Here is a 57,385-nt window from a genome sequence, read left to right as displayed (position 1 = left end):
CGTCGGGAGCGGCGCCGGCGGGTGATGACGTGGGATTATAATCGCGGCGGTTTTGAGGTCAACGCGCGCGGGCCAGGCAGCTCTGATAGCGGCCGTCCACGCGCTTGGCGAACCACTCGGTGGTCAGCTTGCGGGTGATCTTTGGGCTTTTCAGATCGATCTGCGGCAGTTGTTCGCGCGCCGCGGGCTTGCCGAAGCGCTGGTCCGCCAGCGCGTAGGTTTTGCGGTAGAGCTCGCTTTGGCCGAAGGCGGCGCTTTTTTCCAGTTTCAGGTCGCGCAGAATCTCGCCCTGGCCCATGCCCAGTTTGCCGCCCTGGCTGATGACCGCGCTCTGGGTGGTGCTGGGGTAGACCTTGCCGTCCTTGTAGCTGAGCAGGTCGCCGTCCAGCGTCAGGTCCTTGCCGCTGAGTTTTTCCATGACGGCTTGGAAGGCCGCGTTGCGGCTGCTGTAGCGGCCGGCGTTGAAGTCGGCGAAGCGGTACAGCATCTGGCTGTAAGGCGCAGGGTATTGCAGCAGGATGGCCGCGCCGAAGTAGACGCCGCCGCGGCGGGTGAACACTTCCTGGCGCACGCTGCCGCTGCGCGGATAGGGATAGGGCCAGACTCTGACGTGGCCTTCGGCGAACTCGACGCTGACCTGCATCGGCCCGCCGGTGCGGATCGGGTTCTTCATGCTCATCGGCAGGCCCAGCTTGCTGGCTTCGCGCGCCATGTCTTCGAACAGATCGTTCATTTCCCTTTCGGTGCGCAGGCTGTCGATGCGCGCCTTATAGCTTTTGCCGTTGGGCGATGTCTTCATCAGCGCGGCTTTGACCACCGGCAGCGGGATCAGATAGCCGTGGGCCCGCTCGGCGATCTTGTCCCAGACGATGGCGGGCAGATTGGGCACGGTGGGATCGGCCTGCCAGCTGGACTCCTGTTCGATCACCGCCGCCAGCGCGCAGAAATTCTCCGCGGTGTAGGGGATCTTCAGGTGGGTGAAGGCCGAGAGCATGTCGTTGCTCCAGCCCTGGCGGTCGCGGATCTTGGCCGGCAGCAGGCGGTTGAGCAACAGGCGCCCGGCCTGCGGATCGTTGTAGGCGGGCCTGAGCGGCGGCGCGCTCACCGGCGGAGGCGAGGGCGGCGCTTCGACCGCCGGCGCAGGAGCCTCCGGCTCGGGGGGGACGGGCGCGACGACGACGGGAGCGGCGACCGGGGCCGGCGGACTGACGGTGGCGCAGGCGCTCAGCAGCGCGGGCAAAAGGGCAAACAGCAAACGGGACGGTTTCACGGTGCGCGGGACGGTGCGGAATCAAACCGTGAAGGTTAGGCTATCTTGCTGTCATCGGCAATCGCGCTCAGAGGTTCTGGTAACGATTCACGATTTGCTTGTAGGCGCCGCTTTTTTGTATCGCGCGCAAGCCCAGGTTGAACTCGTCCTTCAGGGGGGCGCTGCGGAAGGCCATCCGGTACACGGTGGGGGCGAACAGCCGGTGAATGTCCACCGGCGCGGTTTTTTCCTTGAACTGGGTGGCGAGCTTGTGGTTCATCCAGGCGAAGATGTTGCGGTCGGCCACCACCACGTCCACGGAGCCGCGGTACAGCAGCCGGTTTTGATCCACCTGGTTGGCGGTTTCCGCGTAGTTGGGATTGCTTCGGGCCATGTCCTTGAAGGCTTCGCCCAGATATTGCCTGGCCAGGGAAAAGGCCAGCACCCGATAGGCGCCCAACTCCTTGGCTTGGTGCAGCTGGATGCGGCGGCTGCTGAGGGTGATGGCCACATCCTCGTAGCTGATGTAGACGTCGGAATACTCGGCTTGCAATCCGGCCTGCTCGCCCACGGTGGCCACCGCGTCGATGTCCTTGTTCTTCAGCGCCATCGGCAGCCGGGGTTGGGAAAAGAAAACCGGTTCTATCCGGTAGCCGCGCTCTTGCAAGGCGGCGCGCACGATCTCCACTTCAAGCCCGCTCTTGCCGCCCTCCATCACATAGGGCTCCAGCGATTCGCCAAAGGCCACCTTGACGATCTTGGCGGCGTGGGCGTTGGCGGCGAGGGCCAGCAGCAAGCTGCCAAGTAACAGTAATCTCCCCATCGGCTTGCCTTCTCGACTTCCTCGCTTCGGGCCCGCGCAGTGGAAACCGCGCTGTCCGGGCGATAGGTTGCGCATCAGATAAGGAATGTATTTTGCGCGTACGCCGCCGGCGCTGACAAGCGCTCCGCCGCCGTGCGGCTCAGTCCGTCAGATAGGGCAGGGGATCGACCGCCGAAGAGCGGACGCGCAGTTCAAAGTGCAGCTTGACCCGGGTGGTGCCGGAACTGCCCATGGTGGCGATGGTGTCGCCGGCCTTGACCGCTTGCCCTTCCTTGACCAGCAAGGACTGATTGTGAGCATAGACGGTGAGGTGGGCATTGTCATGCTGGATGATCAATAGATTGCCGTAACTGCGGATGCCTTTGCCGGAGTAGGTGACCTTGCCGCCGGCCGCCGCGCGGATGGGGGCGCCCGCCTCGCCGGCGATGTCGATGCCCTTGCTGCCCTGGCCGTTGAACTTGGCGATGACGGGGCCCTTGGCCGGCCAGACCAGCTTGATATTGGCCGTCGGCCGAGGCGCGGGCTTGCTGGGCTCGGAGGCGGAAGGCTTGGCCGCGGGCCGGCTGGGCTGCGGACGGCCGGGCTTGGCGGAGGCTTGCGCGGAGCCGCCGGGGGCTGATACGCGCAGCAATTGCCCGGCATTGATGCTGCCCGGGTCTTTCAGCCCGTTCCAGCGCACCAGGTTCGCCACGCTGACCCGGTGGTTCTGGGCAATGCGAAACAGGGTGTCTCCCGGTTTGACGCGGTAAAAGCCGGCGGACTCCACCGCGGCGGGTTGCGAGGTGCTGGCGCAGGCGGCAAGCAGCAGGGACAGGGAGCTGGAAATAAGGCGGACGCGCAAGGACATGGCGCCGATTTTAGCATCGCAGCCCGCGGCTGCGCGGTTTCTGTGCGCAAACGCCGGCGGCTGGACTAAAAATCATGTTAAGGACTGTGACGGGCATGGGCATCGGGCGGAGGTGCGGGATGAAACTGGGGTGGGCGATAAGCGGCTTGTGGTGCATGGCGGCGTTGGCGGCGGAGCCGTCGACGCTCTCCGTCTACAGCGTGGAGTATCCGCCGCTGGTGTTGAAAGGAGAGGGCGGCAAATTGAGCGGCATCGCCACGGAGGTGGTGGCCCAGGCGCTGCAATTGGCCGGCTTGAGTGTGCGCATGCCGGAGATCCCCTGGAAGCGCGCCCAAATGCAGGTGCAGCAAGACGCGGACAGTTGTCTGACGCCTTTTACCCGCTCCCCGGAGAGAGAGAAAATGTATCGCTGGGTGGGGCTGGTGATGGAAAGCAAGCAATCCCTGTTCATCAATACGCATCATCCCGTGGTCTTGAACTCGCTGGACGACGCCAAGGGCAAGCGCGTCGTGGTGCTGCTGGGCTCCTCGCTGGCGGAGTATCTGAAAAAAAACAATATAGGGTATTCGGTCAGACCTACGCCGGAGGAGGCTGAGCGCGAACTGGCGGCGGGCGTGGCGGACATCTGGGCGGTGCATGACGTGGTGGCCAACTACACCATCAAACAGGTGGGCACGCCGACGGACAGCATCCGCGAGGCCTTGCAGGTGCAAACCACCAGCATTTATCTGGCCTGCAGTCCGAAAATGTCGGATGCGACCGCGCTGAGGCTGAGCAGGGCGTTTCAGCAATTGCGCGAAAGCGGGAAGCTGGAAAAAATCATCGCCAAATATTTGAAGTGACGATAGTTGTCGTGCGGTATTTTATGGTGACAGTGTTGGTTCGTATTAATTTATCAAGGTTACAGTATCTTGGAAAAACGCATTGAACTGTCACTGATGGCTGTGAAATGGCTGGGCTAGAATGGTGCCAGTTTTTGAGTCGCCGCGGATCCGGCGGCGCAATGGTGATTCTTTTGTCATCCCTGGACAAGGACAGTCATGAACCGAACCTACTTAGCCCACCTAGAAGCCACGCTGGCGCAGATTCGCGCCGACGGTTTTGAAAAGCCCGAGCGCGTGATCGCCACGCCGCAGCGCGCGGACATCGCCTTGAGCAACGGCAGCAATGTGCTGAATTTCTGCGCCAACAACTACCTGGGCCTGGCCGACGACCCGCGCCTGATCGAGGCGGCGAAGAAGGGCATGGACGACTTCGGCTACGGCTGCGCCTCGGTCCGCTTCATCTGCGGCACCCAGCAAGTGCACAAGGACCTGGAGCAGGCGATTTCCGGCTTTCTGGGCACCGACGACACCATTCTGTATTCCAGCTGCTTCGACGCCAACGGCGGCGTGTTCGAAACCCTGCTGGGCGAAGAAGACGCGGTGATTTCCGATGAGCTCAATCACGCGTCCATCATCGACGGCGTGCGCCTGTCCAAGGCCAAGCGCTTCCGTTACAAGAACAACGACATGGCCGATCTGGAGGCGCAGCTGGTCGCCGCCGAGCAGGCCGGTGCGCGCTTCAAGCTGATCGTCACCGACGGCGTGTTCTCCATGGACGGCATCATCGCCGATCTGAAAACCCTGTGCGAAGTGGCCGAACGCCACGGCGCGCTGGTGATGGTGGACGATTCCCACGCCGTCGGCTTCATCGGCGACAGCGGCGCCGGCACGCCGGAGCTGTGCGGCGTGGCCGATCGCATCGACATCTACACCGGAACCCTGGGCAAGGCCCTGGGCGGCGCGTCCGGCGGCTATGTGTCCGGCCGCAAAGCCGTCATCGATCTGCTGCGTCAGCGTTCGCGTCCGTATCTGTTCTCCAACACCCTGGCCCCGGCCATCGCCGCCGCCAGCCTGGAAGTGCTGAACATCCTCAAGGGCGGGGAAGGTGCGGAGCTGCGCGCCAAGGTGCGCCGCAACGCCGAAGTGTTCCGCCAGGAAATGAGCGCGGCCGGCTTCACCCTGGTGCCGGGCCAGCATCCCATCGTGCCGGTGATGCTGGGCGATGCGCGGCTGGCGGGCGAGATGGCGGCCAAGCTGTTGGAAGAGGGCGTGTACGTGATCGGCTTCTCCTTCCCGGTGGTGCCCAAGGGCAAGGCGCGCATCCGCACCCAGATGTCGGCGCGTCACAGCGAAGAACAGGTTAGGCTGGCGGTGGCGGCTTTCATCAAAGTGGGCCGCGAGCTCGGCGTGATCTGAGGCGTAGCGCCGCGCGCCCAAGAGGGCGCCGCGGCGGATAGGAACAGCAATGAAAGCATTATCCAAACTGAAGGCCGAGCGCGGCCTGTGGATGACCGATGTGGCCAAGCCGGAAATCGGCCACAACGATCTATTGATCCGTATTCGCAAGACCGCGATCTGCGGAACGGACATTCATATCTGGAACTGGGACGACTGGGCGCAAAAAACCATCCCGGTGCCGATGCACGTCGGGCATGAATACGTCGGCGTGATCGAGGACATCGGCTCGGAAGTGCAGGGCTTCAGCATTGGCCAGCGCGTGTCGGGCGAAGGACACATCACCTGTGGCCATTGCCGCAACTGTCGCGCCGGCCGCCGCCATCTGTGCCGCAACACCTTCGGCGTGGGCGTCAATCGCGAGGGCGCGTTCGCCGAGTATCTGGTGATTCCGGCCTTCAACGCCTTCCCGATTCCGGACGACATTTCCGACGATCTGGCGTCCATCTTCGACCCCTTCGGCAATGCGGTGCACACCGCGCTCAGCTTCAACCTGGTGGGCGAGGACGTGTTGATCACCGGCGCGGGTCCGATTGGGATCATGGCGGTGGCGATTGCGCGCCATGTCGGCGCGCGCCACGTGGTGATCACCGACGTCAACGAATACCGCTTGGAACTGGCGCGCAAAATGGGCGCGACCCGCGCGGTGAACGTGGCCAAGCAGGACCTCAAGCAAGTGATGGCGGAATTGCACATGAGCGAGGGCTTCGACGTCGGCCTGGAAATGTCCGGCAATCCGCAGGCCTTCCGTCAGATGCTGGACACCATGAACCACGGCGGCAAAGTGGCCTTGCTGGGGATTCCCCCGGCCGACACCGCCATCGATTGGAACCACGTCATCTTCAAGGGCCTGGAAATCAAGGGCATCTACGGCCGCGAAATGTTCGAGACCTGGTACAAGATGGTGGCCCTGATCCAGTCCGGTCTGGACATCACCCCCATCATCACCCACCACTTCCCAGTGGCGGAGTTCCAGCAGGGCTTTGACGCCATGTTGTCCGGCCAGAGCGGCAAGGTGATTCTGGACTGGAGTTGACGGCCGGAAAGGACTGGACGCATCAACCCTCTTCGCCGGCGAAGAGGGTTTTTCACATGGGGGCGCGGCTTGAGCCTGCTTTGAGATTGTTTGAGTCTTTGGGGGCGGGCGGCGAGAATGCGCTGACAAAAGGGATGGGTCGGAGGGCCGCTGGCCGGTCTTCGCGGCTTGGGCCGCGCCGCACGCGGCGGTGCGTTTCGTTCCGATTGTTTGAGTGAGTTCAGAGCTTGCCCTCTCCGCATTGCGGAGAGGGCTTTTTTTATTTCGTCTTATTGTCCGGCGGGCGCCAGCAAGGGCGCATAACCCAGGCCGCGCAACTTCTCCATGGTTTCGTCGGCTTCGGCGCGGCTCTTGAACGGGCCGACCTGCACGCGGGTGACGGTGTGGGCCGGGATGCCGTGCTGTTTCAGCTCCTTCACCAGCTTTTCGGCGTTGCCGATGCTGGAGAACAGGCCCAGCTGGACTTGATAGCCGATGGAGCTGCCGGCCGGCTTGGCCTTGACCGGGGCCTCCTTGACCGGCGCGACGGGCTTGTCCGCCGCGATGGCGGCGGCGGCCGGCGCGGCTTTGACGGCTTCGGCCGGCGCGGCTTTGGCGGCTGCCGTCTGCGGCGGAGCCGCTGCGGCGCTTGGCGCGGGAGGCGCTTTCGCCGCCGCGCGCTCGTGCGCCGGCGTCGGCGCGGCGGCATGGACCGGCGGGCGGTTGTTGACCACGGCCGGAGTCTTGTCCAGGTCCGGGCTGGCCGGGCTGGCTACGCTGGGCGCTTGCGGCGCGCCGGCGGGCTCCGTCGCGGGCGCGCTGCTTTCCGCCGTCGGCGCGCTGGCGGGCGCGGGCGCCGGCGGCGCTTCCGCTGGGGCGGAGGCGGGCTTGATGATCTTGCCGGAGCTGGGGCTCTGGCTGCTGGCGGTCATTTCCACCTTGGGTTTGTTGAAACTGTCGGTCAGCGGAATGGCGGCCAGCGCCACGGCGACCAGGCCGCCGGCGATCAGCAAACGCTTTTTCAGTTTGCTGTTGAGTTCGGCCTCGCCGCCGGTCTTGTCGGGGTCTTGTTGATTTTGTTCGCGCATGGTCCGTGAGACTTGAGAAATGTGCAGCACATGGTTGAAAACACTGCTAAAATATCGGGTTCGTCAAAATTGGGTAACCCGAGTGGCTGCATAATACTCAAGTTTAGCCACTTGTCTTGATGTTTGGGAGAATTTATATGGCAATTGAACGCACCTTGTCCATCGTTAAGCCGGACGCCGTTGGTAAAAACGTCATCGGCAAAATCTACGATCGTTTCGAATCCGCCGGCCTGAAAATCGTGGCCGCCAAGATGAAGCAACTGTCCCGCGCCGAAGCCGAAGGCTTCTACGCCGTGCACAAAGAACGTCCGTTCTTCAAGGACCTGGTTGACTTCATGGTGTCCGGCCCGGTGATGATCCAGGCGCTGGAAGGCGAGAACGCCGTGCTGAAAAACCGCGAACTGATGGGCGCGACCGATCCGAAGAAGGCTGAAGCCGGCACCATCCGCGCCGATTTCGCCGACTCCATCGACGCCAACGCCGTTCATGGTTCCGACAGCGCGGAAAACGCCGCGATCGAAGTGGCTTATTTCTTTGCTGCATCCGAGATCAGCGCCCGCTAATCTCTAAAGAGTACTCCGTTGTTTGCGGAGCCCGTCGTCATGGACGGGCTCCGTCTAAAAGGCGGTCGTCCACACCGCCTTTGCTTTATCCCGAGGAATGCATGAAAACCAACCTGCTCGACTTCAATCTGGACCAGCTGACCCGGCATTTCGCCGAAATGGGCGAGAAACCGTTTCGCGCCAAGCAAGTGATGCGCTGGATGCACCAGATGGCGGAAGCCGACTTCGACGCGATGACCGATCTGGCCAAGAGCCTGCGCGCCAAGCTGCATGAGCGCGCCGAAGTGAAGGTCCCCTCGCTGATGACCGGGCAGGCGTCCAGTGATGGCACCCGCAAGTGGCTGCTCGACGTAGGCACCGGCAACGGCGTCGAAACCGTCTTCATCCCCGAGGATGAACGCGGCACCTTGTGCGTGTCATCCCAGGTAGGCTGTGCGCTGGAGTGCACGTTCTGCTCCACCGGCCGCCAAGGCTTCAACCGCAATCTGTCCACCGCGGAAATCATCGGTCAGCTGTGGTGGGCCAATAAGGCGATGGGCGTCACGCCCAAGAACGAACGCGTGGTGTCCAATGTGGTGATGATGGGCATGGGCGAGCCGCTGGCCAACTTCGACAATGTGGTCAGCGCGATGCAGATCATGCTGGACGACCACGGTTACGGCCTGTCCCGCAGACGCGTGACCCTGTCCACTTCCGGCCTGGTGCCGCAGATGGACAGATTGCGCGAAGAATGCCCGGTGGCGCTGGCGGTGTCGCTGCACGCGCCCAATGACGCCATTCGCGACGTGATTGTGCCTATAAACAAAAAATACCCGCTGGCGCAGCTGATGGCGGCCTGTCAGCGCTATCTGGAAAAGGCGCCGCGCGACTTCATCACTTTCGAGTACGTGATGCTTGACGGTGTCAACGATAGGCCGGAACATGCTCGCCAACTGCTGGAACTGGTGCGGGACGTGCCGTGCAAGTTCAATCTGATACCGTTCAATCCGTTCCCGAACTCGGGTTACGAGCGTTCCAGCAATAATGCGATTCGAGCGTTCCGCGAAATTCTGCAGGAGCGCGGTTACGTGGTGACGGTGCGGAAAACGCGCGGCGACGACATCGACGCCGCCTGTGGCCAGCTGGCCGGCCAGGTGATGGACAAAACCCGCCGTCAAGCCAAATGGATGCAGCTCGTAGAGGACAATAAGCAATGACGATACGGCAAATGGGGTTGATGGCCTGCTTATGGATGGCTGTGAGTTCAACCGCATTTGCCGCCGATCCCGAAACGTCGCGCGAGCTGGCGACGATACGCAGCCAGCTGGCGATCGAATACGCCAAGATCGGCAACTACAAAGTGGCGCTGGAAACGGCGGATCTGGCCGTCGCCGCGGACCCGGCCTATGTCCCGGCCTATGTGTCCCGCGCCTATGTTTTGACCCAGCTGCGCGAAGAAGGGCCCGCCGAAGCCAATTACCGCAAAGCCCTGCAACTGGATCCAAACAACCCGGAAGCGAACAATAATTACGGTTTGTTTCTGTGCGACCGAAACCGGCTGCAGGATTCTTTGTCCTATTTTCAGAAAGCGCTGGCCAACCCGCTGTATGATTCGCCTCAGACGGCTTATTTGAACCTGGGGCACTGCAGCGCCAAGGCCGGCAATCAAGAGCAGGCCAATGATTACTTGCTGGCGGCGCTGCGCGCCGCGCCCAATTTCGCGCCCGCGTTGCGGGAATTAGCACAGTTGCATCTTGGGCTGGGTAATGCCAAATTGGCTGCTTTCTATTTCGAACGGATGGGCAAGGGCGCGGCGCTGCAAGCCGACGACCTGTGGCTTGGCGTGCAGATCGGGCGCAAAAGCGGCAACAGGGCGTTGGAGAGCGAATGTTCCGTCGCGCTCAAGAACCGCTATCCGGATTCCAAAGAAACACAACTGCTGTTGAGTGGAAGCTGAGGATGGAGCAACAATTCGAACAACAGGGACAACCGACGGGTTCCAGCGTCGGCGCCCGGCTGAAAGCCGCCCGAGAGGCGGCAGGCATGGGCTTGGGGGAAGTCGCGGATAGGCTGAAACTGTCGATGCGGCAGCTGGAGGCGATAGAACGCGACGATTTCACAATCTTGCCGGGCGCGACCTTCGTGCGCGGCTTTGTCCGTAATTACGCCCGCTTTTTGCAGATTGACCCCGAACCGTTGATGCATGCGCTGGACAGGCAGTTTCCTTCCGCGGTCAACGACGTGGCCAATCTGGTGCGCGACGGCGCGCACGAGGCGCCCGGGCATTCCGGCGAGACGCCTGCGTCGGACGAGGGCGGATCTTCCGGCAAATGGATCGTAGGCTTGCTGGTGGTGGCGGCGCTGGGCGGCGGCGTGGCGTGGCTGGCCAGCAGTCGTGGCGGCGAAGGCCGGGCGGCCGCGGACGCGTCCGCAGCCATGGCGACCGAACTATCTTCGGCGCCGACGGGCGAGGCTTCCGTTCCCGCCGCCTTCGTCGCGGAGACGCCCGCCTCGGCGCCGGCTGTCGCTCCTGCGCCCGCTCCGGCCTCCGCGCCGCAGCCGGTCAAGGCGGCCAGCGTGGCCAGCGCCCCGGTCCTGTCGGCGCCGCCGCTCGCCAAACCGCAGGCCAGCGCCGCCGTGGCGGCGGCCAGCGGCAAGCTGGTGTTGACGGTCAAGGAGGCGGAAGCCTGGGTGTCGGTGGTGGACGCCACCGGCAAGAAGCTGGTGTTCCAGACCTTGCAGCCGGGCAGCACCCAGGAAGCGGTCGGCACGCCGCCGTTCAAACTGGTGATCGGCAACGCCTCGCAAGTGGCGGTGAATTTCAATGGCCAAGCGGTGGACCTCACGGACAAGATCCGCGGCACCACGGCAAAGCTGGAACTCAAGTAATTCAAGGTAGCGAATGGATAGCGTGAACATCGCGCGACGCCCCACCCTGCAGGCTAGGGTGGGGCATGTCATTGTAGGATCGGACGCTCCGGTGGTGGTGCAGTCCATGACCAACACCGACACCGCGGACGCGGCGGCCACGGTGCGGCAAGTGCTGGAGCTGGCGGAAGCCGGCTCGGAGCTGGTGCGCATCACCGTCAACTCGCCGGAGGCGGCGGCCAAGGTGGCGGAAATCCGCCAACGGCTGGACGATGCCGGCTGTGCCGTTCCCTTGGTCGGCGATTTCCATTTCAACGGCGATCGCCTGCTGAAGGAATATCCCGATTGCGCGCGCGCGCTGGCCAAATACCGGATCAATCCGGGCAATGTGGGCAAGGGCGCCAAGGGCGACGACAAATTCGCCTTCATGATCCGCACCGCCATCGAATACGGCAAGCCGGTGCGCATCGGCGTCAACTGGGGCAGCCTGGATCAGGCTTTGCTGGCCAGAATGATGGACGCCAACAACCGCGTCGCCCAGCCGCTGCCCTTGGAGCGGCTGATGCGCGAAGCCTTGATCATTTCCGCGCTGGAGTCCGCCGACAAGGCGATGGAACTGGGGCTGCCGGCCGAGCAGATCCTGCTGTCCTGCAAAGTCAGCAATGTGCAGGACCTGATCACCGTGTACCGCGATCTGGGCAGCCGCTGCGATTTCCCGCTGCACCTGGGCCTGACCGAGGCCGGCATGGGCTCCAAGGGCATCGTCGCCTCCAGCGCCGCGCTGGCGATCTTGCTGCAGCAAGGCATAGGCGACACCATCCGCATCTCGCTGACGCCGCAGCCGGGCGAGGCGCGCACCAAGGAAGTGGTGGTGGCGCAGGAGTTGCTGCAGACCATGGGCCTGCGCAGCTTTACCCCGCTGGTGACCGCTTGTCCGGGCTGCGGCCGCACCACCAGCACCTTCTTCCAGGAGCTGGCGGATCAGATTCAGACGTATCTGCGCACGCAGATGCCGGTATGGCGTTTGCAATACCCGGGTGTGGAAGACATGAAGGTGGCGGTGATGGGCTGCGTGGTCAACGGCCCAGGGGAGAGCAAGCTGGCCGATATCGGCATCTCGCTGCCCGGCACCGGCGAAGTGCCGGTGGCGCCGGTTTACGTCGACGGTCAAAAGGATGTTACCCTCAAGGGCGACAACATCGCCTCCGAGTTCACGGCCTTGGTTGATCGCTATGTGCAAAGCCGTTACGGCGAAGGCGGCGCCAAGCGCCGCGAGGGCGGGAGCCGCACCATTCCGATTCGTCCGGTAGGCGTTTGAGCGCGTTTGGCGCAATGACCGGGCACTGATTCAAGCGATACACAAGAAAACAAGCAATGGCTCAAAAATATCAAGCGGTCAAAGGCATGAATGACGTGCTGCCGGCCGAGTCCTATCAGTGGGAGTTCTTTGAAGGCAAGCTGCGCGAACTGCTGGCCGACTACGGCTATCAGAATATCCGCACCCCCATCGTCGAAACCACGCCGCTGTTCGTCCGCGCCATCGGCGAAGTCACCGACGTGGTGGAGAAGGAGATGTACACCTTCATCGACAGCCTGAACGGCGACAGCCTGACGCTGCGGCCCGAAGGCACCGCCGGCACCCTGCGCGCGGTGGTCGAGCACAACCTTCTGTACAATGCCACCCAGAAACTGTGGTACATGGGGCCGATGTTCCGCCATGAGCGTCCGCAGAAGGGCCGCTATCGTCAGTTCCACCAGATGGGCGTGGAAGCGCTGGGCTTCGCCGGTCCGGATATCGACGCCGAAATCATCGCGATGACCGCCGATCTGTGGCGTCGCCTGGGCCTGTCCCAGTATGTGCGCCTGGAAATCAATTCTCTGGGTAACCAGGAAGAGCGCGCCGCGCACCGTCAGGCGCTGATCGCCTATCTGGAACGGCATGTGGACATCCTGGACGAAGACGGCAAGCGCCGGATGTACAGCAATCCGCTGCGGGTGCTGGACACCAAGAACCCGGCGCTGCAGCAGATGGCCGACGAAGCGCCCAAGCTGTCCGACTACCTGGGCGAGGCGTCCCGCGCGCATTACGAAGGCTGGAAGGCGATGATCCGCGAACTGGGCGTCGACTTCGTGGAGAATCCGCGTCTGGTGCGCGGGCTCGACTACTACAACCAGTCGGTGTTCGAATGGGTGACCAGCGAGCTGGGCGCCCAAGGCACGATTTGCGCCGGCGGCCGCTATGACGGCCTGATCGAGCAACTGGGCGGCAAGCCCGCGGCCGGCATCGGCTTCGGCATGGGCCTGGAGCGCGTGGTGCTGCTATTGCAGGACAAGCAGCTCTTGCCGGCGCAACGCAGCGTCGACGTCTACCTGGTGAACCAGGGCGAGGGCGCAGGGCTGTACGCGATGAAGCTGGCGCAGACTTTGCGCGCCGCCGGTCTGTCGGTGGTGCAGCACTTGGGCGAAGGCAGCTTCAAGTCGCAAATGAAAAAAGCCGACGGCTGCGGCGCGCAGTTCGCCGTCATCGTCGGCGAAGATGAAATAAAAACGGGTCAGGCGGTGATCAAGGCGCTGCGCGCCGAGATGGAGCAACACACTGTGGCGGCGGAAGCGGTGGCCGCCACGCTGATCTCACTGAAAGCTTAAGGGAGAGGGGCGCAATGGCGTTCGACTTGCAGGAACAGGAACAGATTGATTCGATCAAGGCCTTCTGGCAGCAGTGGGGCAAGCTGATCGCCGGCGTGCTGGCGGCGTCCGCCATTGCCTATCTGGGCTTCAAGGGCTACCGCTATTACCAGGAGCAGCAGGCGCAGAAAGCCGCGGCCGCTTACGAGAACATCGACGCGGCGGTGGCGTCCAAGGACATCGCCAAGCTGAAGTCCGCGGTGACGCTGTTGCAGAACGACTTCGGCTCTTCGGCCTACGCCACCCGCGGCTCGCTGATTCTGGCCAAGGCCGCCTTCGACAAGAACGAGCTCGCGCTGGCCAAGAGCCAGCTGGAATGGGTGCTGGCCAATAGCAAGGACGAATCGGTAAGCGCCATCGCCCGACTGCGTCTGGCCTCCCTGTTGCTGGACCAGAAAACCTACGATGCGGCGATCGCCGAACTGAACAAGGCGCATCCGGCCGGCTTCGACGCGCTGTTCCTGGATTTGAAGGGCGACGTGCTGGTCGCCAAGGGCGACGCCGCCGCCGCGCGCGACGCCTATAAATCCGCTTTGGCCAAACTGGTGGGCGATTCCCCGAATCGCCAGTTCATCCAGACCAAACTCGACGCGCTGGGAGGCTGATCGCATGCGCCGCCAATTGTTGCTGACCGCTGTGCTGTCCTCCTCCTTGCTGGCCGGCTGCGCCAGCTGGTTTGAAAGCAATACCCAGTTCAAGCCCACCCCGCTCGTCGCGATCAAGCCCTTGCAAGGGCTGGAGGTCAAATGGACGGCGGGACAGGCCGCGCCGGCCGCCGGCTTCCTGCCGGTCTACGCCAACGGCCTGGTGGTGAGCGCCGACGCCGACGGCCGCGTGCGCAGCATCGACGCCCTCAGCGGCCGCGTCAGCGCGGACGTGGATCTGAAGCGCAAGCTGAGCGCCGGCGTCGCCGTGGCCGGCGACATGGTGCTGGTGGGCACCCAGGATGCCAAGTTGCTGGCGGTGGAACGCGCCAGCGGCAAAGTGCTGTGGCAGCAGCCGCTGACCAGCCTGATGCTGGAGGCGCCGCAAGTGGCCGGCGATATGGTGCTGGTGCGCACCAACGACGCGCGCCTGACCGGCTTCTCTCTGAGCGAAGGCGGCAAGCAGCTGTGGTCCAGCGGCAATGTGTTGCCGCAGCTGACCGTGCGCAACAACGGCTCGATGCAGGCGGTGGGCAAGGAGGCGGTGATGGTGGGGCAGGCCGGTGGCCGCCTGGACATCGTCAACCCGCAAACCGGCAACGCTTTGTGGCAGGGCGCGGTGGCCAACCCTCGCGGCGCCACCGAACTGGAACGGATGACCGACGTGACTTCGCGGCCGGTCTTCGACGCCGGCCAGGTGTGCGCGGTCGCCTATCAGGGGCGCGTGGCCTGCTTCGAAGCGCGTTCCGGCAATCTGTTGTGGGCGCGCGAAATCTCGTCCAGCCGCGGCCTGGCCGTGGACGGTCGCAATGTCTACGTCAGCGCGGAAGACGGTTCGGTCTGGGCGTTTGATCGCGGCACCGGCCGCAATATTTGGAAAACCGACGATCTGAAATATCGGGACGTCACCGGCCCCGCTCTGTTGGGCCGCTTTGTGCTGGTAGGAGATGGCGAAGGTTACGCCCATCTGCTATCCAATGAGAGCGGCAGCATCGTGGGCCGAGTCAAGGTCGGGCCCGCCCTGACCAATCAACCGGTGTCGCTGGGTTCGTCCGCCTTGATGCAAGGCAAGGACGGCCGTCTGGCGATGCTGACTTTGGGATAATAAAGCAGTACTCATGAAACCTACCGTAGCTCTGGTCGGCCGCCCCAATGTGGGCAAGTCGACCTTATTCAACCGGCTGACCCGCAGCCGCGACGCCCTGGTCGCCGACCAGCCCGGCCTGACGCGCGATCGCCACTATGGCCATGGCCGCGTGGGCGAAAAGCCGTATCTTGTGGTCGATACCGGCGGTTTCGAGCCGGTGGTGGACGAAGGCATTCTGTTCGAAATGGCCAAGCAGACGCTGCAGGCCGTGGACGAAGCCGATGCCGTGGTGTTCCTGGTGGACGGCCGCAACGGCCTGACGCCGCAAGACAAAATCATCGCCAACCGTCTGCGCCAGCTGCAGCGTCCGGTCTTCCTCGCCGTCAACAAGGCGGAAGGCATGCGGCACGCCATCGCCGGCGCCGAGTTCCACGAACTCGCGCTGGGCGAGCCGCTGGTGATCTCCGCCGCCCATGGCGACGGCGTGCGCGAATTGATGGAACTGGTGCTGGCGGACTTCCCGGAAGAAGTGGAAGAAGAAGCCTCGCGCCATCCCAAGTTCGCGGTGATCGGCCGGCCCAACGTCGGCAAGTCCACCCTGGTCAACGCCATCCTGGGCGAGGAGCGCGTCATCGCCTTCGACCAGGCCGGCACCACTCGCGACAGCATATATATTGATTTTGAGCGAGATGGCCATACCTACACCATCATTGACACCGCGGGCGTGCGTCGCCGGGCCAAGGTCAGCGAGATGCTTGAGAAGTTCTCGGTGATCAAGACCATGAAGGCGATCGAAGACGCCAACGTGGCGGTGCTGGTGCTGGACGCTCAACTGGACATTTCCGAGCAAGACGCCACCATCGCGGGTTTCGCGTTGGAAGCGGGCCGGGCGCTGGTGGTGGCGGTGAACAAATGGGACAACCTGGACGGGGAGCAAAAGGAAACGGTGCGCCGCGAGATCGCGCGCAAGCTGAACTTCCTGGATTTTGCAAAGTTCCATTACATCTCCGCCATTGAAGGCCGCGGCGTGGCAGACTTGTTCAAGTCCATCGACGAGGCCTACCGGGCGGCAATGGCCAAGCTGGCCACGCCCAAGCTGACCCGGGTGCTGCAAGTGGCGCTGGAGCGGCAGCAGCCGCCGCGCTCCGGTTTGATCCGCCCGAAAATGCGCTATGCGCACCAAGGCGGCCAGAACCCGCCCATCATCGTGGTGCACGGCAATGCGCTGGATGCGGTGCCGAACAGTTATACCCGCTATCTGGAACATACCTTCCGGAAAGTGTTCAAGCTGCAGGGCACGCCGCTGCGCGTACAGTACAAGTCTTCGGAGAATCCGTTCGACACCGACGACGGCAAGGAGAAGTCCCGAGCCAAGCCCAAGCCGATGTCCAAGATGCGCGGACGCGAAAAAGAAGTGCGTTACGGCAAGAGCGGCAAGGGCAGCAGCAGTAAAAAATAGTACGCCGGGATGTTTTCTGCTAATAATAAGCAGACAACCGGGCTGTAAGGTTCAGTTAATACAACAATCAACGATTCGGAGAATAACGAATGAGCTCTAAAGGGCAAATGTTACAAGACCCGTTCCTGAACATCCTGCGTAAGGAACATGTGCCGGTGTCCATCTACCTGGTCAACGGTATTAAACTTCAGGGTCAGGTAGAATCCTTTGACCAGTACGTGGTGCTGTTGAAAAACACGGTGACTCAGATGGTGTACAAACACGCCATTTCCACCGTCGTGCCCGCCCGTCCGGTCAATCTTCCCCATGAACACCCGGTGCAAAAGCAGGAGCAGCAAGACGCCTAAAGCGTTGCTGTGCTTGTGACCGGGCCGATCGGCCGCGCCAAACCGGCGCGGCTTGTCGGCCTTTTATCTTTTGCGCCCCAACTATGGTTTCCGAATAGTGTTTGATCGTCCCGACTTAGGCGACCAGGCGGTTCTGGTCTGCCTGGATTTTGGAGATGCCGATTACCAGGAAAACATCGCCGAGTGCGCCGAGCTGGTCAAGAGCGCCGGCGTAGAGGTGATGGGCGTGGTGCAGGGCAAGCGGCAGCGCCCGGACGCCGCGCTGTTCGCGGGCAAGGGCAAGGTCGAGGAAATCGGCCTGCTGGTGCGCGCCACCGATGCCAATGTAGTGATATTCAACCATGCTTTGGCGCCTGGCCAGGAGCGTAATCTGGAGCGGGCGCTGCAGTGTCGCGTCATCGACCGCAACAGCCTGATCCTGGACATCTTCGCCCAGCGCGCGCGCAGTCACGAAGGCAAGCTGCAAGTCGAACTGGCCCAGCTGTCGCACATGTCCACCCGCCTGGTGCGGGGCTGGACCCACTTGGAGCGCCAGAAGGGCGGCATAGGCTTGCGCGGCCCCGGCGAAACCCAGCTCGAAACCGACCGCCGGCTGCTCGGCATCCGCGTCAAGGCGCTGAAAGAGCGACTGGCCCAGGTGCAAAAGCAGCGCAATACCCAGCGCAAGGGGCGCGGCCGGGCCGGCATCGCCTCGGTGTCCATCGTCGGTTACACCAACGCGGGCAAGTCCACCTTGTTCAACGCGCTGACCAAGGCGCGCATCTACGCGGCGGACCAATTGTTCGCCACGCTGGACACCACCAGCCGCAAGCTGTTCCTCAATCACCAGACATCCATCGTGATTTCGGATACTGTGGGCTTTATCCGCGATCTGCCGCACACCCTGGTGGCGGCGTTCCGCGCCACACTGGAGGAAACCGTGCGCGCGGATCTCCTGCTGCACGTGGTGGATGGCTCCAGCGATATGCGTGATGTGCAGATCGAGGAGGTCAACAAGGTGTTGGCCGAGATCGGCGCGGACGGCATTCCGCAGCTGCTGGTCTGGAACAAATGCGATCTGCGCGAGATGGAGCCGGAGATCGAGCGCGACGCGGCGGGCCGTCCGGTTTCGGTGCGGGTTTCGGCCCTGACCGGGGCCGGCCTGGAACTCTTGCGCGCGGCGATTGCCGAATGCGTGCATCCTTCCCAAAACAACCATAAAGACTATTACGAGCATGTCGCAGAATGACCCTAACCGAGGCCGCCGAGGCAATGAAGGGCCGCCGGACCTCGATGAAGTATTCCGCAACCTAAATCAGAAGCTGTCGCGGCTGCTGGGCGCCAAAGGCAGCGGCGCCGGCGGCAGTCCCGCGTCCGGCGTCAAACCGCCGTTCAAGGGCGGTGCCATCGCCGTGGTGGGCGTATTGGCGGCCTTGTGGCTGGCCAGCGGTTTCTACGTGGTGGACGCGCGCGAGCAAGGCGTGGTGCTGCGCCTGGGCAGCTTCAACCGGGTGACCGAGCCGGGCCTGCAATGGCACGCGCCGTTCCCGATTGAAAAGGTGGAGATCGTCAACCTGACCGAAGTGCGCAGCGTGGAAGTGGGCTACCGCAACACCGCCCAGACGCGAGTGGCGGAAGAGTCGCTGATGCTGACTTCGGACCAGAACATCATCGACGTCCAGTTGTCGGTGCAATACGACATCAAGGACGCGCGCGCCTTCCTGTTCAACAACGCCTCGCGCGAGCGGGACGCCAAGGACATCGTCAAGCAGGCGACCGAAACCGCGATTCGCGAAGTGGTAGGCCGCAACAAGGTCGACTTCGTGTTGAACGAAGGGCGGACGCAGATCGCGGTGGAAACCCAGAAACTGATTCAGGAAGTGCTGGATCGTTATTCGCTGGGCGTGCGCATCGCCAAGGTCAACATCAACGCGGTGCAGCCGCCCGAGCAAGTGCTGGCGGCCTTCGACGACGCGGTGAAGGCCGGTCAGGACAAGGACAAGCTGCGCAACGAAGGCCTGGCTTACGCCAACGAGGTGCTGCCCAAGGCCCAGGGTCTGGCCGCGCGCCTGCAGCAGGAGGCCGAAGCCTATGAGCAGAAAGTCGTTTCCCGCGCGGAAGGCGACGCTTCGCGCTTCAAGCAAGTGTTGTCTGAATACAACAAAGCGCCCAAGGTCATGCGCGATCGTCTGTATCTGGACATGATGCAGCAGATCATGAGCAGCACCACCAAGGTGGTGGTGGACCAGAAGGGCGGCAACAATCTCTTGTACCTGCCTTTGGACAAGCTGATCCAGCAGAGCAATCCGGGCGCTTCCGGCGCGGCGGCGCCCGCCGCCAGCGCGGTTCCGCAGCAGACGGAGCCGGCTGCGCCGGCCGCTCAGGCCGGCAATGCCAAAGGGGGGCGGGACGTGACCCGCGGGCGTGATTTTTTTGGGGCGGAGAGATAAGCAATGGATAGACTGATTCCGACTGTAGTTGCCATAGCCGGTGTGCTATTTGTTGCCAGCCTGTCGCTGTTCACCGTGGATCAGCGCCAATACGCGCTGGTTTTCCAGTTTGGCGAAGTGGTGCGCATCATTAAGGAGCCGGGCATTCAGTTCAAGGTGCCGCTGCTGCAGAACGTGCGTTATTTCGATCGCCGCGTGCAGACCATCGACGCCGAGGCGCCGGAACTGTTCAACACCCGCGAGAAAAAGAACGTGTTGGTGGACAGCTTCGTCAAATGGCGCGTGGTGGACGTTGAGCAGTTTTACAAGAGCGTGGGTTCCGAGGCCGCCGCTGTGGCGCGTTTGAAACAGACCATCAATGACGGGTTGCGTGCGGAATTCGGCCAAAAGATGGTTGCCGACGTCATTTCCGGTAAGCGCGATCAGGTGATGGATACGGTTCGCAAGCGCGCGGACGCGGATGCGCGTAAAATAGGCGTACAAATTCTCGACGTGCGCTTAAAACGAGTCGATTTTCCGGATAAAATAAGCAGTTCGGTCTTCGATCGCATGCAGTCCGAGCGCCGCACCGTCGCCAGCCAGTTGCGCAGCGAGGGCGCCGCGGACGCGGAACGCATCCGCGCCGAAGCGGACAAGCAGCGCGAAGTGGTGCTGGCCGAAGCGTATCGTCAGGCTCAGGAGCTGAAGGGCAAGGGCGACGCGAAGGCGGCGGCGATTTATGCCGAGGCTTACGGCAAGAACCCGGACTTCTACGCTTTCTGGCGCAGCATGGACGCGTACAAGGAGTCGTTCAAGAACAAGAGCGACGTCCTGGTGCTAGAGCCGAGCAGCGAGTTCTTCAAGTACTTCAAGAACCCGCAGTCGGGAGCGGCCAAGGCCAAGTAAGCGGCCAAGGCAGGCGGAAGACGCCGCGCAAGACAATCGAGTATGGAACACTGGCCGGGGCGACCTGGCCAGTTTGCTGATAACAAGGCGGGACGCTTCCCGCCTTTTATTCTGTTGAAAAGAATCATGCGTAATTGGCTGTTACCGGAATACATCGCGGATATTCTGCCCGCCACCGCGCGCCAGGTGGAGTCCGCCAAGGCGGCGATGCTGGAAGGCTTTCGCGTGGCGGGCTACGAGTTGGTGCTGCCGCCGCTGATCGAGTACATCGATTCGCTGGTCAGCGAGGAAGACGCTTCGCTCGAGCTCAAGACCTTCAAGCTGGACGATCAGTTGTCCGGCCGGCAAATGGGCTTACGCGCCGACATCACGCCCCAAGTGTCGCGCATAGACGCGCACTTGCTCGGCGAGCGCACCGGCGTGACCCGGCTGTGCTACGCCGGCAGCGTGGTGCATACCCGGCCGGACGGCCTGGCCGGCTCCCGCGAGCCGCTGCAAGTTGGGGCGGAGCTGTACGGCTACGCCGGCATCGAGGCCGACCTGGAAATCATTGAGTTGATGCTGGGCGCCTTGGAGCGCGCCGGCGTGTCCGGTCTGCGGCTGGACATCGGCCATATGGCGATTTATCGCGGCATCGCTTCCGCCGCCGGTTTGTCGGCGGAGGCCAGCCGGGCGTTGTTCGCCAAGCTGCAGAGCAAGGACGTGGCCAGCATCCGCGAGTTGGTCCGCGATGTGGCCGAACCGTACCGCAGCGCTTTTCTGGCTTTGCCGGAGCTCTATGGTCCGATCGAGGAGCTGGACCGGGCGCGTTCCCGTCTGCCGTCCTTGCCCGAGGTGGAGCTGGGCCTGATGCAGCTGTCCGCTGTGGCCAAGGCGCTGGAGGGCAGGGTGGCCCTGAGCTTCGACCTGACCGAACTGCGCGGCACGCAGTATCACAACGGCCTGCTGTTCGCCGCCTATGCTGAGGGCTGGGCCGAAGAGCTGGCGCGCGGCGGCCGCTACGACAATGTGGGTCGTCGTTTCGGCCGCGCCCGGCCGGCCACCGGCTTCAGCCTGGATTTGCGCGACCTGATCCGCATCCTGCCGGAGCAAGGCTCGGTCAGGGGCATCCGCCTGGCCGCCAGGCACTGGCCGCAGGCGCGGGCTGAAGTGGCCCGTCTGCGCGCAGCGGGCGAAATGGTGGTGATTGATTATCTGGGCGAGTCCGCCCAGGCCTTGAATTGCGATCGCGAGCTGACTTCGGACGGCTCGGATTGGCATGTGGTTTCATTTAACTGATTTTTGAATCTGACTGAAGAAGAGGTTTTTTCCAATGTCCAAGAACGTTGTCGTGATCGGTACCCAGTGGGGTGATGAAGGCAAGGGCAAGATCGTTGACTGGCTGACCGACCACGCGCGTGCCGTGGTTCGCTTCCAGGGCGGCCACAACGCGGGCCACACTCTGGTGGTGGGCGGCAAGAAAACCGTGCTGCGCCTGATTCCGTCCGGCATTCTGCGTGACGATGTCGAGTGCTTCATCGGCAATGGCGTGGTGTTGTCTCCGGAAGCCTTGCTCAAAGAGATCGACGAGCTGGAAACTGCCGGCGTGAATGTCGCCGCCCGCCTGAAGATTTCCGAAGGCTGCCCGCTGATCCTGCCTTACCACGTCGCTCTGGACCAGGCGCGTGAAGCCGCCAAGGGCGCAGGCAAGATCGGCACCACCGGCCGCGGCATCGGCCCCTGCTATGAAGACAAGGTGGCGCGCCGCGCCTTGAAGGTGATCGACCTGTTCGATACCGCCCGCTTTGCCGAGAAGCTGAAGGAAAACGTCGAATACTACAACTTCATGCTGACCCAGCTGTTCCAGGCCGAGCCGGTGAGTTTCGACGTCATTCTGGCCGATACCCTGAAACTGGCCGAGCGCATCAAGCCCATGGTGGCCGATGTGTCCCGCACCCTGTACGACATGAACCAGGCGGGCATTCCGCTGCTGTTCGAAGGCGCGCAAGGCACGCTGCTGGACATCGACCACGGCACTTATCCGTACGTGACGTCGTCCAACTGCGTGGCCGGCGCCGCGGCGCCGGGCGCCGGCGTGGCTCCGCAAATGCTCAACTACGTGCTGGGCATCGTTAAGGGCTACACCACCCGCGTGGGCTCCGGTCCGTTCCCGACCGAGCAGGAAAACGAGATCGGCATGTTCCTGGCCAAGCGCGGCAACGAGTTCGGCTCGGTGACCGGCCGTCCGCGTCGCTGTGGCTGGTTCGACGCCGCCGCGCTCAAGCGCTCTATCCAGATCAACGGCGTGTCCGGTCTGTGCGTGACCAAGCTGGACGTGATGGACGGTCTGGAAGAGATCAAGCTGTGCGTGGGCTACACCCTGGACGGCGAGAAAGTGGACATCCTGCCGTTTGGTTCCGACGCGGTCAGCCAGTGCGTGCCGGTTTATGAAACCATGCCGGGCTGGACCGAAAGCACGTTCGGCGCCAAGCGCTGGGAAGACCTGCCGGCCAACGCTCAGGCTTATCTGACCCGCATCGCCGAAGTGTGCGGCGCGCCGGTGGACATTATCTCCACGGGTCCGGACCGCGAAGAAACCATCGTGATGCGTCATCCTTTCGGTCTGTAAGCCCGATTCGACCCATCGACGGAAACCCGCCTGCCAGGCGGGTTTTTTCATGCCCGCGGCGGGCGTAGACTGTTGGATTCTGGTTTCCGAAGGCAATATAAATGCAGCCATTGAATGTCGCCTTGGTGGGCTACGGCTACGCCGGCAAGACTTTTCACGCGCCCTTGATCGCCGCGGTGCCCGAGTTGCGGCTGGCGGCCGTGGTCAGCAGCCGGCCGGACGCGGTGCGGGCCGATTGGCCGCAAGTGCCGGTGTTGGCCGATTTGGAGCGGGCTCTGGCCGATCCGGCTATCGATATGCTCGTTATCGCCAGTCCCAACCAACTGCATTATCCGCAGGCACGCGCGAGCTTGACGGCCGGCAAGCACGTGGTGGTGGACAAGCCGTTCACGTTGACGCAGGCGGAGGCGAGGGAGTTGTGCCTGATGGCGGAGCGGCCGGGCGGCCCGCTGTTGTCGGTATTCCACAATCGGCGCTGGGACGCGGACTTTCTGGCGCTCAAGGCCTTGCTGGCCAGCGGCGAGTTGGGGCCGCTCAGCCATTTTGAGTCCCACTTCGATCGTTACCGGCCGCAGGTGCGCGCGCGCTGGCGCGAACAGGACCAGCCGGGCGCGGGGCTGTGGTACGACCTGGGGCCGCATCTGCTGGATCAGGTTCTGCAGTTGCTGGGCTGGCCGCAGACGATTTATGCGAGCTTGTCCAAACAAAGGGTCGGCGCGCAGGCGACGGATTACTTTCACGTTCAGCTGGGATATGGGGAGTGTCAGGCGGTCTTGCATGCCTCTTGCCTGGTTAGCGGCGGCGCTCCGCGCTTTAGTCTGCACGGCGGGCTCGCCAGCTACGTCAAGTTTGGTCTGGACGGCCAGGAGGAGTGCTTGAAGCGGGGCGGCCGCCCCGGCGAGGCGGGCTGGGGCGCGGACCTTGCGCCCGGCGTCTTGTACCGTCAGCGGGACGATGAAGCCCTCAGTGAAACTCGGCCGTCCCCTTCGGGCGATTATCGAGATTATTACCGGGCGGTGGCGCTTGCCGCGCGGGGCTTGGGCGCTAACCCGGTGACGGCGCGGGAGGCGTGTCAGGTGATGGCCTTGCTGGAGTTGGGGGAGAGGAGCGCGCGGGCGGGACGGCGTCTGTTTTGCCTGCCGGAGGCTTGAGCGAGTCCGCTTCACCTTTCGACATCATTTGCGCGGCCCGGGTCCGTCGTTCCGGCGGCGGCGGGTGCTACACTGCTGTTTCCATTTCCAGAAGTTTGATCGTCATGCAGCTCAAGCTTGCCGCCGGCATGGTGACCCCGTTGATCGTGGCCACCGCCTTGTTCATGGAGAACATGGATGCCACCGTGATTTCCACCTCTTTGCCGGAGATCGCGCGCGATCTATTGGTGGATCCAATTGGCTTGAAATTGGCGCTGACGTCTTATCTGGTCAGTCTGGCCGTGTTCATTCCTATCAGCGGTTGGATGGCGGACCGTTTCGGCTCGCGGCGTATTTTTCGCGCCGCCATCGCCGTTTTCGTCGCGGGTTCCGTATTGTGCGCGCTCAGCAATACATTGGGCGGCTTTGTGTTGGCGCGCTTTGTGCAGGGCATAGGCGGAGCGATGATGGTGCCGGTGGGGCGCTTGGTGATTCTGCGCACCACCGTGAAAGCGGACTTGGTGCGGGCGCTAAGCTATCTGACGGTGCCCGCCTTGCTGGGGCCGGTGATTGGACCGCCCTTGGGCGGTTTCATCAGCACCTATCTGCATTGGCGCTGGATATTCTTGATCAATATCCCGATCGGTGTGCTCGGCTGGGTGTTGGCAAGGCGTCATATCGAAGACTTGAAAGACGAACACGTGCCGCCGCTGGACTGGCTGGGCTTTGCCCTGAGCGGCGTGGGTCTGTCCTTGCTGATGCTTGGCCTGGCCTCCGAGGGCAAGCATTTGGTCTCGGCGCAATGGTCCGTCGTGCTGGCGGCGACAGGCGTGGGCTTGCTGTGGCTTTATCTGCTGCATTACCGTCGCACAGCTCATCCCTTGCTGGATTTGTCCTTGCTGCGGCTGTCGACTTTTCATGCCGGCGTGGTGGGAGGTTTCGTGTTCCGCGTCGGCATTGGCGCCACGCCTTTTTTGCTGCCGCTGATGCTGCAATTGGGTCTGGGCCTTAATCCCTTTGTCTCCGGCTTGTTGACCTGTTCCACTGCGGTGGGCGCCATCTTCATGAAGACCTTGGTGATGCGCATCTTGCGGCGCTACGGTTTTCGCCGGGTCTTGATGGCCAATAGCGTGCTCGCGGGTCTTTCCATTGCCGCGTACGCGTTGTTCTACGAGGCGCCGAGCTATGTCTGGATGTTGCTGGTCTTCGTGCTGGGCGGCTGTCTTCGCTCCTTGCAGTTCACCAGCCTGAACGCGATCTCTTTTGCCGAGGTCGAGCCGGCCGGTATGAGTCATGCCACCAGTCTTTCCGGGGTGGCGCAGCAACTGGCGGCGGGTTTGGGGGTGACGGTGGGGGCCTTCGTCGTGCAGGGGGTGAGTCTGTTGCAGGGACATGCGCGCTTGACCGTGGTCGACTTCGCATGGGCTTTCGCCATCATGGGCGCCTTGACCATGTTGTCCAGCCTGATGTTCGCCTCGCTGGATCCGCGCGCTGGCGAAGAGATGGCTTCGCGCTGAGAAGGGGAGGAAATGCAAAACCCCCGTTGATCATAAATCAACGGGGGTTTATTGGTGCCCAAGAGAAGACTCGAACTTCCACACCCTTGCGGGCGCTAGGACCTGAACCTAGTGCGTCTACCAATTCCGCCACCTGGGCATAAAACTTAAATTGTTTTGCTGCTCGACTACGATATAAACATCATCGGAGCCGTTGAAACTGTTGGTGCCCAAGAGAAGACTCGAACTTCCACACCCTTGCGGGCGCTAGGACCTGAACCTAGTGCGTCTACCAATTCCGCCACCTGGGCCAACCAGATTGTTACTATACAGAGCGAACAACACGATTACAATAGAGTAAATCAGTGGTGCCCAAGAGAAGACTCGAACTTCCACACCCTTGCGGGCGCTAGGACCTGAACCTAGTGCGTCTACCAATTCCGCCACCTGGGCTTCGCTTTGCTGTATTATTTCGCTGCATCTCTGCAACGAGATGCGAATTATAGACATATTCTTGAGGGTGTCAATGGCTAGAACACAAAAAAAACAAAAGACCCTGTCCCTCCGCGAACAGGACCCCTTCCTGGAACGGGAAAAACTTAAATATTCCAATCCCTTGCCGAGCCGAGAGTTCGTTTTAAAAATTCTGGCCGAGCAGGGGGTGCCGCTGTTTCCTGACGAATTAGCGCGCATGTTGTCGATTGCGCGGGCCGAATCTATTTATTTCGAGCGTCGATTGCGGGCAATGGAACGTGACGGCGAAATCATCATCAATCGCAAAGGCGCTGTTTGCGTTGCCCAAAAGCTGGATCTGATCAAGTGCAAAGTATCTGGTCATCGCGATGGCTACGGTTTTGCCATCCCGGATGAAGGCGAAGGCCAGGGCGGCGATATTTTCCTGCCTGAGCGGGAAATGAAAAAAGCGATGCATGGCGATCGGGTGATGGTCCGTCCGTCCGGCGTCGATCGTCGAGGCCGCCAGGAAGGCAAGATTGTTGAGGTGCTGGACCATGTGGTGACGCGGCTGGTTGGCCGCATCAACCGGGTCCGGGGCGTGTGGGTGGTGACGGCGGAGGACCGTCGCATCAATCACGACATACTGATTGAGCCGGGCGGCGAGGCGGGGGCCAAGGACGGTCAGGTGGTGATGGTGGAAATCCTCCAGCACCCGGACGCCTATCGTCAGCCTGTCGGCCAGGTGGTGGAAGTGCTGGGCAACTATGCCGACCCCGGCATGGAGATCGAGATCGCGCTGCGCAAGCACGACCTGCCTCACCAATTCCCGGAGGCGGTGCTGGCTCAGGCCAAGGCGACGCCGAAGAAGGTTCGCAAGAAAGACTGGACCAAGGATCGCGTCGACCTGCGCGATTTGCCCCTGGTGACGATAGACGGCGAAACCGCGCGCGACTTCGATGACGCCGTGTATGCGGAGAAGCAGGGCAAGGGCTTCCGCCTGGTGGTGGCGATTGCCGACGTCAGCTTCTATGTGGAGCCGGGCGATGCTTTGGATCAGGAGGCGCTCAATCGAGGCACTTCGGTCTACTTCCCGCGCCGGGTCATTCCCATGCTGCCGGAAGCCTTGTCCAACGGCATCTGCTCTTTGAACCCGGATGTGGAGCGTATGTGCATGGTCTGCGATATGCAGATCAACGCCAAGGGCGTGGTCAAGCGCTACCAGTTCTATCCGGCGGTGATGCTGTCCAAGGCCAGGCTGACCTATACCCAGGTTTGGGACTGGATCCAGAAAGGCAGCGACAGCCCGCTGTTGCCGCAGATCCAAACCCTGTATTCCTTGTTCAAAGTGCTGCTGGCCGCGCGTAGTCAGCGCGGGGCGATCGAGTTCGACTCGGTGGAGACTCAGATGATCTTCAACGATGCGGGCAAGATCGAGCGCATTGTGCCAGTGGTGCGCAACGATGCCCATCGCCTGATTGAGGAATGCATGCTGGCGGCCAACGTCTGCGCGGCAGATTTTCTGGAGCAGAACGGGCACAAGGCTTTGTATCGGGTGCATGAAGGCCCGACCGAGGAGAAACTGGAGAATCTGCGCAACTACCTGCGCCTGGTCGGCTTGAGTCTGGGCGGCGGGGAAAAGCCCACGGCCAAGGACTACGCCAAACTGGCGGAACAGATTCATGGGCGGCCCGATGCGCCGGTGTTGCAGACCATGTTGCTGCGTTCCATGCAGCAAGCAGTTTATACCCCGGACAATAACGGTCACTTCGGCTTGGCTTACGAGGCTTACGCGCACTTCACTTCGCCGATTCGCCGTTACCCGGACTTGTTGGTGCACCGTTCGATCAAGGCGGTGCTCAAAGGCGGCAAATACAAGCCGGGCAAATGGGCGCAATTGGGCGTGCACTGCTCTATGACCGAGCGCCGGGCGGACGACGCCAGCCGCGATGTCGAGTCCTGGCTGAAAACCTACTATATGCGGGACAAGGTAGGCGAGATCTTCAAGGGCAAGATCTGCGCGGTGACCAGCTTCGGCGTATTCGTCTTGCTGGATGAGGTGTATGTCGAAGGCCTGGTGCATATCTCCGAACTGGGCAAGGACTACTTCCACTTCAAAAAGGACGTCCAGGCGATTGTCGGAGAGAAGAGCGGCATGCAATACCGCTTGGGCGATACGCTGACCGTGAAGGTGATGAGCGCCAATCTGGAAAGCGCTCAAGTCGACTTCGCGCTGGTCAAGGAAGGCGACCTGCAAACCGCCAGGCCAGTGCCCGCGCGCAGCGCCGGCGCGCGCCAGGGCGGTTCGCGCCGGGCTGCCGAGCCTAAGCCTGTAGAGGCAAAGCCGCCGGCATTGCCAGCGGCGCCCAAGGGGCGAAGCAGAGGGGGGGCTCAATCGCCGGTGTCGAAGCCTGCGGTCAACAAGCCTGTGGCGAGTCCGTCCGCCGCGAGCAATCCGGCGGAGAGCAAGCCGGTAGCGAGCAAGCCAGTAGCGAGCAAGCCAGTAGCGAGCAAGCCAGTAGCGAGCAAGCCAGCAGCGAGCAAGCCAGCAGCGAGCAAGCCAGCAGCAAGCAAACCGGCGGCTCCCAAAACTGTTAGTGCTGCGCCTGCGGCGGCCAAGCCGGCGCCTACGGCAGCGACGCCTGCGTCCGAGGCTGCCACGCCTCCAGCGGGTCAATCGCTTGCCGGCAAGTCGCCGGTGGGCGAGGCGTCCCCCGCCCCGCGTCAACGCAGGCCGGCGGCGCGCAGGAGTAATAGCAAGCGCCGTAGCGAGGACTGACCTCTCCGGAGCGTTTCTATATAAAAAGGTATAGCAAGCCATGACGGGCCGGCGTTTCGCCGGCCCGTTTTTCATGGTTCGGCGGGGTAGGGAAGACGTGTCGGCAAATACCCTTTCCGGATATTGCTTGCCGCATCAAGGGTTTGGCCTGTGAGACCCGCTTTTGTTGAGGTTTCTCTCGCAAAAGGTGTTGACGGGTTTAGGGGGCTGACGTATAGTTCGCCTCCTCAGCAGACAACGCAGCGGCGGAAACGAAGCGCAGCGACCTGCACCGATCTTTAACAGAACGAATAACCGATAGGTGTAAGTGCTCGGTCGATGACCAAACACTTGCACTGCAAGACGAGAAATGTCTCGATGTTTCTTTGATCTTGCGTGCCAGAAAATTTGCTTGGAATTGAACTGAAGAGTTTGATCCTGGCTCAGATTGAACGCTGGCGGCATGCTTTACACATGCAAGTCGAACGGTAACAGGGTGCTTGCACCGCTGACGAGTGGCGAACGGGTGAGTAATGCATCGGAATGTACCGTGTAATGGGGGATAGCTCGGCGAAAGCCGGATTAATACCGCATACGCCCTGAGGGGGAAAGTGGGGGACCGAAAGGCCTCACGTTATACGAGCAGCCGATGTCTGATTAGCTAGTTGGTGAGGTAAAGGCTCACCAAGGCGTCGATCAGTAGCGGGTCTGAGAGGATGATCCGCCACACTGGGACTGAGACACGGCCCAGACTCCTACGGGAGGCAGCAGTGGGGAATTTTGGACAATGGGCGCAAGCCTGATCCAGCCATGCCGCGTGTCTGAAGAAGGCCTTCGGGTTGTAAAGGACTTTTGTCCGGGAGCAAATCCTAGTGGTTAATAACCGCTGGGTCTGAGAGTACCGGAAGAATAAGCACCGGCTAACTACGTGCCAGCAGCCGCGGTAATACGTAGGGTGCAAGCGTTAATCGGAATTACTGGGCGTAAAGCGTGCGCAGGCGGTTGTGCAAGTCTGATGTGAAAGCCCCGGGCTTAACCTGGGAACGGCATTGGAGACTGCACGACTAGAGTGCGTCAGAGGGGGGTAGAATTCCGCGTGTAGCAGTGAAATGCGTAGAGATGCGGAGGAATACCGATGGCGAAGGCAGCCCCCTGGGATGACACTGACGCTCATGCACGAAAGCGTGGGGAGCAAACAGGATTAGATACCCTGGTAGTCCACGCCCTAAACGATGTCAACTAGCTGTTGGGGGTTTGAATCCTTGGTAGCGTAGCTAACGCGAGAAGTTGACCGCCTGGGGAGTACGGCCGCAAGGTTAAAACTCAAAGGAATTGACGGGGACCCGCACAAGCGGTGGATGATGTGGATTAATTCGATGCAACGCGAAAAACCTTACCTGGTCTTGACATGTAACGAACGCCGCAGAGATGTGGTGGTGCCCGAAAGGGAGCGTTAACACAGGTGCTGCATGGCTGTCGTCAGCTCGTGTCGTGAGATGTTGGGTTAAGTCCCGCAACGAGCGCAACCCTTGCCATTAGTTGCCATCATTAAGTTGGGCACTCTAATGGGACTGCCGGTGACAAACCGGAGGAAGGTGGGGATGACGTCAAGTCCTCATGGCCCTTATGACCAGGGCTTCACACGTCATACAATGGTCGGTACAGAGGGTCGCGAAGCCGCGAGGTGGAGCCAATCTCATAAAACCGATCGTAGTCCGGATCGCACTCTGCAACTCGAGTGCGTGAAGTCGGAATCGCTAGTAATCGCAGATCAGCATGCTGCGGTGAATACGTTCCCGGGTCTTGTACACACCGCCCGTCACACCATGGGAGTGAGTTTCACCAGAAGTGGGTAGGCTAACCGTAAGGAGGCCGCTTACCACGGTGGGATTCATGACTGGGGTGAAGTCGTAACAAGGTAGCCGTAGGGGAACCTGCGGCTGGATCACCTCCTTTCTAGAGAAGGTTGTTGATCGAGTACTTACAGCCTATCGGTTATTTGTAGTTAAGGGCGTCAGCCAGCGATGGCTGAACAAGAAATGGGTTTGTAGCTCAGCTGGTTAGAGCACCGTCTTGATAAGGCGGGGGTCGTTGGTTCGAGTCCAACCAGACCCACCAGAATTTCTGTTGTCGGAGTAATCCGGCCGCACAAATAAAGCTGAAAGGCAAGGCGAAAGGCGGCGAAGTGTGCTGATGCACACGAGGCGCGTTTCAACGCGGCATTTCAGGTTTAGAGGGGGATTAGCTCAGTTGGGAGAGCACCTGCTTTGCAAGCAGGGGGTCGTCGGTTCGATCCCGTCATCCTCCACCACAACTCAAACACAAGCGAGTTTGCAAGATAGCTTGATTGTGTTTGCGTTGTATTTTTAACGCCCGATCTTTAACAAACTGAAGAAGCCGAATATATAAAGACGGCGAGAAGGAAGCGTAGAGTTAACTCTTTACGCGGACGGATCGTCATCTTGGGTATTTGATTGTATCTAGGCTACGTCGCCATATCAAAAGGGGCGGTGTAGTCGTCGCACAAACACACTTGTTGTTTTGGTGATCTAGGTTACTGAAATGATAGGGTCAAGCGACTAAGTGCATCTGGTGGATGCCTTGGCGATCATAGGCGAAGAAGGACGTGTAAGCCTGCGAAAAGCGCGGGGGAGCTGGCAATAGAGCTTTGATCCCGCGATGTCCGAATGGGGAAACCCCTCCGCAAGGAGATCCCAGACTGAATCCATAGGTCTGAGGAGGCGAACGCAGCGAACTGAAACATCTAAGTAGCTGCAGGAAAAGAAATCAACCGAGATTCCGTTAGTAGTGGCGAGCGAACGCGGAAGAGCCTGTACGTGTTATGGATTGTGTTAGTGGAAGGTTCATGGAAAGGACCGCCATAGTGGGTGATAGCCCCGTACACGAAAACGCATTCCAAGGACTAGGCGTACGATAAGTAGGGCGGGACACGAGAAATCCTGTCTGAAGATGGGGGGACCATCCTCCAAGGCTAAATACTCATGATCGACCGATAGTGAACCAGTACCGTGAGGGAAAGGCGAAAAGAACCCCGGGAGGGGAGTGAAATAGAACCTGAAACCGGATGCATACAAACAGTGGGAGCGGACTTGTTCCGTGACTGCGTACCTTTTGTATAATGGGTCAGCGACTTACGTTCAGTAGCGAGCTTAACCGAATAGGGGAGGCGTAGGGAAACCGAGTCCGAATAGGGCGCTTTAGTTGCTGGGCGTAGACCCGAAACCGAGTGATCTATCCATGGCCAGGATGAAGGTGCGGTAACACGCACTGGAGGTCCGAACCCACTAGTGTTGCAAAACTAGGGGATGAGCTGTGGATAGGGGTGAAAGGCTAAACAAACTCGGAGATAGCTGGTTCTCCCCGAAAACTATTTAGGTAGTGCCTCATGTATCACTTCCGGGGGTAAAGCACTGTTATGGCTAGGGGGTCATTGCGATTTACCAAACCATGGCAAACTCTGAATACCGGAAAGTGCGAGCATGGGAGACAGACGGTGGGTGCTAACGTCCATCGTCAAGAGGGAAACAACCCAGACCGCCAGCTAAGGTCCCAAATGATCAGTTAAGTGGTAAACGAGGTGGGAAGGCATAGACAGCCAGGATGTTGGCTTAGAAGCAGCCATCATTTAAAGAAAGCGTAATAGCTCACTGGTCGAGTCGTCCTGCGCGGAAGATGTAACGGGGCTCAAACTGATAACCGAAGCTGCGGATTTGCACGTAAGTGCAGATGGTAGGGGAGCGTTCTGTAGGTCTGTGAAGGTGTCTCGTAAGGGATGCTGGAGATATCAGAAGTGCGAATGCTGACATGAGTAGCGATAAAGCGGGTGAAAAGCCCGCTCGCCGAAAGCCCAAGGTTTCCTACGCAACGTTCATCGGCGTAGGGTGAGTCGGCCCCTAAGGCGAGGCTGAAAAGCGTAGTCGATGGGAAACGGGTTAAAATTCCCGTACTTTTATGCAGTGCGATGTGGGGACGGAGAAGGTTAGGTCATCAGACTGTTGGAATAGTCTGTTTAAGCCGGTAGGCTGGGGTGGTAGGCAAATCCGCCGCCCCTTAAGGCCGAGACGTGATGACGAGGGTCTACGGACCTGAAGTGACTGATACCACGCTTCCAGGAAAAGCCACTAAGCTTCAGCTGCATAAGAACCGTACCGCAAACCGACACAGGTGGGCAGGATGAGAATTCTAAGGCGCTTGAGAGAACTCAGGAGAAGGAACTCGGCAAATTGATACCGTAACTTCGGGAGAAGGTATGCCTCTTAGAGTGAATCCCCTGCGGGAGGAGCTTTGAGAGGTCGCAGAGAATCGGTGGCTGCGACTGTTTAACAAAAACACAGCACTGTGCCAACACGAAAGTGGACGTATACGGTGTGACGCCTGCCCGGTGCTGGAAGGTTAAGTGATGGGGTGCAAGCTCTTGATCGAAGCCCCAGTAAACGGCGGCCGTAACTATAACGGTCCTAAGGTAGCGAAATTCCTTGTCGGGTAAGTTCCGACCCGCACGAATGGCGTAACGATGGCCACACTGTCTCCTCCTGAGACTCAGCGAAGTTGAAGTGTTTGTGAAGATGCAATCTCCCCGCTGCTAGACGGAAAGACCCCGTGAACCTTTACTGTAGCTTTGCATTGGACTTTGAACAGACTTGTGTAGGATAGGTGGGAGGCTATGAAGTGGGAACGCTAGTTCTCATGGAGCCGTCCTTGAAATACCACCCTGGTGTGTTTGAGGTTCTAACCTTGGTCCGTGATCCGGATTGGGGACAGTGCATGGTAGGCAGTTTGACTGGGGCGGTCTCCTCCCAAAGTGTAACGGAGGAGTTCGAAGGTTACCTAGGTACGGTCGGAAATCGTGCTGATAGTGCAATGGCAAAAGGTAGCTTAACTGCGAGACCGACAAGTCGAGCAGGTGCGAAAGCAGGACATAGTGATCCGGTGGTTCTGAATGGAAGGGCCATCGCTCAACGGATAAAAGGTACTCCGGGGATAACAGGCTGATACCGCCCAAGAGTTCACATCGACGGCGGTGTTTGGCACCTCGATGTCGGCTCATCACATCCTGGGGCTGTAGCCGGTCCCAAGGGTATGGCTGTTCGCCATTTAAAGTGGTACGTGAGCTGGGTTCAAAACGTCGTGAGACAGTTTGGTCCCTATCTGCAGTGGGCGTTGGAAGTTTGACGGGGGCTGCTCCTAGTACGAGAGGACCGGAGTGGACGCACCTCTGGTGTACCGGTTGTGACGCCAGTCGCATTGCCGGGTAGCTAAGTGCGGAAGAGATAACCGCTGAAAGCATCTAAGCGGGAAACTCGCCTGAAGATGAGACTTCCCTGAGGGCTTGACCCTCCTGAAGAGTCGTTCGAGACCAGGACGTTGATAGGTCGGGTGTGGAAGCGCTGTGAGGCGTTAAGCTAACCGATACTAATTGCTCGTGAGGCTTGATCCTATCATTTGAGTGGCTTGGGAAACCGAGTGACGAGATAGTGGTTGTGCGACACAATTGAATACCGAATATATGTGGGTTGATCGAGTATCGACCTAGGCTTCTTCAAGTTTGTACCAGTTTATGTCTGGTGGCCATAGCGAGGTGGTCCCACGCCTTCCCATCCCGAACAGGACCGTGAAACGCCTTAGCGCCGATGATAGTGTGGCATTCGCCATGTGAAAGTAGGACACCGCCAGACGCCCCATTGCAAAGCCCAGCTCACTCGAGCTGGGCTTTATGCATTGTGCTGCTCGCCAGACGGCGCGATCGAACTCTCCTCCCTGTCTTTCCCCATTCTTTAGCTTTCTCCTTGATTATTAAGCCATTGTTCTTTTTGTGGCTGTGTTTTCACTTATTTTTACTGAAATTTCGGCTAATTACTCAGCAGAACCTATTGGTTATGAATAGAATTCCAGCATCAAGATCGGGAATCGAGGCGGGAATTTTGAGAAACTTCAGGCGGGATGGTGTGCATTTATTTGTATTGGCCTGGGCTCTCTGCGCCTTGTTGGTGACGGTGCTGTGGGGGATGGGGGAACTGCAGCGTCTGAGGGACGAGTTCGAATCAGTGGCGCAGCGGGCGCATGCAATGGTGGCGCGCAAGCTGGACCAAAATGAGTCGGTGCTGTCTTCCGTGGATGCGCTGATGGCGGCAAGTCGGCCATTTGAGGCATCTGAGCTGTCCACCTTTGCGCGCGAGCTATTGCCCCATTATCCGCAGCTTCATTCCTTTATCTTTTTTCAAAGCGTGCCCTTGGAGGAGAGGCCGCTCTTCTTGCGCCAGATGAGCGGCAAGTTTGGCGCGACCTTTTACATTCGCGATTTCGACGTGGCGGGCAATCGGGCATGGCGGCCGGCCGCCGTGCGTCCGCAGTCATTGGTGATTTCCATGCTGGAGCCGGATCGGCCGGAAGCCGGTCCGATGTTTGGCTACGATATTTTGGGCGATGCTTATTTCCGGCCGGCCTTGAGCAGGGCCTTGGAGACTGGGCAGCGAGTGGCCAGCGGCGCGTTCGAGTTGCACGAGGGCGGTGGACGCGCTTATTTCTTGTTCCAGCCCTTGTTCGAAGATAGGGAGAAGGCACCGGGCAAATTGGTCGGCGTGGTGGGCCTGGTGGTGTTTTGCGATCGCCTATTGCAGGCGCCGGCCCTGGAGCGCTTGTTGCCTGGATTGGACTTGACCCTGTACCAGGACGGGGTCCTTGCGCCGGGCGCGCCCTTGTTTCAGCGCCTGCATACTTCATCCGAGCGTGATTGGTGGCCGGTGTTGCGTAGGCTGGAGGCTCGGCTTCCGCTGTCCAGCGTGGCCCAGCCTTTTGTGCTGGGCGTGGCTCGGGATGTCAGAGTGACGGACTTGGCGTTGTTGCCTTGGCTGTGGCAGCAGTCTTTGTTGCTGGCTTTCTTCGTGTTTGCCGGCCTGGTTCACTTGCAAAGAATGGCTTTGCGGCATGAGCGTCAGCAATCGGATGAGGCGATCTTCCTGCAGAGTGAACGGGCGTCCGTCACCCTGAGCGCGATTCATGACGGGGTGATCATTCTGCGCCAGGACCATGCGATCGAGCTGGCAAACCCGATGGCCTTGGAGTTGATGGGCATGGCGGCGGAGGAGGTGGTTGGCCGCGTCTGCCACGAGGTGTTCCACTTGCAGGCCGAGTTGGCCGCGGAGCTGGCGGAGGATCCGATCCGAGAGTGTTTCCGGACCGCGCAGCCGGTGGTATTGGCGGAGAGGATGCAGCTGACGTCGGCGCGAGGTCAGATTCGTTCGGTGGAGGGTGGGGTATCGCCGTTGTTCTCGCGGGAAGGGGGGCTGATCGGCGTGGTGTGCGCCTTGCGCGACCTGGGGCCTTTGCGGCAACGCACGGTGGCGGCGTTGGAGGCCAGCGAGAGCAAAGTCAAAGAGCATTTGGAGAAATTGTCCCATGTGGCCCGGCTGCATACGATGGGCGAAATGGCGTCCGGCATCGCGCATGAGCTGAATCAGCCTCTGACGGCGATCGCTAATTATTGCCAGGCCAGCATTCAGTTGCTGGAGGGGGTTGAGGAGGCGCCGGCCCAGGTGAACGCGGCGCTGCGTTTGGCGGTGGCACAGGCTGAGCGGGCGGGGGAGATCATCAAGCGCTTGCGCGCCTTGGTCAGCAAGCGCGCGATCGAGACGCGGCTGATCGATTTGAACCAGGTGGTGGGCAATTGCATGTTCCTGGCCGAGTACGATCTGAAGGAGCGCGGCATCGAGGTGGTTCAGCTGTTGTCGGGTTACCCGGTGGCGGTGTTGGCCGACAGCATTCAGTTGGAGCAGGTGGTGCTGAATCTGCTGTCAAACGCGATGGACGCCTTGCGCGACGAGCCGATGATGAAGCGCCATGTGATTGTGCATACCCGGCGAGAAGGCAAGAAAGCGATTCTGGAGGTGCGGGACACCGGTCGCGGCATTACGCCGAGTTCATTGGAGGTGCTGTTCCATCCGTTCTTTTCAACCAAGCCAAACGGAATGGGGCTGGGCTTGTCCATCTGCCAGACGATTGTGGAGCAGTACGGTGGCCTGATCTCGGCGGAAAACATCCCGGCCAGCGGCGCTTGCTTCCGGATCGAGTTGCCTTTGTCGCGCCAAGGCGAGCCGGAGCGTGCTCCGGTGCCCTCGCCTGACGGTTGCGGCGCCGGTGTTTGACGGTGCTAGCTCTTGGGGGCCGGAGCCGGCGACGCGGTCTGCGTGCGATGCGAGCGTTCTTCGCGCGGGGTGATGCCGAAATGGTTGCGGTAGGTGCTGGAGAAATGGGGGCCGCTGGAGAAGCCGCAGGCCAGACCGATCTGTACGATGGATTTGCTGGTTTGCTGCAATAGCTGGCGCGCTCGGCTCAGGCGCAACTCCAGGTAGTATTTGGACGGCACCGTGCTCAGGTATTGTTTGAACAGCCGTTCCAGCTGGCGTCGGGAGACGCCGACATAGTAGGCGATGTCGTCGGTGCTCAGCGGCTCTTCGATATTGGCCTCCATCAGGCTGACCGCTTCCGTCAACTTGGGCTGGCTGCCGCCGATGCGGGTGGCCAGGGGGATGCGTTGGCGTTCATTGCCAGGACGGATGCGTTCCATGCTGAACAGTTCCGACAGCTGAGCGACAAATTCGTGGCCGTGCTGATTGCCAACCTGGGTCAGCATGAAATCAAAGGTGGCCGCTCCGCCTGCGCAGCTGAGGCGTTTGCCGTCGATTTCAAATAGATTGGACGAGGTGATGATGTCCGGAAACTCTTCGGTGAAACGGCTGATCTCGCGCCAGTGTATCGTTGCGCGCAGGCCGTTGAAGTGTCCGGTGCGGGCCAGCCAATAGCTGCCGCAGCCGATGCCGCCCAGTTGGATTTTATCCGGACCGCAGGCGGTGAGCCCCTTGCTCAGGACGTCCAGGCTGAAGTCGGGATTGATGTCGTCGGCTAGGATCAGCAGGCAATCCAGCTTGGGGGCGCCGTCCAGCGGCAGATCCACCGCCAGCCGCGTGCCGTTGGAAAGCGGCACCGCTTGTCCGTCCAGGGAAAGCAGCAGGGTTTCGTAGAGTTTTTTCTCCGCCAGCCAATTGGCGTGCAGCAGAACCTCGGAGGCGATGGCGTAATCCGCCATCGAGGCATGGGGCAAGAGCAGGAAGCCGTAGCGCAGAGGCTTGGCGGGGTGGGACGGATGCTGACCCATTGGTTTTCGCGGCGAAGGGTGGAGATTACAAAAACACACCATGCCGGGCATGAGGCCGGCATGGTGTGCGACATTCTCCTATTGTACGATTTATTTCAGGCTGCCGGAGAGGAATTGTACCAATCGCTCGCTTTGCGGGCGGATCAGCACTTCCTTGGGGTGACCTTGCTCCTCTATCCGGCCCTGGTGCAGGAAGATGACGTGATTGGACACTTCGCGGGCGAAGCCCATTTCGTGGGTGACCACCACCATGGTGCGGCCTTCGCCGGCCAGGTCTTTCATCACGCGCAGCACTTCGCCGACCAGTTCCGGGTCCAGCGCCGAGGTGGGTTCGTCGAACAGCATCACTTCCGGTTCCATCGCCAGTGCGCGGGCGATGGCGACCCGCTGCTGCTGGCCGCCGGACATATGGGCCGGATACTTGTCTTCGACGCCGCGCAGGCCGACCTTGTCCAGGTATTTGCGGGCGCGGGCGCAGGCTTCGTCCCGGCTGAGTCCCAGCACGTGAATGGGCGCTTCGACGATGTTTTCCAGCACCGTCATGTGCGCCCATAGATTGAAGTGCTGGAACACCATGGCCAGCTTGGTGCGGATGCGCGCCAGCTGATTGGCGTCGGCGGCCTTGAGCGCGCCGGTCTTGCGATCGGATACCAGCTTGAGCTCTTCGCCGGCGGCGAGAATGCGGCCGCTATTGGGCTGCTCCAGCATGTTGATGCAGCGCAGAAAGGTGCTTTTGCCTGAGCCGGAGGAGCCGATAATGCTGATGACGTCGCCGGCGTGAGCGGTCAGCGACACGCCCTTCAGAACTTCGTGCGAGCCGTAGCTCTTATGCAGATCGCTGACTTGCAGCTTCAGATTCTTATCGGTGGGGGTGTGCATGATGGTGTTCCTGTATCGCTATCCGCATTAGTGCTTGCGTGGCGCCAAATAGGCCAGCCAGCGTTTTTCCGCCTGCTTCATCAACCAGACCAGCAGGAAGGTGAGCGCAAGGTAAATGGCGCCTGCGGTGAGGAAGGGCTCGAAAGCCATGTAACTGTCCGCGTAGATGCGGCGAGCCACGCCGGTGATGTCCGCCAGAGTGACCAGGCCGGCGATGGCGGTGCTTTGCAGCATCATGATGACTTCATTGCTGTAGGCGGGCAAAGCGCGGCGCAGCGCTGAGGGCAGCACAATGCGGCGCATCATCAGCCATTTGCTCATGCCCATGGCCTGGGCGGCTTCGATCTCGCCCCAGTGGGTGTTGCGGATCTGGCCGGCGATGATTTCGGTGGTGTAGGCCGCTGTGTTCAGGGTGAAGGCGAGGATGGCGCAGAAATAGGCTTCCTGCAGGTAGTGCCAGGCCCAGCTGTCGCGGATCCAGCCAAACTGGGCCAGACCGTAATAAATGATGAACAGCTGGACCAAGAGCGGCGTGCCGCGGAAGACATAGCCGTAAACGCGGACCGCGCCGGAGGCCAGCCGGTTTTTGGAGACTTGCATCAGCGCCATCGGGACGGCCATCGCCATGCCCAGAATAAGGGAGATGAACAGCAGTTCCAGCGTCATCACCAAGCCGTCGCGGCTGCTCATGACGGCGTTGCCGTCTCCGCCGCCGAAGAAGGCGGGCAGCTTGTCCAGAATCAGTTGGAAGTCGATCACAGTCCGCTCTCCTTGACGCCCAGCGAATAGCGTTTTTCCAGTTTGCCCAACAGCAGATTGGACACCCCGGTGATCGCCAGGAACAGCAGGCCCACGATCAGATAGACGGTGAAGGGTTCCTGGGTGGTGGATTTGGCCGCGTCGGCGCGATACATCACGTCGTTCAGGCCGATGACCGAAACCAGGGCGGTGGATTTGACCAGCACCAGCCAGTTATTGGAGAAACTGGGCAGGGCGAAGCGAATCATCTGCGGAACGGTGATGCGGAAGAACACGCGCAGCGGCGTCATGCCGTAGGCCATGCCGGCCTCCATCTGTCCTTTGGGCACCGCCATCATCGCGCCGCGGAAGGTTTCCGTCATATAAGCGCCGAAGATGAAGCCCAGGGTCAGCACGCCGGCGACGAAGGGATCGATATTGGGACTTTCCCAGCCCATGCGGCCGCAGAGGTCGTTGATCATCATCTGGACGCCGAAGAACAGCAGAAACATCCAGACCAAATCGGGCACGCCTCGGACCACGGTGGAATAGAGTTCCGCCAGCCAGACCAGCGGTTTGGAATGAGCGGATTTGAACAGCGCGCCAATCAGGCCCAGCACGATGGATACGAGCAGTGCTGAGCCGGCCAGCTGCAATGTGAGCACTGCTCCTTGCAATATGCTGGGAAGGTAACCTTGCAAAAACATGGTGTTACTGCCTCATTCATCAGCCTTGCGCGCAAGGCCGGTCCTTGCTCGGCCGCTGGGGGAACGGCCGAACAAAAAAGTCCCGGCGAGGCGCGCGGTGCGGGCGGCAGCAAGCCGCCCAGCGCCTGGGGCGCTTGGCCGGGACGGATGCGGTTACGAGGGGTTTAGCCGCCGTAGACGTCGAAGCTGAAGTACTTGTCTTGGACTTTCTTGTAGCTGCCGTCCTTGCGCACCTGATCAATCGCCTTGTTCAGGCGTTCGGCCAGCGCCTTATTGCCTTTCTTGACGGCGATGCCCGCGCCCAGGCCGAAGTATTTGACGTCGGCGTAGTTCGGACCGACAAAGGCGTAGCCCTTGCCGTTGGCGGTTTTCAGGAACTCTTGATCGCCGACGGCGCCATCGACGAAGACGGCGTCAACACGGCCGGACTTCAGGTCCAGGAAGGACTCGGGCGACTTGGCGTACGGCACGATGGTGGCGCCGGATTTGCCCCAGTAGTCTTTGGCGAACTTTTCCTGAGTGGAGGCGCGCAGCACGCCGATCTTCTTGCCCTTGAAGCTGTTCTGGTCAACGGCGGTGCCGGATTTGGCGACGATGCGGCTGGCGATGTTGTAGTACTTGCGGCTGAAGTCGACGGCTTTCTTGCGCTCCTCGGTGATTTGCATCGAGGACAGAATGGCGTCGAACTTGTTGGCGTTGAGGGCGGGAATCAGGCCGTCCCAGTCTTGCGGAACGATTTGACAGCTGACTTTCATGGCGGCGCAAAGGGCATTGGCCATGTCGATGTCGAAGCCTTGCGGCTTGCCATCGGCGCCTTGTTTGGAGAACGGCGGGTAATTGAGGTCAACCCCAAAACGCAGAGTCTCTGCTTGGACGGAAAAACCGGACAGCAGAGCTGCCGCTGCGGAGGCGATCAGGACTTTTTTCATGGCGTGGATTTCTACTTCTCTATCGGGTGTTCGCGTCGTTGCGACGAACGCAAACCCAAGCTTGTAAACCCGGCGCTTGGAACGAGGCTGCTCACGGTGTCTCGCCCAAGCCGGAACCATTGTAGTTTTTTCTACTTTTGCCAGTAGTTGGCCGCAGCTTGCAACGGTTATCCGCCGTGCGCAAGATGGGGCCATTGTCTGGCAATCGGTGTGAGCAAGTGTTCGTATTTTAACCGATATTCTTGCTTCATGTGAAATGTATGAAAAATCAATGACTTATATTTCTTTTTTGGACTTGTGTACAATGTGGGGCTGGGAGAGAAACTTGTAAGCCGCCGTCGCATTGCTATAAGGCTAAAAGTGGCGTTCGCCACGATTTATCCCTGCGGCATTCGATGGGGGCGAACAGGCTTTTCCATGAAAATGTACGTCCACGTCGCATTAAGGAAATCCCGGCATGAAGGGGGTATCTACAATGCCTCGACACACTCCGTGCACACAACAAGAGAAGCAACATGTCGCTTACCAATAAGACCGAACTCGCGAGCCTGATCGCCGATATTCAGGCTGTAGCAGAGACCAAGCTTTCCGAAAAGGAGAAACACCAGCTCGAACCCTTCTTCCCGATCTACTTCGAGGAAGCCGAGCATGCCGACCTTAGACAGTTTTCGTCGCTGGACTTGTTCGGCGCCGCGTCGGCGCATTACGCGTTCGGCGCCAAGCGCGCGGCCGGCCAGCACAAGGCGCGCATTTACAACCCGGATTTCGAGCGCGACGGTTGGCAAAGCACCCATACCGTGATTGAAGTGGTCAACGACGATATGCCGTTCCTGATCGACTCCATCACCATGCTGCTGTCGCGCCATAGCCTGAACCTGCACCTGTTGGTGCACCCGGTGCTGTCGGTGGGCCGCGACAAGAACGGCGCGATCCAGGCGGTCAAGCGCACCGAGGACCGCAGCCTGCCGCTGGAGTCCTTTATCCACGTGCAGATTGACCGAGTCACCGATCCGGCGGTGCTGAAGCAGCTGGAAGCGGATTTGAACCGCGTGATCGTAGACATCCGCTTGGTGGTGAGCGACGAACCCAAGATGCGCGAAGTGTTGGCCGACATCAGCAAGGACCTGTCCCTGGTCAAGGGCAAACGCGCGGCGGAAGCCAAGGAGGCGGTGGACTTCCTGGCCTGGATGTCCAAGCGCAACTTCCTGTTCATGGGGTATTGCGATTACGACCTGGTGCGCCGCAACGGCAAGGACAGCCTGAAGATCGTCAAAACCTCCGGTCTGGGCATCTTGAAGGACCAGGGCGACAAGGAATACTCCGCCAGCTTCGAACAGCTGCCGCAGGAACTGCGTGAACTGGCTCATCTGCCGCAACTGATCATTCTGAACAAATCGCAGACCCGCTCCATCATTCACCGCCCGGCCTACATCGATTTTGTCGGCATCAAGCGTTTCAACGACAAGGGCGAAGTGATAGGCGAGCGCCGCTTCCTGGGCCTGTACACCGCCAGCGCCTACCAGGACTCCCCCAAGGACGTGCCCATCCTGCGTCAGAAAGTGGCGACCGTGGTCAGCAACTGCGACTACGTGGACGACAGCTATAAATCCAAGACCTTGAGCTTTGTGCTGGAGGCCTATCCGCGCGACGAGTTGTTCGAGATCCCGGCCGAGGTGTTGGGACCGATCTCCGAGGGCATCGTCAGCCTGCAGGAACGCCCGCGCGTGCGCCTGTTCGTGCGCAAAGACCGCTACCACCGCTACGTCAGCTGCCTGGTCTACGTGCCGCGCGACAGCTTCAACACCGAAGTGCGCCTGAAGATAGAGAAGGTGTTGATGAACGCCTTCAACGGCACCAGCGCCGAGTTCAGCGTGCAGATCAGCGACGGCTCGCTGGCACGAGTGCATTACATCATCCGCACCAACGCCGCCAAATTGCCGGAATTCCACGAGGCCGACATCGAGGCCGAAATCGCCCGCCTGGTGCGCGGCTGGGTGGAAGAGCTGCATCAACTGCTGGTGGAAACCCACGGCGAAGAACTGGGCAACGCGCTGTTCAACCGTTACAAGGGCGCTTTCCCGGTGGCTTACCGCGAAGAGTTCGCGGTGCGCAACGCGGTGCTGGACATCCAGCATATCGAATCGGTCAACGCCGACTCCCCGCTGGCGATGAAGTTGTACCGGCCCTTCCATCGCGGCGCCTCGGCTTTCAATCTGAAGCTGTTCCGCGAAGGCGAGGCGTTGGGCCTGTCCGCCAGCCTGCCGATTTTGGAAAACATGGGCGTCAAGGTCCGCGACGAGCATCCGTACTGCGTGCAGCGCGCGGACGGCCGTCAGGTGTGGATCAGCGACTTCGGCCTGGACGTGGGCTCCGCGGAAGAGCAGATCGCCAGCGAAGAAGTGCAGCAGGACTTCCAGGAGCTGCTGACCCAGGTGTTCGCCAAACGTTGCGAGAACGACGGCTTCAACCGCCTGGCGCTGGTGGCCGGGTTGGACTGGCGTGAAATTTCGCTGGTGCGCGCCTTGGCCAAGTACCTGCGCCAGGGCGGCCTGACCTTCAGCCAGGCTTACATCGAGCAGTGCGTGGCCAATTACCCGGCCATCACCCGCTTGCTGGTTGAACTGTTCGCCGTGCGTCTGGACCCGGCGCATGCCGACGACGCGCGCGCCGACGCCTTGCTGGCCAAGCTGCGCGAGCAGCTGGACGGCGTGGCCAATCTGGACGAAGACCGCATTCTGAACGGTTTCCTGTCGGTGATCCTGGCCACCCGCCGCACCAACTTCTGGCAGAAGGGCGCCGACGGCGAGTTCAAGTCCTATATCTCGTTCAAGCTGGAATCCAATCTGCTTCCCTTCCTGCCGCAGCCGCGCCCGATGTTCGAAATCTGGGTGTACAGCCCGCGCGTGGAGGGCGTGCATCTGCGCGGCTCCAAAGTGGCGCGCGGCGGCTTGCGCTGGTCCGATCGCATGGAAGATTTCCGCACCGAAGTGCTGGGCCTGGTGAAGGCGCAGATGGTGAAGAACTCGGTGATCGTGCCCATGGGCTCCAAAGGCGGCTTCGTCGGCAAGCAACTGCCGGCGCCTAGCGACCGCGAGGCGTTCCTGGCGGAAGGCGTCGCCTGCTACAAGATCTTCATCTCCGCGCTGCTGGACGTCACCGACAATCTGGTGAACGGCCAGATCGTGCCACCGGCGGATGTGCGCCGCCTGGATCCGGACGATCCGTACCTGGTGGTGGCGGCCGACAAGGGCACGGCCACTTTCTCCGACATCGCCAACGGCATTTCCGCCGATTACGGCTTCTGGCTGGGCGACGCCTTCGCCTCCGGCGGTTCCGCGGGTTACGACCACAAGGGCATGGGCATTACCGCCCGCGGCGCTTGGGAATCGGTCAAGCGCCATTTTCGCCACCTGGGCGTCAACACCCAGGAGCAGGATTTCAGCGTGATCGGCATCGGCGATATGGCCGGCGACGTGTTCGGCAACGGCATGCTGCTGTCCGAGCACATCTGCCTGAAAGCGGCGTTCAACCACCTGCACATCTTCCTGGATCCGACGCCGGACGCGGCCAAGAGCTACGCCGAGCGCGCGCGTCTGTTCAAACTGCCGCGTTCCAGCTGGACCGATTACAAGCGCGAGCTGATCTCCAAGGGCGGCGGCATCTTCGAACGCTCGGCCAAGTCTATCCCGCTGTCGCCGGAAGTGAAGGCCTGGCTGGAGACCGACAAGGACAGCATGGCGCCGAACGAGCTGATCCACGAGATCCTCAAGGCCAAGATTGATCTGCTGTACAACGGCGGCATCGGCACCTACGTCAAGGCGTCCAGCCAAAGCCACGCCGACGCGCGCGACCGCGCCAACGATCCGGTGCGCGTCGATGGCCGCGATTTGCAAGCCCGGGTAGTGGCCGAAGGCGGCAACCTGACGTGCACTCAGCTGGGACGCGTCGAGTTCGCGCTGAACGGCGGCCGCATCGCCACCGACGCCATCGACAACTCCGCCGGCGTGGACTGCTCCGACCACGAGGTCAACATCAAGATTCTGCTGGGCGGCGTAATGCAGGCCGGCGACATGACCTTGAAGCAGCGCAATCAACTGCTGGCGGAAATGACCGACGAGGTGGCGCAGCTGGTGTTGCGCAACAATATCCAGCAGACCCAGATCCTGGCGATCAAACGCCAGGAGGCCGCCGCGATGCTGACCACCCATGCGCGCATGATCGCGCACATGGAGAAAACCGGCGAACTGAACCGCGAAATCGAGTACCTGCCGTCCGAAACCCAGATCAATGAGCGCCGCCTGGCGCGTCAGGGTCTGACCGTGCCGGAAATCGCGGTGCTGCTGTCCTACAGCAAGATTTCGCTGGATCAGGCGATTCTGGCGACTGATGTGCCGGACGACGCGGACTTCCTGTCCATCCTGACCCATTACTTCCCGAAACCGTTGCAGCAGCGCTTCGGCGCGCAGATGCAGCAGCATCAGCTGAAGCGGGAGATCATCGCCAACCAGTTGGCCAACCAGATCATCAACCGCATGGGCACCACCTTCGTGTTCCGCATGCAGGAAGAGTCTCCGTTCTCCGCCGGCGACATCGCCCGCGCCTGGTGGATTGCCAGCCGCGTGTTCGACGCCGAGCGCCTGTGGAGCGAGATCGAAGCGCTGGACAACAAGGTGTCGGCGGATCATCAGGTGGAAATGATGGTGCTGGTGCGCACGCTGGTGGAGCGCGTGACGCGTTGGGTGCTGCGCAACAAGCGTCCGTTCTCCTCGGTGAACGCCGTGATCGAGCAGTACGCCGCCAAGGTGAAGGCGCTGTTGGCGCAACTGCCTCAGCTGATCGCTTCCGGCAGCTACCCGGCAGTGGAGGCGCTGGAAGCGCGCCTGAGCCAGCCGGGCATGCCGCAGCCGCTGGCGCAGGTGCTGGCGCGTCTGGAGTTTGCCGTGCCGTTGATGGACATCATCGAAATCAGCGAAGGCAGCGCATTGCCGCTGGAGCGGCTGGCTAAGAACTACTACCAGTTGGGCCACGCGATGCAGCTGGATTGGCTGCGCGACGCGATCACCAGCCTGCCGCGCGACAACCGCTGGCAGTCGCTGGCGCGCTCCGCACTGCGCGACGATCTGTACCGCGTGCATCGCAATCTGGCGGGGCAGGCCTTGCAGGACGCCGCCGGCGCGGAAGCGTTTGCGCAGCAGTGGATGGAGAAGCGCCATCACGAAGTGGAGGTGTGCGCGCAGATGTTCGCCGAGCTGCAGTCGTTCAGCGTGTTGGATCTGGCCATGCTGTCGGCCGGCATGCGCGAACTGAGCAACCACCTGCTGGCCTGATCGCCCGCTAGGGATCGCGTCAATTGAAAACCGGCTCTTAGGAGCCGGTTTTTTTGCGTCCGGAGGGCCTGCTTGGGACGCGGGGCAGGGAAAATTTGGAATCTGTTTACGATGGGCCGCGTGTCGGCAGGATGGAGGACGAAGGGCGCTGAAACCGTCTTCGAAAGGCTTGGATGGTTTGAGTGGGTTCCGCTTGCCTGTTTTAACGGGCGCTTAGAACAGATCGATCTCGCCAAAGCGTTGCGCATTGTCCAGTTGGCCGCCGGCGACCAGTTCTTCGTAACCGCATACCAGGTTGCGGCCATGCGTTTTGGCGTAATACAGCGCTCGGTCCGCCTGTTCCACCAGCTGGCCCGGCAAGAGCTGCGGCAGGATGCGGGTGAAGCCCAGGCTGACGGTCAGGCGGCCCACCTGGGGAAACGAGTATTGCTCGACGCGCTGGCGGAAGCGCTCCAGCGCCACCGCGGCTTCGTTTGGAGGCAAGCCCTGGAAGATGATGGCGAACTCCTCGCCGCCGTAGCGGAACAAGCTGTCGTCTTCGCGAAACGACTGTTGCATCAGTTGCGCCAGCAAGAGCAGCACCTCGTCGCCCACCATGTGGCCGAACTGGTCGTTGACCTGCTTGAAATGGTCGACGTCCAGCAGCGCCAAGGTGCAGGCGTGGTTTTCGCCGGGGGATTGCAATTGCGCCGCCATCAGGTTGAACAGGCGCAAATCGAATTTACGGCGATTGTTCAGCGCGGTGAGCATGTCCCGGTCCGCCTCGAACAGCAGGCGCAGGAAGTTTTCGTGAATCCTGGCCATGGCTTTCAGCATGGCCTTGTTGACCTTTTGCTCCGCCGTCACGTGGATGACCAGCAGGGACACGATGCTGCCCATGCAACGCAAGGGCAGGCATAGGCCGTGGGGAATGCGGAAAATGCCCTCGTCTCTGTCCAGCGAGTTGAGCAGGTCGTAAAGGAAGATGGGCGGCGGCAGCCAACTGTCGTTGGCGGTTTCCGTAATCTGGGTCTTGCCGTCCACGGAGGAGGCGCTCAGGCGCCGGCGGGTGTAGGGCACGCCGTTGACCCAGCGACAGGCGAACAACTCCACCTTGTCCACCCGCATCACCTCGACCAAGGTGGAGGCCAGGCTGCTTTCCAGCATGTCCTGTTCGCGCTGGGAGGTGAGTTCGACCAGATTGTCGAGAATCCGCTTGCTGTCGTCCTCTTGAGGGGCTTGCGTCATGCCTGGACATCCTTTGCCGGCGATTGAGGGCGGTGGTCGCGTGCGCGGCGCAAGCCGGCCGTGCGAGGCCGGCTGCGCTACGGTGTGAGTATAGGCAATCGCGCGGCGGCCGGCCTCAGTTGCGTCCGGTGCTGCCGAAGCCACCGTCGCCGCGTTCCGAGCTGTCGAAGTCGTCGACGATATTGAAGCCCACCTGGACGATGGGCACGATGATCATCTGCGCGATGCGTTCCAGCGGCGTCAGCCGGAACGGCTCGTGTCCGCGGTTCCAGACCGATACGAACAACTGCCCCTGGTAGTCGGAGTCGATCAGGCCCACCAGATTGCCCAGCACGATGCCGTGCTTGTGGCCCAGGCCGGAGCGCGGCAGCAGCATGGCGGCCAGGTTGGGGTTGGCGATGTGGATGGCCATGCCGGTGGGGATCAACTGGGTTTCGCCCGGAGCGATGGTGATGTCCTGCTCGATGGCGGCGCGCAGGTCGAGCCCGGCGGAGCCCGGCGTCGCGTAGTTGGGCAGATTCTGCTTCAGACGCGGATCCAAGATCTTGACGTCGATGACGGGTTTTTTCATGAGAGTCCTTTCTTGTCGGCTGCGCGGGGCAGCCGCGGTGTTGATGGCTTATTGCTTGTGCGGCAACAGCTGGGCCAGATGTTCGACAATGGCCTTGGCCACGTCCGGCTTGGGCATGCCGGGCAAGGGGTGGGGGCCGTTCTGGTCCAGCAGCACCACCTGATTGTCGTCGGCGCCCATGGCTTGCTGCGCCAGGTTGGCCACCAGCAGCGGCAGCTTTTTGCGCAGGCGTTTGGCTTCGGCGAACTCCAGCAGGTTCTGACTTTCCGCCGCGAAGCCGACGCAGAACGGAGCGGCGGGCAAGGAGGCGACGGCGGCGAGAATGTCCGGGTTTTCCTCCAGTTCCAGGCTGGGCGGCGCCGCGCCTTTCTTGATCTTGTGGACGGACGGGTTCTTGACCCGGTAATCGGCCACCGCCGCGACGGAAATGAAAATATCGCTGCGTCCCACCTCGGTCATCACCGCGTCGTGCATTTGCCGGGCGCTGGCCGCGTCGATGCGGCGCATGCCCAGCGGGGCCTCCATGCCGGTGGGGCCGGAGATCAGCGTGACTTCGGCACCGGCGTCGCGGCAGGCGCGCGCCAGCGCGTAGCCCATCTTGCCCGAGCTGATATTGGTGATGCCGCGCACGGCGTCTATGGCCTCGTAACTGGGGCCGGCGGTGAGCAGCACCTTCTTGCCGGCCAGCACTTTGGCCCGGAAAAACCCTTCCAGCAGCTCTGCGATCTCCTCCGGCTCCAGCATGCGGCCCTCGCCGGTTTCGCCGCAGGCCTGGGCGCCGTTGGCCGGTCCGAAGACGGCGACGCCGTCGGCGCGCAGCTGCGCCACATTGCGCTGGTTGGGCGGATTGTCCCACATCTGCCGGTTCATCGCCGGCGCCACGATCAGCGGACAGGCGCGGGCGGCGGCCAGCGTGGACAGCAGATCGTCGCAGGCGCCGTGGGCCAGCTTGAACAGCGTGTTGGCGGTGGCCGGCGCGATCAGGAAAACATCGGCGCGGCGCGACAGGTCGATATGGGCCATTGCGTTGCTGGGGCGCTCGTCCCACAGATCGGTGTACACCGCATGGCCGGACAAGGCCTGGAAGGTGGCGGGAGTCACGAAGCGCGTGGCCGCTTCCGTCATCACCACTTCCACGCTGTGGCCGGCTTTGACGAGAAGGCGGGTCAACTCCGCCGCCTTGTAGGCGGCGACGCCGCCGGTAATGCCTAGCAGAATTTTCTTGCTTGTCATGGACTTGTCGCAACAGGCGGTAAATGTCCAATTTTAGCGGATTTCCACGGACTGGGCGCGCTGGCGGGCATATTGCTTCGATGATATGGTGAGCCATGCCTCATCGCGTTTGGTCTGACCTTGAAAACAGTGCTATAGCCAGAGGAGGAGCGTGCAGATGTCTATCGCCCATTGGCCGGAGGCCGAGCGTCCCCGTGAAAAGCTGTTGGCCCAGGGAGCGGCGGCGTTGTCGGACTCCGAATTGCTCGCCATCTTTCTGCGCACCGGCATGCAAGGCTTGAGCGCGGTGGAGATGGCCAGGCAGTTGATGCTGGACTTCGGTTCGCTGTCCGGCTTGCTCAACGCCAGTTTTGAAGAGTTCCGGGCGCGCAGGGGCCTGGGCGCCGCCAAATACGCGCAGCTGATGGCCTGCAAGGAGTTGGCGCAGCGGGCCTTGGCGGAGAATATGAGTCTGACGGACGCCTTGCGCGATCCGGGGCAGGTGCGCGATTTTCTGAGGCTGGCGATTGCAGGCAAGGACGTGGAAGTGTTCGTCGCCGTGTTTTTGACCGTGCAGAATCGAGTGATAGCGGTAGAAGAGTTGTTTCGAGGCACCCTGACCGAAACCCGGGTCTATCCGCGCGAACTGGTGCGGCGGGCCCTGGCCAATAACGCGGCGGGGGTGATCATTGCCCATAACCATCCATCCGGCGTGTGCGAACCATCCGCCGCCGATCATTCTCTAACCAATACATTAAAAGCTGCGCTGCAGTTGGTCGATATAAGGTTGCTGGATCACTTCGTCGTGACCGGCGCGCGGGCGGAATCCTTTGCCGAGCGAGGCTGGTTGTAGGCGTTGAGCCGTTGCGGGGAGCGCTCGCGACGCTTGGAACCGGCGCCGCCTTTGCTGTCTTGTTGGACCTTGTCTCTCACCGCATCATTAGGAGGTCGCCATGAACATCCTGCGTCTGCTGAATGAGTCCGACTATATTCAGGTTAACAATCAGTTCGTGAAGCCGGATTTCCATACGGCTTCCGAAGAGTTTTCCGATGACGACGATGTGGTGCTGGAGGCCAATCTGGATGGTCAGGAGTTGGTGTTGACCGTGGCGGATCTGGAGGAGGCGACGCCGTTGGCCGATGGCGGTTTCTGGTTGGAGGGCGTTGGCTATCTACGCTTTTTGTCGCAGCAAAATCTGCATTGAACCCCTTCTAGGCTTTACGCTCGCAGGCCCGGCGATGTCCGGGCCTGCTGCATTGTGGGGCCTTCCCGCAGCTCCGCTTGATTTGGCTCAAATAGCGACCTGGGCTAAAGCTGTTACAGTGCGGTGTTTATTTGATAGTCATATTCAGGTGGCCGCATGGAACAGATCAAAGTAGGCATGATAGGCGCGGGTGAAACCGGAACGCCGCTGTTGCGGCAGCTGTTGGACGCGCCCTTCGTCGGGATGGTGGGGGTGGCGGACTTGAATCTGGATTCGCCGGGCATTTTGCTGGCCCAGCAGCGCGGCATTTCCGTCACCGATAATTTTATCGAGCTGGCCGAGCAGGGCAGCAGCATCGACATCATCATCGATGTGACCGGCTCGCGCAAAGTGCGCGAGGACTTGCGGCGTTACATGCAGTTTTCCGGCAATACCCATACCGTGATCGTTCATGAACGCGTCGCCCTGCTGATGCTGTCCTTGGGCGCGGGCAAGCTGGTGACGACTCGGCATGACGATTCGCTGGCGTATTGATGGAGAAATCCAGGATTTGACTGGCGGGCAGCTGGTCGAATTTTGAGGACGCTGGGGGGCTTTCGCCCCCCTTTTTTTATGGTCTACGTTTCTTCCCTTCCGTTCGATCGGGCAGCCGTTTCATGCTGAGGTGCTATATTTTGATGGCGGCGTCGACGCCGCGCATATTCAGAAGTCCCGGGCAAAGCATCCGGGGGCGGCGGTCGTTTCCATTCGATAGGGGTATTCATGCAGACGTCTTTTCTGACGAGGCGCGCCTTGCTGCTCTGCCTCAGCTTCAGCCTGTTCTCCAGTCCTGCCTTGGCCACCTTGGGGCAGCCCTTGCCGGCGGGCCGCGCGGCCGCTGCTCCGCAAGCGCTGGCTTTGAAGGCCGCGCCGCCCGCGGTCTATTCCGTGGCGCAGAGCCGGGATGAGGCCGGCCGCCTCATCCGCGAGTTCGTCCGGCAGACGGACGGCGTTGTGTTCGCGGTGGCGTGGCAGGGCGCGTCGCTGCCGGATATGAGGCAGCTGCTTGGCGATTACTTTCCCAGTTATGTTTCCTCGCAGCAGTCCAATCGGGCCGGTCTGAATCGCTTGGAAGGCCGAGGGCCTGGGCTGACGGTGATCTCCGCCGGGCGCGCGCGCGCTTTCTTCGGCCTGGCCTATGTGCCCGCGCTGGTGCCGGCTGGCCTCGACATCGATCAACTCAAATAATCAGGGCGGGGACGAGATGAAACAGGCTATCTTTGGGCTGGTGTTGAGCTGCGCCTTATTGTTGACGGCGTGCGGAGGAGGGGGCGGCGGAGTTGGCAGCGTCGCGCCGCCGGACAATGGTGGATCGACGGCCAATTCGGTGACGCTGACGGTAGACAGCGGGCCGGTGGCCAATGTTTATCAGATCAATATGCCCTATGTGTCGGTGACGGTGTGCGCGCCGGGCGGCAGCCAATGCCAGACGATCAGCCGGGTGCTGGTGGATACCGGCTCCAGCGGTTTGCGCCTGTTGGCCAGCGCCGTGAGCGGATCGACGCTGGGCAGCCTGCCCGGCGTGACGTCGAATAGCCGGCAATTGGCGGAGTGCATGCAGTTCGCCAGCGGCTTCACCTGGGGCAGCGTCCGCTACGCCGATGTCAAAATGGCCGGCAAGACGGCGTCCTCCCTGCCCATCCAGATCATCAGCGACCCGGCCTACGGCTTCATCCCGGGCGCGTGCAGCGGGACGGGGAGTAATTTGGGCAGCGTGTCGGTCCTGGGGGCCAACGGCATTCTGGGCGTCGGCCTGCGGCAGCAGGATTGCGGCAGCAACTGCGTCAACTTTAGCAATAACGGCTTTTACTACACCTGCCCCTCCGCCTTGACCTGCCAGCAGGCGCCGGCGGCCGCGGCCTTGCAGGTGTCCAATCCCGTGGCGGCCTTCGCCGGCGACAATAACGGGGTGATGCTGCAATTGCCGGCGGTGGCGATCAGCGGCGCGCCCAGCGCCGCCGGAACGCTGTACTTCGGTGTGGGCACGCAGAGCAACAATGCTTTGGGTTCGGCGAAGGCTTTTCCCACTACGCTGGACGGCAATGGCGTGGACGCGATCACGACCAGCTATAAATCGCTCAACTACAGCAGCTTTCTGGATAGTGGTTCCAATGGGCTTTTTTTCGCCGATGCCACGATCGCCACCTGCGTGGTGGGCAGCAGCACCTGGTTCTGCCCCGGCGGCACCGTGAATCTCAACGCCACCTTGAGTGGCGGCGGCAACAGCAGCGCGGTGGGCTTCAATCTGGGCAATGCTGGAACGCTGTTGTCGCAAGGTTACTCCGCTCTGCCTGCGGTGGGCGGGCCGGCCAGCGGCTTTCTTAGCAGCTACTTTGACTGGGGCTTGCCCTTCTTTTACGGCCGCAAGGTGTATATCGGCCTGGAAGGGAAGGGCAATCCGTTAGGCAGCGGGCCGATGTTCCTGTTTTGATAAGGCTTTGCGGGTTTCTTGCAACGCAATATAAAGCGTCCTATATCTGGATAGTCATCTCGATGACTTCTCCTTTGTTGAAATTAGCAATCTGTACGCCCGGCGAGCGCCGGGCTTTTTTTTATTCGCGCCGGCGGGGCCTCCGAGTCTCCGGCTAGAATAGCCGCTTCATGCTTTCTCGAGTTTGCTTATGTCCCGTTTGCTCGCAGTCGATCTGGCGAAATCCTATCGTTTATTGAATCATGGCCCCACGGTGCTGGTGTCCAGCGCGGCCGGGGAGCGCAGCAATGTGATGGCGGCGGCCTGGGCGATGCCGCTGGATTTCGATCCGCCCAAGGTGGCGGTGGTCATCGACAAGGCGACCCATACCCGGGAGTTGATCGAGGCTTCGGGCGAGTTTGTGCTCAATTTGCCTTGCCGCGCCCAGGCCGCCGCGGTGTTGCGGGCCGGCGGCGCCGACGGCAGGCAGGTGGACAAGTTCGCGCATAGCGGCCTGAGCCGGATCCCGGCGCAAGAGGTGGCCGCACCGCGCGTGGACGGCTGCATCGCCTATCTGGAGTGCAAGGTGATCAGCGAGCCGCTGAACCAGCAGCGCTATGATCTTTTCATCGGAGAAGTGGTGGCGGCGGAGGCCGACGCGGAGGTGTTTGCCGACGGTCATTGGCGTTTCGACGACGAGGCCAAGCGCAGCTTGCACTATATCGCCGGCGGCGCTTTTTTCGCGATCGGGGAGGCTTTTGAAGTGGGAAAGTGAGGCGAGGGCGATAAAAAAGCGGCCGTGACGGCCGCTTGGTCTTATGCGCGCGTTGCGCTCAGCGCCATTCCACCAGCGCGTAATTCTTCTTGCCGCGCTTGAGTAGGGTGTAGCGGCCAAACAGGCGTTCGGCGTCGCCGAAGCGCTGCTCCAGGCTGTCGGCCTTGTCGCCGTTGACGCTGACCGCGCCGCTCTGGATGAAGGTGCGCGCCTCGCTCTTGGATTTGGCCAGGCCGCCGGCGGCCAGCGCGTCGATCAGGCTGTCGGCGTCGCGTTCCAGCTGGATGCTGGGCAGGCCGTCTTGCGCCAGTTGGGCGAAGTCGTCGGCGGTGAGGCTGCTCAGATCGTTGTTGAACAGGCTTTGGGTGATGCGCTGCGCCGCCTCCAGGGCGGCCGCGCCGTGCACCATGGTTGTCATCTGCTCGCCCAGGATGCGCTGGGCTTCCGGCTTGCCGTCACGCGCCTGGTCGGCGGCCTCAAGCGCGGCGATTTCTTCCAGCGACAGGAAGGTGAAGTAGCGCAGGAATTTGTACACGTCGGCGTCGGCGGTGCCCAGCCAGAACTGGTAGAAGGCGTAAGGCGAGGTCTTCTTGGCGTCCAGCCAGATGGCGCCGGATTCGGTCTTGCCGAACTTGGTGCCGTCGGACTTGGTCACCAGGGGCACGGTCAAGCCGAAGACCTGTTGCTGTTGCAGGCGGCGGGTGAGGTCGATGCCGGCGGTGATGTTGCCCCACTGGTCGGAGCCGCCGATCTGCAGCTTGCAGCCGAAGCGACGGTTCAGCTCGGAGAAGTCATAGCCTTGCAACAGGCTGTAGGAGAACTCGGTGAAGGAAATGCCCTGGTCTTCGCGGTTGAGGCGCTGCTGCACCGATTCCTTCTTGATCATCGCGTTGACCGAGAAATGCTTGCCGATGTCGCGCAGGAAATCCAGCGTGTTCATTTGGCCGAACCAGTCGTAGTTATTGGCCATCAGCGCGGCGTTGTCGCCTTCGAAGCTGAGGAAGGGTTCGACTTGGCCGCGGATCTTCTCCACCCAGCTCTGGATCACGTCCGGGGTGTTCAGCTTGCGCTCGGCGGCCTTGAAGCTGGGATCGCCTATCATGCCGGTGGCGCCGCCCACCAGCGCCACCGGGCGATGGCCGGCCTGTTGGAAGCGACGCAACATCAGCACCGGCACCAGGTGGCCCAGGTGCAGGCTGTCGGCGGTGGGATCGAAGCCGCAATAAAGGGTTACCTGCTCCTTGCTCAGAAGTTCTTCCAGCGCAACGGCGTCCGTGGTTTGCGCAATCAGGCCGCGGGCCTGCAGATCCTGAATCAGGGGGGCATGGTTCATTTATCGGGTCTCCAACAACAGGGTGATGCGCGGCAATGGCGGAATGAACGCGCCGCCGCAAAAAGTTAGGCCGCCCGTTGGCGGGCGGCGTAGCCGGACTCGCCAGGCGAGCCCAATCAAGGATATTAACCGAAAACCGGTGGTTTTTGCCCCCTTTTTGTCGGTAGAATCCGGACAAAACCCCATTTGGCTTAGGGTTTGTCCCGCCGGCACGGTATCATCATGTTGCAATGCATTAATTCGGGTGCGCCTGAGCGGGCGAGTTTTGGATTCAAGGAGTGAAAGCGCAATGACGCAAATGGTAAAAGTGTGGGATGTTCCCACTCGCTTGTTTCACTGGACGCTGGTGATTCTGTTCGGCTGCATGTGGTATAGCGGCGAGCAGGGCGGCGATTGGCTGCAATACCATATCTGGTTCGGCTCCTGTCTTGCCAGCCTGTTGCTGTTTCGTTTGATCTGGGGCGTGATCGGCAGCCAGACCGCGCGTTTCAGCAACTTCATCAAGGGGCCGCGCAACATTGTCCGCTATCTGCGCGGCGAGCTGAGCGAGAACGAGCAGCCGGGTCACAATCCGCTGGGCGGCCTGATGGTGCTGGCGATGTTGCTGGCCTTGCTGGCCCAGGTGAGCACCGGCCTGTTCGCCGCCGACGTCGACAGCTATCTGTACGACGGCCCGTTGGCCAAGCTGCTGAGCGGCGACATGGCCGAAGCCGCGACCTCGTTTCACAAGAGCTTTTTCAATGTGATTCTGGGCCTGGTCGGTCTGCACTTGCTGGCCATCATCGCTTACCGGGTGTTCAAGAAGAACAATCTGGTCAAGGCGATGATCACCGGCAACAAGGCCATCGCCGGCGATGTGCCGCGTTTGGCGTTCGCGCCCGCCATCATCGCGCTGGTGGCCCTGCTGGTGTCCAGCGGCGGCATCTACGTGCTGTTGACGCGTTTGTAAGCGGCGGACCGCGGCGTCAGCGGGGCGAAAAGGGCGGGCATCCGCCCTTTTTTCATGGGCGTCGCTTATTTCTCCGGGCCGCGGAAAGCGTCGTGACAGGCTTTGCAGCTTTGCGCCACCGCGCCGTAGCTTTTCTTGATGGCGGCGAGTTCGCCGCCGCGGGCGCTCTGTCCCAGATCGGCGACCGATTTCAGGAACACGTCCTTGTTGGCCTGAAACTTGGCGGGCTGGCTCCAGATTTCCGGTTTGGCGCGGCTCTTGCCGCTGATGCTGTTGGCGGGGAAGTGATTGAAGGGCTCGGCGGCGATCTGTTGCAAGGCGTCGGCCTGACGGATGAAGGCGTCCTTCCGGTACGGATCCCGGCCGCGCACCACCGCGCCCATGGGCTCGAAGGCTAGCAATATTTTCTTGAAGGACTTGGTGCGTGTTTCGGCCGGCGTGTCGGCCAGCGCCAGCGGCGCCGCGACGGCGCTCAACAGCAATACGGTCAGCAGTTTTTTCATTCCGGGGTCTTCGGGGGTGGGGTCTGGCTGGGGGTGGGCAAGCAAACAGCCCGCTGGCGGGCGGGCTGCTGGGGTCGCGACGCGACGGGGCTCAGTCCTTGCGGAAGGCGTCGTGACAGGCCTTACAGGTTTTCTGGGTGGCGCCGAACTGCACCTTGATTGCGCCCAGATCGCCGGCGGCGGCCACTTGCTTCAGTTTGGCGGTGGCGGCCTTGTGGTTGTCGATGGCTTTTTGCCATTCGGCGGGCTTGCTCCAGATTTCCGGCTTGGCGTCGGTCTTGCCGGCGGTGCTGCCGGCCGGGAAGTGCTGCCACGGTTTTTGGGACAGGGCTTCCAGTTCGCCGGCGAGTTTGGCGAACTCGTCTTTGTTGTAAGGGGTTTCACCCTTCACCATCTTGCCCATGCCGCCTACAACCGGCTTGTATTGCTTGAAAACATCCTGGCGCTGCGCGATGGGATCGGCGGCGAAAGCCTGCCCGGCGAATACGGCGGCCACCACGGCCATCATCAGTGTTTTCATGTTATTTCCTTATATGAGCGATGAGGGATAAGCCATAAGCCTATCATGGACATTCTGGAGCACAAAGCTACCACGACCGACGGCCATGATAAACCGATGAATGATTAATCCTTGTGAATTCGATATGTTATACAGTAACATTGCGTCCTGATTAAACAAGCGGGTGTCCTGCATGGACCATCAAGCCTATCTGGCCG

The 57,385-nt window shown here is 61.2% G+C and carries 46 protein-coding genes, 5 tRNA genes and 3 rRNA genes (1 of these 54 only partly in view); 36 read left to right on the top strand and 18 right to left on the bottom strand.

Annotated elements, in window-relative coordinates:
• Positions 1-58: 58 nt before the first annotated feature.
• From JC616_RS16920 to JC616_RS16910, 3 genes are all read right to left on the bottom strand, one after another.
• Positions 59-1,255 (bottom strand): DUF1615 domain-containing protein, encoded by a 1,197-nt coding sequence (locus JC616_RS16920; RefSeq protein ID WP_227104376.1) that lies wholly within the window; start codon positions 1,253-1,255, stop codon positions 59-61.
• A gap of 82 nt (positions 1,256-1,337) precedes the next feature.
• Positions 1,338-2,072: a substrate-binding periplasmic protein gene (locus JC616_RS16915; protein ID WP_158274244.1), complete on the bottom strand. Its 735-nt coding sequence runs from the start codon at positions 2,070-2,072 to the stop codon at positions 1,338-1,340.
• Positions 2,073-2,211: 139 nt separating this feature from the next.
• On the bottom strand, positions 2,212-2,919 hold the full coding sequence (locus JC616_RS16910) for a peptidoglycan DD-metalloendopeptidase family protein (RefSeq protein ID WP_227104374.1): 708 nt from the start codon (positions 2,917-2,919) through the stop codon (positions 2,212-2,214).
• Positions 2,920-3,038: 119 nt separating this feature from the next.
• Between JC616_RS16910 and JC616_RS16905 the strand changes: the two genes are divergently transcribed.
• The 3 genes from JC616_RS16905 (at position 3,039) to tdh (ending at position 6,234) form a co-directional block, all read left to right on the top strand.
• Entirely contained in the window at positions 3,039-3,761 is a 723-nt protein-coding gene (locus JC616_RS16905; protein WP_227104372.1) for a substrate-binding periplasmic protein, read from the top strand.
• A gap of 198 nt (positions 3,762-3,959) precedes the next feature.
• Entirely contained in the window at positions 3,960-5,159 is a 1,200-nt protein-coding gene (locus tag JC616_RS16900) for a glycine C-acetyltransferase (RefSeq protein WP_107798551.1), read from the top strand.
• A gap of 49 nt (positions 5,160-5,208) precedes the next feature.
• Positions 5,209-6,234 carry an L-threonine 3-dehydrogenase gene (gene tdh / locus JC616_RS16895; RefSeq protein WP_107798552.1) on the top strand — a complete coding sequence of 342 codons (1,026 nt, stop codon included), beginning with the start codon at positions 5,209-5,211 and terminating at the stop codon, positions 6,232-6,234.
• A gap of 269 nt (positions 6,235-6,503) precedes the next feature.
• Here tdh and JC616_RS16890 read toward each other — a convergent pair whose 3' ends face one another.
• The gene (locus JC616_RS16890) at positions 6,504-7,301 is read right to left on the bottom strand and encodes an SPOR domain-containing protein (RefSeq protein WP_227104370.1); all 798 of its coding nucleotides are present in this window, start codon (positions 7,299-7,301) and stop codon (positions 6,504-6,506) included.
• Between the two features lie 137 nt (positions 7,302-7,438).
• Here JC616_RS16890 and ndk point away from each other — a divergent pair, with 137 nt between their 5' ends.
• The 17 genes from ndk to JC616_RS16805 all read left to right on the top strand — a co-directional run bounded on the left by ndk (position 7,439) and on the right by JC616_RS16805 (position 25,502).
• Entirely contained in the window at positions 7,439-7,864 is a 426-nt protein-coding gene (gene ndk, locus JC616_RS16885; RefSeq protein WP_107798554.1) for a nucleoside-diphosphate kinase, read from the top strand.
• A 101-nt stretch (positions 7,865-7,965) separates the two neighbouring features.
• Positions 7,966-9,060, top strand: a complete 1,095-nt coding sequence (rlmN, locus tag JC616_RS16880) for a 23S rRNA (adenine(2503)-C(2))-methyltransferase RlmN (protein ID WP_019104100.1) — start codon at positions 7,966-7,968, stop codon at positions 9,058-9,060.
• Entirely contained in the window at positions 9,057-9,800 is a 744-nt protein-coding gene (pilW, locus tag JC616_RS16875) for a type IV pilus biogenesis/stability protein PilW (RefSeq protein WP_227104368.1), read from the top strand. Before rlmN ends, pilW begins: the two co-directional genes overlap by 4 nt.
• A gap of 2 nt (positions 9,801-9,802) precedes the next feature.
• Positions 9,803-10,732 (top strand): helix-turn-helix domain-containing protein, encoded by a 930-nt coding sequence (locus JC616_RS16870; RefSeq protein WP_227104365.1) that lies wholly within the window; start codon positions 9,803-9,805, stop codon positions 10,730-10,732.
• Positions 10,733-10,745: 13 nt separating this feature from the next.
• Complete coding sequence (gene ispG, locus JC616_RS16865; protein WP_227104363.1) at positions 10,746-12,029, top strand: flavodoxin-dependent (E)-4-hydroxy-3-methylbut-2-enyl-diphosphate synthase; 1,284 nt, start codon at positions 10,746-10,748, stop codon at positions 12,027-12,029.
• A gap of 56 nt (positions 12,030-12,085) precedes the next feature.
• A complete protein-coding gene (gene hisS / locus JC616_RS16860; RefSeq protein WP_227104361.1) occupies positions 12,086-13,357 on the top strand; it encodes a histidine--tRNA ligase in 1,272 nt (423 codons plus the stop codon).
• A gap of 14 nt (positions 13,358-13,371) precedes the next feature.
• The gene (locus JC616_RS16855) at positions 13,372-14,001 is read left to right on the top strand and encodes a YfgM family protein (protein ID WP_107798558.1); all 630 of its coding nucleotides are present in this window, start codon (positions 13,372-13,374) and stop codon (positions 13,999-14,001) included.
• 4 nt (positions 14,002-14,005) lie between these two features.
• Positions 14,006-15,145 (top strand): outer membrane protein assembly factor BamB, encoded by a 1,140-nt coding sequence (bamB, locus tag JC616_RS16850; RefSeq protein WP_227104359.1) that lies wholly within the window; start codon positions 14,006-14,008, stop codon positions 15,143-15,145.
• Between the two features lie 13 nt (positions 15,146-15,158).
• Positions 15,159-16,586, top strand: coding sequence for a ribosome biogenesis GTPase Der (gene der, locus JC616_RS16845; RefSeq protein WP_107798560.1), 1,428 nt, complete (start codon positions 15,159-15,161; stop codon positions 16,584-16,586).
• 89 nt (positions 16,587-16,675) lie between these two features.
• The gene (gene hfq / locus JC616_RS16840) at positions 16,676-16,933 is read left to right on the top strand and encodes an RNA chaperone Hfq (RefSeq protein WP_039756760.1); all 258 of its coding nucleotides are present in this window, start codon (positions 16,676-16,678) and stop codon (positions 16,931-16,933) included.
• Between the two features lie 97 nt (positions 16,934-17,030).
• Positions 17,031-18,161: a ribosome rescue GTPase HflX gene (gene hflX, locus JC616_RS16835; RefSeq protein ID WP_107798561.1), complete on the top strand. Its 1,131-nt coding sequence runs from the start codon at positions 17,031-17,033 to the stop codon at positions 18,159-18,161.
• A complete protein-coding gene (hflK, locus tag JC616_RS16830; protein ID WP_227104357.1) occupies positions 18,148-19,362 on the top strand; it encodes an FtsH protease activity modulator HflK in 1,215 nt (404 codons plus the stop codon). The genes hflX and hflK overlap by 14 nt, the downstream gene beginning before the upstream one ends.
• 3 nt (positions 19,363-19,365) lie before the next feature.
• Positions 19,366-20,247, top strand: coding sequence for a protease modulator HflC (gene hflC / locus JC616_RS16825; protein WP_081547400.1), 882 nt, complete (start codon positions 19,366-19,368; stop codon positions 20,245-20,247).
• A 126-nt stretch (positions 20,248-20,373) separates the two neighbouring features.
• Positions 20,374-21,525 (top strand): ATP phosphoribosyltransferase regulatory subunit, encoded by a 1,152-nt coding sequence (locus JC616_RS16820; RefSeq protein WP_253315651.1) that lies wholly within the window; start codon positions 20,374-20,376, stop codon positions 21,523-21,525.
• Between the two features lie 34 nt (positions 21,526-21,559).
• Positions 21,560-22,855, top strand: a complete 1,296-nt coding sequence (locus tag JC616_RS16815) for an adenylosuccinate synthase (RefSeq protein ID WP_107798564.1) — start codon at positions 21,560-21,562, stop codon at positions 22,853-22,855.
• A gap of 101 nt (positions 22,856-22,956) precedes the next feature.
• Positions 22,957-24,006 carry an oxidoreductase gene (locus JC616_RS16810; RefSeq protein ID WP_227104354.1) on the top strand — a complete coding sequence of 350 codons (1,050 nt, stop codon included), beginning with the start codon at positions 22,957-22,959 and terminating at the stop codon, positions 24,004-24,006.
• Positions 24,003-25,502 carry an MFS transporter gene (locus tag JC616_RS16805; RefSeq protein WP_227104352.1) on the top strand — a complete coding sequence of 500 codons (1,500 nt, stop codon included), beginning with the start codon at positions 24,003-24,005 and terminating at the stop codon, positions 25,500-25,502. The genes JC616_RS16810 and JC616_RS16805 overlap by 4 nt, the downstream gene beginning before the upstream one ends.
• 52 nt (positions 25,503-25,554) lie before the next feature.
• Here the strand turns inward: JC616_RS16805 and JC616_RS16800 are convergent.
• The 3 genes from JC616_RS16800 to JC616_RS16790 all read right to left on the bottom strand — a co-directional run bounded on the left by JC616_RS16800 (position 25,555) and on the right by JC616_RS16790 (position 25,934).
• A tRNA-Leu gene (locus JC616_RS16800) sits at positions 25,555-25,641 on the bottom strand.
• A 64-nt stretch (positions 25,642-25,705) separates the two neighbouring features.
• Positions 25,706-25,792, bottom strand: a tRNA-Leu gene (locus JC616_RS16795).
• Between the two features lie 55 nt (positions 25,793-25,847).
• Positions 25,848-25,934, bottom strand: a tRNA-Leu gene (locus JC616_RS16790).
• A gap of 73 nt (positions 25,935-26,007) precedes the next feature.
• Between JC616_RS16790 and rnr the strand changes: the two genes are divergently transcribed.
• The 7 genes from rnr to JC616_RS16755 all read left to right on the top strand — a co-directional run bounded on the left by rnr (position 26,008) and on the right by JC616_RS16755 (position 36,854).
• Complete coding sequence (gene rnr, locus JC616_RS16785) at positions 26,008-28,713, top strand: ribonuclease R (RefSeq protein ID WP_227104350.1); 2,706 nt, start codon at positions 26,008-26,010, stop codon at positions 28,711-28,713.
• Positions 28,714-29,112: 399 nt separating this feature from the next.
• Positions 29,113-30,648 (top strand): 16S ribosomal RNA (locus JC616_RS16780).
• 85 nt (positions 30,649-30,733) lie between these two features.
• A tRNA-Ile gene (locus JC616_RS16775) sits at positions 30,734-30,810 on the top strand.
• A 117-nt stretch (positions 30,811-30,927) separates the two neighbouring features.
• Positions 30,928-31,003, top strand: a tRNA-Ala gene (locus JC616_RS16770).
• A gap of 258 nt (positions 31,004-31,261) precedes the next feature.
• A 23S ribosomal RNA gene (locus tag JC616_RS16765) occupies positions 31,262-34,150 on the top strand.
• Between the two features lie 123 nt (positions 34,151-34,273).
• Positions 34,274-34,388, top strand: a 5S ribosomal RNA gene (gene rrf, locus JC616_RS16760).
• The 16S, 23S and 5S rRNA genes sit together here with 2 tRNA genes alongside, the layout of an rRNA operon.
• A gap of 201 nt (positions 34,389-34,589) precedes the next feature.
• Positions 34,590-36,854 carry an ATP-binding protein gene (locus tag JC616_RS16755; protein WP_107798586.1) on the top strand — a complete coding sequence of 755 codons (2,265 nt, stop codon included), beginning with the start codon at positions 34,590-34,592 and terminating at the stop codon, positions 36,852-36,854.
• A gap of 5 nt (positions 36,855-36,859) precedes the next feature.
• On the opposite strand, the gene JC616_RS16750 is transcribed toward JC616_RS16755, so the two are convergent.
• From JC616_RS16750 to JC616_RS16730, 5 genes are all read right to left on the bottom strand, one after another.
• Positions 36,860-37,864 (bottom strand): GlxA family transcriptional regulator, encoded by a 1,005-nt coding sequence (locus JC616_RS16750; protein ID WP_107798587.1) that lies wholly within the window; start codon positions 37,862-37,864, stop codon positions 36,860-36,862.
• A 90-nt stretch (positions 37,865-37,954) separates the two neighbouring features.
• Entirely contained in the window at positions 37,955-38,743 is a 789-nt protein-coding gene (locus JC616_RS16745) for an ABC transporter ATP-binding protein (protein ID WP_107798588.1), read from the bottom strand.
• 27 nt (positions 38,744-38,770) lie between these two features.
• Complete coding sequence (locus JC616_RS16740; RefSeq protein ID WP_107798589.1) at positions 38,771-39,502, bottom strand: ABC transporter permease; 732 nt, start codon at positions 39,500-39,502, stop codon at positions 38,771-38,773.
• Positions 39,499-40,188: an ABC transporter permease gene (locus tag JC616_RS16735; protein WP_107798590.1), complete on the bottom strand. Its 690-nt coding sequence runs from the start codon at positions 40,186-40,188 to the stop codon at positions 39,499-39,501. Before JC616_RS16735 ends, JC616_RS16740 begins: the two co-directional genes overlap by 4 nt.
• Positions 40,189-40,352: 164 nt before the next feature.
• Positions 40,353-41,117: an ABC transporter substrate-binding protein gene (locus tag JC616_RS16730; RefSeq protein WP_048407703.1), complete on the bottom strand. Its 765-nt coding sequence runs from the start codon at positions 41,115-41,117 to the stop codon at positions 40,353-40,355.
• A 515-nt stretch (positions 41,118-41,632) separates the two neighbouring features.
• Here JC616_RS16730 and JC616_RS16725 point away from each other — a divergent pair.
• Entirely contained in the window at positions 41,633-46,444 is a 4,812-nt protein-coding gene (locus JC616_RS16725; protein WP_227104349.1) for an NAD-glutamate dehydrogenase, read from the top strand.
• 213 nt (positions 46,445-46,657) lie between these two features.
• Here JC616_RS16725 and JC616_RS16720 read toward each other — a convergent pair whose 3' ends face one another.
• From JC616_RS16720 to coaBC, 3 genes are all read right to left on the bottom strand, one after another.
• Complete coding sequence (locus JC616_RS16720; protein ID WP_227104347.1) at positions 46,658-47,671, bottom strand: GGDEF domain-containing protein; 1,014 nt, start codon at positions 47,669-47,671, stop codon at positions 46,658-46,660.
• Between the two features lie 115 nt (positions 47,672-47,786).
• On the bottom strand, positions 47,787-48,242 hold the full coding sequence (gene dut / locus JC616_RS16715; RefSeq protein ID WP_107798593.1) for a dUTP diphosphatase: 456 nt from the start codon (positions 48,240-48,242) through the stop codon (positions 47,787-47,789).
• Positions 48,243-48,290: 48 nt separating this feature from the next.
• Positions 48,291-49,475, bottom strand: a complete 1,185-nt coding sequence (gene coaBC, locus JC616_RS16710; protein WP_227104345.1) for a bifunctional phosphopantothenoylcysteine decarboxylase/phosphopantothenate--cysteine ligase CoaBC — start codon at positions 49,473-49,475, stop codon at positions 48,291-48,293.
• Positions 49,476-49,632: 157 nt separating this feature from the next.
• On the opposite strand from coaBC, the gene radC reads away from it, so the two are divergent.
• The 6 genes from radC (at position 49,633) to JC616_RS16680 (ending at position 53,883) form a co-directional block, all read left to right on the top strand.
• Complete coding sequence (radC, locus tag JC616_RS16705; protein ID WP_107798595.1) at positions 49,633-50,307, top strand: RadC family protein; 675 nt, start codon at positions 49,633-49,635, stop codon at positions 50,305-50,307.
• 100 nt (positions 50,308-50,407) lie between these two features.
• Positions 50,408-50,659, top strand: a complete 252-nt coding sequence (locus tag JC616_RS16700; protein WP_019101157.1) for a hypothetical protein — start codon at positions 50,408-50,410, stop codon at positions 50,657-50,659.
• A 156-nt stretch (positions 50,660-50,815) separates the two neighbouring features.
• Complete coding sequence (locus tag JC616_RS16695; protein ID WP_019101158.1) at positions 50,816-51,193, top strand: oxidoreductase; 378 nt, start codon at positions 50,816-50,818, stop codon at positions 51,191-51,193.
• Between the two features lie 228 nt (positions 51,194-51,421).
• A complete protein-coding gene (locus JC616_RS16690; protein ID WP_227104343.1) occupies positions 51,422-51,886 on the top strand; it encodes a DUF2844 domain-containing protein in 465 nt (154 codons plus the stop codon).
• Positions 51,887-51,902: 16 nt separating this feature from the next.
• Positions 51,903-53,129, top strand: coding sequence for a DUF3443 domain-containing protein (locus JC616_RS16685; protein ID WP_227104341.1), 1,227 nt, complete (start codon positions 51,903-51,905; stop codon positions 53,127-53,129).
• A 190-nt stretch (positions 53,130-53,319) separates the two neighbouring features.
• A complete protein-coding gene (locus tag JC616_RS16680) occupies positions 53,320-53,883 on the top strand; it encodes a flavin reductase family protein (RefSeq protein WP_227104339.1) in 564 nt (187 codons plus the stop codon).
• Positions 53,884-53,941: 58 nt separating this feature from the next.
• On the opposite strand, the gene tyrS is transcribed toward JC616_RS16680, so the two are convergent.
• Positions 53,942-55,216, bottom strand: coding sequence for a tyrosine--tRNA ligase (gene tyrS / locus JC616_RS16675; RefSeq protein WP_107798599.1), 1,275 nt, complete (start codon positions 55,214-55,216; stop codon positions 53,942-53,944).
• A gap of 289 nt (positions 55,217-55,505) precedes the next feature.
• Between tyrS and JC616_RS16670 the strand changes: the two genes are divergently transcribed.
• A complete protein-coding gene (locus JC616_RS16670; RefSeq protein WP_107798600.1) occupies positions 55,506-56,165 on the top strand; it encodes a cytochrome b/b6 domain-containing protein in 660 nt (219 codons plus the stop codon).
• Between the two features lie 65 nt (positions 56,166-56,230).
• On the opposite strand, the gene JC616_RS16665 is transcribed toward JC616_RS16670, so the two are convergent.
• Both JC616_RS16665 and JC616_RS16660 read right to left on the bottom strand, forming a co-directional pair.
• Positions 56,231-56,668: a c-type cytochrome gene (locus JC616_RS16665; protein WP_227104337.1), complete on the bottom strand. Its 438-nt coding sequence runs from the start codon at positions 56,666-56,668 to the stop codon at positions 56,231-56,233.
• Between the two features lie 91 nt (positions 56,669-56,759).
• Entirely contained in the window at positions 56,760-57,188 is a 429-nt protein-coding gene (locus JC616_RS16660) for a c-type cytochrome (protein WP_107798602.1), read from the bottom strand.
• A 172-nt stretch (positions 57,189-57,360) separates the two neighbouring features.
• Between JC616_RS16660 and JC616_RS16655 the strand changes: the two genes are divergently transcribed.
• Positions 57,361-57,385: the start of a Fur family transcriptional regulator gene (locus JC616_RS16655; RefSeq protein ID WP_019101166.1), read on the top strand. Its footprint extends 410 nt past the window's final position; the window shows 25 of its 435 coding nt (coding positions 1-25); it begins with the start codon at positions 57,361-57,363; the stop codon falls past the right edge of the window.

The organism is Chromobacterium rhizoryzae (genome assembly GCF_020544465.1).
GTDB lineage: Bacteria > Pseudomonadota > Gammaproteobacteria > Burkholderiales > Chromobacteriaceae > Chromobacterium.
Note: the sequence above shows the minus strand (reverse complement) of the source record. Positions and strands in the feature narration are given on the sequence as shown.

Excerpts from the sequence above, each read along its gene's own strand:
- hflC (WP_081547400.1), top strand. The coding sequence starts at position 19,366 with ATGGATAGACTGATTCCGACTGTAGTTGCCATAGCCGGTGTGCTATTT.
- JC616_RS16660 (WP_107798602.1), bottom strand. The coding sequence starts at position 57,188 with ATGAAAACACTGATGATGGCCGTGGTGGCCGCCGTATTCGCCGGGCAG.
- JC616_RS16695 (WP_019101158.1), top strand. The coding sequence starts at position 50,816 with ATGGAACAGATCAAAGTAGGCATGATAGGCGCGGGTGAAACCGGAACG.
- JC616_RS16670 (WP_107798600.1), top strand. The coding sequence starts at position 55,506 with ATGACGCAAATGGTAAAAGTGTGGGATGTTCCCACTCGCTTGTTTCAC.
- JC616_RS16905 (WP_227104372.1), top strand. The coding sequence starts at position 3,039 with ATGAAACTGGGGTGGGCGATAAGCGGCTTGTGGTGCATGGCGGCGTTG.
- JC616_RS16910 (WP_227104374.1), bottom strand. The coding sequence starts at position 2,919 with ATGTCCTTGCGCGTCCGCCTTATTTCCAGCTCCCTGTCCCTGCTGCTT.
- JC616_RS16665 (WP_227104337.1), bottom strand. The coding sequence starts at position 56,668 with ATGAAAAAACTGCTGACCGTATTGCTGTTGAGCGCCGTCGCGGCGCCG.
- JC616_RS16745 (WP_107798588.1), bottom strand. The coding sequence starts at position 38,743 with ATGCACACCCCCACCGATAAGAATCTGAAGCTGCAAGTCAGCGATCTG.
- JC616_RS16685 (WP_227104341.1), top strand. The coding sequence starts at position 51,903 with ATGAAACAGGCTATCTTTGGGCTGGTGTTGAGCTGCGCCTTATTGTTG.
- bamB (WP_227104359.1), top strand. The coding sequence starts at position 14,006 with ATGCGCCGCCAATTGTTGCTGACCGCTGTGCTGTCCTCCTCCTTGCTG.
- hflK (WP_227104357.1), top strand. The coding sequence starts at position 18,148 with ATGTCGCAGAATGACCCTAACCGAGGCCGCCGAGGCAATGAAGGGCCG.
- der (WP_107798560.1), top strand. The coding sequence starts at position 15,159 with ATGAAACCTACCGTAGCTCTGGTCGGCCGCCCCAATGTGGGCAAGTCG.
- JC616_RS16725 (WP_227104349.1), top strand. The coding sequence starts at position 41,633 with ATGTCGCTTACCAATAAGACCGAACTCGCGAGCCTGATCGCCGATATT.
- tyrS (WP_107798599.1), bottom strand. The coding sequence starts at position 55,216 with ATGAACCATGCCCCCCTGATTCAGGATCTGCAGGCCCGCGGCCTGATT.
- JC616_RS16700 (WP_019101157.1), top strand. The coding sequence starts at position 50,408 with ATGAACATCCTGCGTCTGCTGAATGAGTCCGACTATATTCAGGTTAAC.
- rlmN (WP_019104100.1), top strand. The coding sequence starts at position 7,966 with ATGAAAACCAACCTGCTCGACTTCAATCTGGACCAGCTGACCCGGCAT.
- ispG (WP_227104363.1), top strand. The coding sequence starts at position 10,746 with ATGGATAGCGTGAACATCGCGCGACGCCCCACCCTGCAGGCTAGGGTG.
- JC616_RS16720 (WP_227104347.1), bottom strand. The coding sequence starts at position 47,671 with ATGACGCAAGCCCCTCAAGAGGACGACAGCAAGCGGATTCTCGACAAT.
- JC616_RS16915 (WP_158274244.1), bottom strand. The coding sequence starts at position 2,072 with ATGGGGAGATTACTGTTACTTGGCAGCTTGCTGCTGGCCCTCGCCGCC.
- JC616_RS16900 (WP_107798551.1), top strand. The coding sequence starts at position 3,960 with ATGAACCGAACCTACTTAGCCCACCTAGAAGCCACGCTGGCGCAGATT.
- hfq (WP_039756760.1), top strand. The coding sequence starts at position 16,676 with ATGAGCTCTAAAGGGCAAATGTTACAAGACCCGTTCCTGAACATCCTG.
- ndk (WP_107798554.1), top strand. The coding sequence starts at position 7,439 with ATGGCAATTGAACGCACCTTGTCCATCGTTAAGCCGGACGCCGTTGGT.
- JC616_RS16680 (WP_227104339.1), top strand. The coding sequence starts at position 53,320 with ATGTCCCGTTTGCTCGCAGTCGATCTGGCGAAATCCTATCGTTTATTG.
- JC616_RS16750 (WP_107798587.1), bottom strand. The coding sequence starts at position 37,864 with ATGGGTCAGCATCCGTCCCACCCCGCCAAGCCTCTGCGCTACGGCTTC.
- dut (WP_107798593.1), bottom strand. The coding sequence starts at position 48,242 with ATGAAAAAACCCGTCATCGACGTCAAGATCTTGGATCCGCGTCTGAAG.
- rnr (WP_227104350.1), top strand. The coding sequence starts at position 26,008 with ATGGCTAGAACACAAAAAAAACAAAAGACCCTGTCCCTCCGCGAACAG.
- JC616_RS16855 (WP_107798558.1), top strand. The coding sequence starts at position 13,372 with ATGGCGTTCGACTTGCAGGAACAGGAACAGATTGATTCGATCAAGGCC.
- tdh (WP_107798552.1), top strand. The coding sequence starts at position 5,209 with ATGAAAGCATTATCCAAACTGAAGGCCGAGCGCGGCCTGTGGATGACC.
- JC616_RS16755 (WP_107798586.1), top strand. The coding sequence starts at position 34,590 with ATGAATAGAATTCCAGCATCAAGATCGGGAATCGAGGCGGGAATTTTG.
- hisS (WP_227104361.1), top strand. The coding sequence starts at position 12,086 with ATGGCTCAAAAATATCAAGCGGTCAAAGGCATGAATGACGTGCTGCCG.
- JC616_RS16870 (WP_227104365.1), top strand. The coding sequence starts at position 9,803 with ATGGAGCAACAATTCGAACAACAGGGACAACCGACGGGTTCCAGCGTC.
- JC616_RS16735 (WP_107798590.1), bottom strand. The coding sequence starts at position 40,188 with ATGTTTTTGCAAGGTTACCTTCCCAGCATATTGCAAGGAGCAGTGCTC.
- JC616_RS16810 (WP_227104354.1), top strand. The coding sequence starts at position 22,957 with ATGCAGCCATTGAATGTCGCCTTGGTGGGCTACGGCTACGCCGGCAAG.
- JC616_RS16730 (WP_048407703.1), bottom strand. The coding sequence starts at position 41,117 with ATGAAAAAAGTCCTGATCGCCTCCGCAGCGGCAGCTCTGCTGTCCGGT.
- JC616_RS16815 (WP_107798564.1), top strand. The coding sequence starts at position 21,560 with ATGTCCAAGAACGTTGTCGTGATCGGTACCCAGTGGGGTGATGAAGGC.
- radC (WP_107798595.1), top strand. The coding sequence starts at position 49,633 with ATGTCTATCGCCCATTGGCCGGAGGCCGAGCGTCCCCGTGAAAAGCTG.
- coaBC (WP_227104345.1), bottom strand. The coding sequence starts at position 49,475 with ATGACAAGCAAGAAAATTCTGCTAGGCATTACCGGCGGCGTCGCCGCC.
- JC616_RS16890 (WP_227104370.1), bottom strand. The coding sequence starts at position 7,301 with ATGCGCGAACAAAATCAACAAGACCCCGACAAGACCGGCGGCGAGGCC.
- pilW (WP_227104368.1), top strand. The coding sequence starts at position 9,057 with ATGACGATACGGCAAATGGGGTTGATGGCCTGCTTATGGATGGCTGTG.
- JC616_RS16690 (WP_227104343.1), top strand. The coding sequence starts at position 51,422 with ATGCAGACGTCTTTTCTGACGAGGCGCGCCTTGCTGCTCTGCCTCAGC.
- JC616_RS16820 (WP_253315651.1), top strand. The coding sequence starts at position 20,374 with ATGCGTAATTGGCTGTTACCGGAATACATCGCGGATATTCTGCCCGCC.